Below are 56,481 nucleotides of genomic sequence, written 5' to 3' on the forward strand. Positions count from 1 at the left end.
GGGGAGGTCGGGCGCGAACCTCACCGTTGGAGCCCCTCTCCAACTGCGCCTAGGCCTTTCGGCCAAGGCTTCGTATCCTCTCCCCTGAAGGGGAGAGGGGAAATCTCACACAAAGACACGAAGGCGCGAAGAATAAGGTAAGAAGAACATCACATTTTATCCCTGACCGTCACCCTGAACTTGTTTCAGGGTCTTAGTCCTGCGACGTTGAAAACTAAGACCCTGAAACAAGTTCAGGGTGACGGGGTTTTGGTAACAGGGTGTCGGTTCTTTTTGAGTTGGTGACGGTGCTGTTTAAGGTGGCGTCGCTCCTTTTCTCTTTCCCCCTCTGCGCTCCTTCCCTACCCCTTCGCGTCTTCGTGCGAACCCGATAATCCCGACCGTGCATTAAATGCTGTCATCTGGGCTCTCTAAGGAATATGCAGGAACAGCATGGCGCACGCCCCCTGTAAATATACCGAGAAATCAATGGCTAAAGTCACTCTCTATGGCATCCCCAATTGCGATACGGTCAAAAAGGCCCGCACCTATCTCGACGGGCGGGGTGTGGGGTATCATTTTCATGATTATAAAAAGGCAGGCATTGAGGCCGCCGATCTGGAGCGGTGGACCCGCCAAGTCGGGTGGGAGAAATTGCTGAACAAGGCCGGCACCACGTTCAAGAAGCTGCCCGATGCGGACAAGGCCGATATTGACGAGCAAAAGGCCATCGCCCTGATGCTCGCCAATCCGTCGATGATCAAGCGTCCGGTGGTCGAGGGCGGGGCATCGTTGCTGGTCGGGTTCAAACCGGAAATCTATGATGCGGAGAAATTCTGAACCGGTGGACGGCGGCTGTCATCGCACTGACACAGCGGCGCGCAATAAACGGCGCATGCGCTTTCTTGTCCCGATGCTCTGTGCCGCCCTTTTGTCCGCCTGTTCGATTACGGAGAGCAAAGCCATGGAAAAACCACTCGACGGTCCGGTGCTGGTAATCGCCCATCGCGGCGCGAGCGGGGAGCGGCCGGAGCATACGCTGGGCAGCTATACGCTCGCCATCGAACAGGGGGCGGATTTTATCGAGCCCGACCTTGTCCTGACCAAGGACGGGATATTGGTCGCCCGCCATGAAAACGAGATTTCGGAGACGACCGATGTGTCCGCCCGTCCCGAATTTGCCGCGCGCAAGACGAGCAAAACAATTGACGGCCAGACGATGACCGGCTGGTTCACCGAAGATTTCACGCTTGCCGAACTCAAGACCCTGCGCGCCAAGGAACGGCTGCCGCAACTGCGCAAGGCCAATATGGCCTTTGACGGGCAGTTTGAGATTCCGACCTTTGAAGAGATATTGGAGCTCGCCAAGGCGGAGAGTGTCCGCACCGGACGGACCATCGGCGTTTATCCCGAAACCAAGCATCCCAGCTATTTCGCGTCCATCGGCCTGCCGCATGAGGCGCCGTTGCTTGCCCTGCTCGAACGCTATGGCCATGTGGAGCGAAGCGCGCCGGTGTTCATCCAGTCGTTCGAGGTTGAAAATCTGAAAGCACTGCGGGCCAAAACGAAGGTACGGCTGATCCAGTTGATGGATGAAAAGGGCAGCCCGCCCGACCGGCCCGATCTGACCTACCCCGACATGGCGACGGCCGAGGGGCTGAAGGCTGTGGCGGCCTATGCCGATGGTGTGGGGCCGAACAAGGCGCTGGTGATTCCGCGCACTTTGCTTGGCAATCTGGGCGAGCCGACCATGCTGGTCCGCGACGCACACAGGGCCGGACTTGCCGTTCACCCATGGACCTTCCGCCGGGAAAATTATTTCCTGCCTTTGAGCGCCAAATCGGGCATCGACCCGCGCGGCGTGGGCGATGTGGAAAGCGAGATCCGCGCCTATCTCGCAACCGGCATAGACGGATTTTTCAGCGACAATGTCGCCGAGGCTGTGGCCGCCGCCAAAGACTAGCGCACGGCATAAAGCCGCATCGTGCGCCACAAGATCATCACGGCAACCGCCATCAGCGCGGCCGCCAACATATAGGGCGCGCCGGGAAAATAGAGGCCGGTTGAATCGGCATAGGCCCCGAACACGCCGGTCATGGCTGGCGGGCCGATGATGGAGGTCAGGCTGACCACGCTGCCGATGGCGCCTTGCAATTCGCCCTGGGCATCTTCGGCGACTTTTTCGGTCATCAGGCTCTGCATTGCCGGGAATGTCAGCCCGCTGATCGAGCCGATGATCAGGCCGACAATGGCAATCGCGGTGGAGCCTGCAAAACCGATGACCAGATAGCTCGGAATCGCGAACATCAGGCTCCAGCCAGCGGTCTTGACGGCACCGAAGCGGGCGATGACTTTTCCGACCAGCAGCCCTTGGATAATCGCGAGCAATATTCCAAACAGGGCGACGGTGGCCCCGATGGTCAACGGACCCCAATCAAATTTCAGGGTTCCATAATAGCTCCAGACGGCGAAGTTGGACTGGGCGGCAAATTGCATGAAGAAAATGGTGATGAGGCAGCCGAAGACGAGCGGTGCCTTCATCATCTGCTGCATCGTGCCGAAGGGATTGGCCCGCTTCAAGCTGAAGCGACGGCGCTTTTCGGGCGGTAATGTTTCGCGAAACGCATAGGCTCCATAAGCGGCAGCGATCAGGCACAGCACGCTGGCAACCATGAAGGGCACCCTGTCGCCCCACAGGCCGAACACACCGCCAAGCGCGGGACCCAGGACAAATCCCGCCGCACCTGCGCCGCCCATCAACCCGTAGACCGCACCGCGCTTTTCCGGTTCGATCACATCGGCGACGCAGCTGTTGGCGGCGGCCCATGTGGCCCCCATGACGCCCGAAATCACCCGTCCGACAAACAGCCACGCCAGCGTGGGCGCCATGGCCATCAGCGCATAGTCGAGCCCGAGGGCTGCCAATGTCGATATGAGCACGGGTTTGCGTCCCAACCTGTCGGAAAGTCCGCCGATGATGGGGGAAAAGACAAATTGCATGATGGCATAGGCAAACAGCAGCCAGCCGCCGATTTCGGCCGCCCGGTCAACCTGGGCACCGCTCAGGTGCATCACAAGCTTTGGCATGACCGGTATGATCAGGCCAATGCCCGCCATGTCGATAAAGACGATGAAGGCGATCAGCCCGAGACCGGGGCGTTGTGCTGCTTTGTCCACGCTCCCTCCCTTGGGGCCTACGCGTAACTCCAGATTTACGAGGCGTCAAATTGAAGGCCTGAACAGGATAGCCGTGGAGCGCTGTTCAGGCCTTCGGTGCTGCGCGGCACAAGCGGTGTGAGGTGTTAGGGGGTCAGTCTTTTTCCTGCCGCCAGCGGAAGACTTCTTCCAGCGGCCTGTTGAAGACATGGGCGATGCGGAAGGCGACCTCCAGCGAGGGGGAATATTTGCCCTGCTCGATGGCGGCGATGGTTTGCCGTGTGACGCCGACGCGGTCGCCGAGTTCGCCTTGCGTCATTTCGCACATTAAAAAGCGCAACATGCGGATGTCGTTGGTGAAGGGAAGTTCGGCCATGGCTCAATATCCACGGCGGTAATAATAGAGTTGCGAGCCGACGCGGACCAGTTCGGCGATGACGACGGTGGCCATCAGCAGGTTGAGATAGACGCCGGGACTGAACCGGTAGAATATGGCGATCATGTTGATCCACGCGCCGAGGACGAGCGGGTAATAGGCAAGGTGCGTGCCGCGGACATGGATGCTCCGTTCGCGCTCGTCTTCCTTCAGATGCGCTTCCTTGGGCGCGCGGATGGCGAAGAAGGCGGCGGTCACGGCAAGGACGGCGATGATGATGATGGTCACCGGCACCAGCATGGCCGCCACGGCCGCGACTCCGGCGTCGGTGGAGACCATCGCCCAGGGGTAGGCAAGGAAATACCAGCCAAAGGCGGCGGCAAGGGCGAGGAAGGCGGCCCAGTGGGTTTTTTCGCGGAAGGACATAGTGGAGAACTTTCGATGTTAACTGATTCGAACTTAATGTTATATATTTTTAACACGGAGTCAAACATCAATAACACAAACTCGGTTCAAGCTTTTGTCCAGTTAATTTAGCCGCTAAGCCCCCGCCCCATGTCCACTCGCCCCCAAACGCTCACTTTCGACACGTCCACCAGCCGTGCCAACCCCACTCCCCAGCCGATGAAACGGCTTACAGTGCCGAGGATCCGGCAGCGAAAGGGCGGTGAACCGTTGGTGATGCTGACGGCCTATACTGTCCGGATGGCACAGCTCCTGGACCCGCATTGCGACATGTTGCTGGTCGGTGATTCGCTGGGGCAGGTAATCTACGGTCTGCCACACACCGTCGCGGTCACGATGGAGATGATGGCAGCACATGGCGCCGCAGTAGTTCGCGGCAGCTACCATGCCGCGGTAATCGTCGACATGCCCTTCGGGTCTTATGAAGCTTCGCCCGAACTGGCCTTTGCCAATGCTGCCCATTTGCTGAAAGAAACAGGCGCCGCCGCCGTTAAGATCGAAGGCGGACGCGTGCTCGCCCCGACGGTCGAGTTTCTGACCTCTCGCGGCATTCCGGTCATGGCGCATGTCGGTTTAACACCGCAAGCCGTTAACATCCTTGGTGGTTATGGTGTTCGCGGTAAAAGCCCGGAAGAGGCCGCTTCTATTGTCGAAGATGCAGTGGCTATGTCCGAAGCCGGCGCCTTTTCCATGGTAATTGAGGGCGTATTGGAACCGATCGCTATCGAGATCACGAACAAGATAGCCTGCCCGACAATAGGGATCGGGGCATCGGCGCAATGTGATGGCCAGGTGCTGGTTACCGAAGATATGCTCGGTTTGTTCGACCGTGTTCCCAAATTCGTCAAAAAATTCGGCAATATGAGCATGTCCGTGGAGGAAGCCGTCCGCGAATATGCAAATGGTGTCCGCGACCGGAGCTTTCCGGGCCCTGATCAACTATATCAGCCGGGTTGAAGCAGGGCTGGCCTATCGGCATAAGTCCCGCTAAGGACGACGCTAGCGGGCACACGCCCTTATAATGTTAATACCCAATTTCGGAGGCCCTTTTGGCTTTAACACCGACAGATAAGCGCGCCGGAAGCGACGAAGCGTTTCTGCGCGAAGTGGACGATGCGGTCCGCGCGAGCGATCTTTCAAACTTTTGGACACGCTATGGCCGCTGGCTTCTTGCGGCATTGGTTGCCGCTTTGCTCGCTTTTGGCGGCTACATCATCTACAAAAACCAGCAGCAAGCCGCAGCAGACAAGCAGAGCGAAGAGTTTGTCGATGCCATGGACAAGCTGCGTGCCGGTCAGCAGAAAGAGGCGCGCGCCAAGCTCGCCACGCTCGCAAAAGCGGAGCAGCCAGGTTACCGTGCGATGGCGCAATTGGTCGAAGCTAATCTGCTCGGCGAAGATGGTAAAACCAAAGAAGCTATTGCGCTCTACGCAAAAGTGGCAGGCGATAGCAGTCTGCCCCAGACTTTCCGCGATCTGGCGCTAATCCGGCAAACAAGTGCCGAATTTGACACGCTTGCACCGCAAGCGGTGGTTGATCGGTTAAAGCCTCTTTCGACGCCAGGCCATGCCTGGTTTGGCAGCGCGGGAGAACTGACGGCTTTGGCCTATGTTAAAATGGGTAAAGACAATCTCGCAGGTCCGATTTTTGCACAAATTTCCAAGCAAGAAGGCCTGCCACCAAGTTTACGCAGCCGTGCCCAACAGATGGCCGGCGCGATGGGTATCGATACCGTTCAGGTTGATGAAAAGAAAAATACCGCAACTGCATCAGCCGACAATGCGACCAAGGGAGAGTGATTAAGTGAAGATCAGCGCAAAATTGCTACTGGCTCTTGCCGCATCTGCATCACTTGGCGGCTGCGCCGTGTTGGATGGCGTGCGTGGCGATGCAGGCAAGAAAAACAATACGCCAACTGTCGGCAACCGAGTCGACATTCTGGGAACCGAACGCGACATGGAAGTCGATCCGGCTCTTGCCAATGTGGCCGTTATTTTGCCCCCGGCTATTGTCAACGAAGCATGGGCCCAGCCGGGCGGGAACGCTTCCAAATCGCCTGGACATGTTGAACTGGGCCAAGGCCTGTCCCGCATCTGGAGCGCCAATGTGACCGGCGCAAACCCGCGGGCACGCCTCGCCGCAAGCCCGGTCGTCAGCGATTCACGCGTCTATGTGGTTGACACAACCGCACGCGTCACCGCCCTCGACGCGAACAGCGGTGCGCAGATCTGGTCCAATGCTCTCGAGATAGATGATGATGGAAAGCCTTCGCGCTTCGGCGGCGGGGTTAGCGCGACCAGCACTCTGGTTTTTGCCACCAACGGCGTCGGTGATGTGGCAGCCCTTGCCGCCGACACCGGCGCACTGAGCTGGAAAAAGCGTCCGGCTGGACCGTTGCGCGGTGCACCGACGCTGTCGAATGGCAATGTCTATGTCATGACGCAGGACAACCAGATTTACGCCCTTCGCCAAAGCGATGGCGAAGCCCAATGGAATGAAGCCGGCCCAGTTTCCGCATCCGGCATCTTCGGCGTCGGCGCACCTGCAGCGGCCCAGGGTACCATCATTGCAGGTTATTCCAGCGGTGAACTGGCCGCATACCGTTACGAAAATGGACGCAGCCTTTGGACCGATACGCTGTCGCGCACAGCCATGTCGACGTCGGTTTCGACACTGACCGATATTGACGCCGATCCGGTGATCGACCGCGGCCGGGTTTTTGCCTTGGGCAAGGGTGGCCGTATGGCATCCTATGAACTGGTAACGGGTCAGCGTATCTGGGAAATCAATATTGCCGGCATTTCCACGCCTGTGACAGCGGGCGAGTGGGTCTTTGTCATGACAGACGAAGCGCGACTGTTATGCGTGGCACGTTCCAGCGGAAAAATTCGCTGGATTTCCAAGTTGCAGCGGTACGACAATGAGGAAAAGAAAAAGGGTCCCATTAGCTGGTATGGTCCTGTCCTCGCCGGAGGCCGTCTGATTGTGGCCAGTTCGCGCGGCAATATCTGGTCGGTTTCCCCAGCAGACGGTACGGCAAGTGAAGTGTTTGATCTCAAATCGCCCGTGTCGCTCGCTCCCATTGTCGCGAACAACACGCTTTACATTCTCGACGATTCGGGCCGTGTTTCGGCCTTTCGCGGGTAAATTGAAGGAGTAGTGACGGCATGTTGCCGACGGTAGCCATTATCGGTCGGCCTAATGTCGGCAAGTCGACATTGTTCAACCGCCTTGTGGGCAAAAAGCTTGCGCTTGTTGATGATACGCCCGGCGTCACCCGCGACCGGCGGGAAGGTCAAGGCCGACTGTTCGATCTTGAATTCACCATCGTCGACACCGCCGGTTATGAGGATGAGGATCCTGACACGCTGCCCGGCCGCATGCGAATGCAAACCGAAGCTGCAATAGCAGGAGCACAGGTTGCGCTTTTCCTGATCGACGGGCGAGCAGGCGTCACACCGCTTGATGAAGAAATAGCTCGCTGGTTGCGCGGAAGCGCGACCCCTGTCGTTCTTGCGGTGAACAAGGCCGAGGGCAAGCAAGGCGACAACGGTATCCTCGAAAGCTATGCGCTCGGCTTTGGCGAGCCAATCGCAATCAGCGGCGAGCATGGCGAAGGCATGGCTGACCTGTTTCAGGCACTGTTGCCCCATATCGATGGCGGCACCTTCGAGATTCAGGATCCGGAAGCACCGGATGCTATTTTGAAATTGGCGATCGTTGGGCGCCCCAACGCGGGCAAATCCACCCTCATTAATAAACTGCTTGGCGAGAATCGTCTTATTACCGGTCCTGAAGCAGGCATTACACGCGATAGCATTTCTATCGACTGGATATGGAATGACCCCAATCCCAAACAGCGTGAGCCGGATGAAGATGGCAATATTCCACCTCTTTGGACGGAACGGCGTGTACGTTTGATCGATACGGCCGGAATGCGCAAACGCGCAAAAGTTCAGGATAAGCTCGAGAAACTATCGGTTGCTGATGCACGCCATGCCATCGACTTTGCAGAAGTCGTGGTACTTTTGTTGGATGCGACCAAGGGTCTGGAAGTGCAAGATCTCAAAATTGCAGATCATGTGATCCAGGAAGGCCGCGCACTCATCATTGCTATTAACAAATGGGATGTCGCCGAGAATGCGAGCAGTCTGTTCAATGGCATTCGTGCAGCATTGGAAGAAGGTTTGTCGCAGTTAAAAGGCGTTCCTTTAATTGCCGTTTCGGCCATGACCGGCAAAGGTCTCGATTCCCTGATTTCGGCCGCCTTCGATGCGCGCGAAGCATGGAACAAACGCGTTCCAACGGGCATTCTCAACCGCTGGTTTGAGGCGGCAATCGCGGCGAATCCCCCGCCTGCCCCTGGCGGCAAGCGCATAAAACTGCGCTACATGACGCAGGCACGCAATCGACCACCTACATTTGTGATCTTTGGCAACCGTACGGACGAGTTGCCGGCCAGTTATGCACGCTATCTGCTTAATGGAATTCGCCGAGATCTGGATTTCGGCGCCGTGCCGGTTCGCATAAACTTCCGCTCTTCAAAGAACCCTTTCGCGGACAATTAGGCCGTGCACCCGAATACTGACAAACAGAATTCATCAACGCTCTGTTTACTTCTGCTAGTGTAAAGGAAACCGACAGGACCATTTCCGTTGTCCATGGAGCAGCGCGTTGACCGATAAGCCAGATGATCTGATCGACTGGAAGACATTTACCGAGACCCGCAACCTGCTGGGTGCAGGATTTGTGCGAATTCTCGGCTATTTCCGCGAAGACGGCACCAAGTCTGTTGCCGCGATTGAAGAGGCCATGCGGCTCCGGGATTCTGCCAAGCTCGTCATTCCTGCACATACGCTAAAGGGCGAATCCTGGCAATTTGGTGCGGATCAACTGGCATTGCTCGCTGAAGAAATTGAAATAGCTGCGCGCCATTATGTCGAAATCCAAATCGACCCGTCGGAGCTCGTTGAAAAGGTTGTCCGCTTACGCCCTGTGTTTGAAGCAACACTTGCAGCGCTAGAATCCGAAGCAAGTCCTCTCGTTGAGCGACGCCCAGTCAGCTTTGGCCAGCGCAACGCCCTTGGCGGAATGAGCTACGGTTAACCCGCGACGATTACGAAATCCTGATTTAATTCAGTCCTCTGCGGGTTTCGACTGCAACTGCACGTAGTTTTCAATGCCCATGCGAGCAATCATGTCGAACTGCTTTTCGAGCATATCAACATGCTCTTCTTCGCTTTCGAGAATATCAGCAAAAAGATCGCGGCTCACATAGTCACGTACACTTTCGGAATAGGCGATTGCATCCTTCAGCAAGGGTAGCGCCTCATATTCAAGTTCCAAATCGGCCTTCAGAATTTCCTCAACCGTTTCACCAATACGCAAGCGACCAAGAAGCTGGAAATTTGGCAAGCCATCCAAAAACAGAATGCGCTCGGAAAGGCGGTCAGCATGCTTCATTTCATCGATTGATTCATGCCGTTCAAAATGGGCGAGTTTGGCGACGCCCCAATTATCAAGCATCCGGTAATGCAGCCAATATTGGTTGACTGCGGTCAGTTCGTTTTTGAGCGCCTCGTTCAAAAACTCGATAACTTTAGCGTCGCCCTTCATGGCTTGTCTCCTGTGATATGGAGAGCCGAAGATAACGGCGAAAGCCTACCAAGTGAAGGCAAAAATCCGCAGAATCGGGCGGATTTTTATATTGATATTGCTAAGCTGTTGCAGGTCCCGCACTGATAATATTACGCGCGAAAGAAAGGCACTGGCCACATTTCGGCTTGCGACCGAGACGCGCATATACATCATTGGGACGATCAGACCCGGAGCGTACCGCGGCGCGCAAGTCTTTTTCCCTGATGGCATTACACACGCAAACGACCATAGATTCGCTCCTGACAAAAGGAGCTTACCGTTAATGCGAATTGATTGCAATAACTTTAGCGCTTCATCCGTTGCAGGCCGCCACGCGCCAGGCTGCGCCATAACCACTCAAGTGGACCGTAGCGATATCGTGTAAGCCAGGGTTGTGCCCACAGCAGCATCAGGGCCCACATAGCAAAGACAACGGGCCACAAAGCGATACGGCTTACATGGCCAAAGAAGCCAAAGCCATATCCGTAAAAAAGCGTCGTCATAAGGATACTGGTGCCGAGATAATTAGTGAACGCAGCCTGTCCCGTCGCGGCAACGCGCTTGATGAATTTTTGATGCGAGATCCGCCCGATTAGTAAAATCAGTAATGCCGCATATCCAACGGTAAGCATCAGACGTGGAATTGCGCTCCACGCCAAAAACACGGCGAGAGAATTAATGAGATCATAATCGACAGCGACAAGGTAGCCAGCAAGCGCCGCACTCGCGATCAATCCACCGGGAACCAGCTTTCTCGCCCAAAGGATATAGATTGGTCTATCCCACTCGCCGGTAATGAAACCATTTTTCTTCATGGCCATACCGATCATCATTAGTGGCAAGGTTTCGGCTATCGACTGCAGTACTGCCGCCAAAGGCGTATACCATTCCGATAGTTTTTCACTGACGATCGGCCAATATGCGCCACGGTGCAGTGCGAGTTCGTCCGCAACATTGAGGTCAAAATCGTTGCTGCGTATGATTTCATCATATCGCGCGACCATATCAGCATCTGCGTTGGGTTGCGTGGCAAAATATTGCAGTATTTGTAGACCACCCATTTGCAGCCCCCAAAACAGCACCCCGAGCCCGAAAATGATCAGCGCCCATTTTATAAGACGTTCTGGCTGCCAATTCCGGAAACGGAAAGCAATGCACCCGACGCTGGCATACAGAAACAGAATGTCCCCGAACCAGAGAAAGAAGTAATGCGCCAGCCCGAACAGCGCCAACCAGAACATTCGGGAATAGTGGATTTTTGCGGCGCTTTCGCCTTTTGCCTGTGCTCGTTCAATGATCAGCATCATGCTCGCGCCAAATAGGAGTGAAAACAGTCCGCGCATTTTCCCGTCGATAAAGATGAAGGAAAAAATCCAGGATATCTGGTTCTCCGTCGACAGCCCGCCATAAGCTATCGGCGTAACATATGCCCATTCCGGCATGGCAAAAGCGATGATGTTCATCGCCAATATTCCCATCACCGCGAAACCCCGCATGGCATCGAGCGTAAGATAGCGATCTGATTCTGGCTGCATGCATGCCTCCCTGTATTGTTTGGCTAATACAGCGGGTCCTGCAGCGCGTCCAGCGCTTTAAGCTTTTATTATTGACATTGATGTAGGTAGAAAATATCTAAACTTAGAATCTTATTGGAGTCCCCCCCGATGACTGCTGTGCCATTCCATCACCCGATGCGTCCCTCAAGCGAATTTCGTCCTTTGAAGGCCTTGCATCATTTCCGAAAACTGATCGCAGACAAGGAAGATACGGAGCAGGTCTTTCACATTATTGCTGCGTTACGGGGCCGCAAATTCCGTCAGATCGCGAGCAAATTCTGGCATAGCGACAAGGGACAGCGGATACTTGCAAGCAACCAGCGTCTGATTGACGTGCTGGACGACCATGACAGCATCAAGAAGCTGCCTGCGGGCACGGTTGGTCGCGCTTATGTAGACTTTATGGAGCGTGAAGGATTGAGCGCAGCTGGTCTTGAGGCCGAATATGCAAAATTTACCGACGCGGGCGTGCGCTACGAAGATGGTATTGACCGTTATGGCGATCGCCTGCGGGACACGCACGACATGCTTCATGTGTTGACCGGATATGGCCGTGACGCGCTTGGCGAGCAGTGCGTTCTGGCATTCACCTATGCACAGAACCGCAACCTCGGCGTCGGCTTCATTGCTTATGCGGGCGGTTTTGAATTGAAGCGGCGCGTGGCACGCTCTGCCCCCATCATGAAGGCTGTGCACGAAGGCTATCGCATCGGCAATGCGGCTAAGAATATTGTCCATGAAGACATTGTGGAATTGCTGAAGGAGCCTCTCGCCGATGCGCGCAAGCGCTTGGGCATAGCCGAACCCGTCGCCTATCATGCTGCGCATGAGGCTATGCGTTTGGGTGGCGTTGACCCGTATAATCTGCTGGCTGCCCCTGCCTAAACAGGTTCAATCACCAAAATTGCGTTCCTTATCGGCGGGTTAACCCCTTTTTCGATTGCGTCGGGCACACAAGCCTGAAACAATCCCCTTGGTCGTACCGGCAATTTTCGGCTTGAGTCCAAAGGACCATGTCGCCTTTTGGAGGAAAGGGGGAGGGTAGCCATGCCCGACACATTCGTTGACAGCCGCAATGCGGCGAATTGGGTCAATCATCACGAAAATGTTAGCATTCCCGTCGCAAAAATACTGACGGTACGGAACGAAACCCCGAAGTCACCATCCTACGCCGGAATGAAGGCTACGGCTGGTCGGTTGCAGCAGGTCATCCGGGATGCGCTGGCCGCGGGCAAGCGCATCAGGGCCGTTGGATCGCATTGGTCTTTTTCTGATATACCGGCTGTGACGAATGGCTGGATCGTGGAAACGAACAAGCTTGATTGGCGCTTTGCCTTCAACGCAAATGATATCCACCCGGAATCCCACGTAACGCACGATGAACTGTTGCTCTGTCAATGCGGGACACTGATCGCGCGTATCAACGAAACGCTGGAATCGCCCAACAATGTCTTGCCCAATAGTCAGAGACGTAAGGCATTGCGTACATCCGGAGCGAGCAACGGGCAGACAATTGCGGGCGCTCTGGGAACAGGCGTCCATGGATCCGCATTAGATGTCGGAGGCATGGAGAGCCAGGTGCTCGGCATCCAATTGTTGACCGCAAACCGCAATATGTGGATCGAGCGCGCGAGCGCACCTGTCATGCAAGATGCATTCGCCGCGCGGCTGGGTGCCGAACTTGTACGTGATGACACGCTTTTCGAAGCGGCGCTCGTTAGCCTGGGTTCGCTGGGCATCATCCATTCGGTGCTTATCTGCGCGACGGGGCGGTATCTGCTCAACACCTCGTTGCGACGGATCCGATACGGGCAGATCAAGGCAGCCTTGAATTCACTCGATTTTCGGGGGTCCGGTATTCCCGACGAAAGCCGTCGTCCCTATTTCTTCCAAGCGATCATTGACCCCGATGATCTGTGGGAGGAGGGTGACCGGGCGAAAGTATATTGCACTGTCCGCTACAAGGAAGTCTGCGAGCCCAACCGGCAGGTGGCTTACAATTTGAAGAAAGAGAATGGCGACGGTACCGACTTGCCGAAATTGATTGGCGACATCATCAAGCTGGACCCGGCATTTCGTGATTTGGCGACATGGCTGCTGATGGAGATATTGCTCAAGGAGCAGAGCGAAATAGGCAAACCGGAAAAGTGGAAAACGCCAGGTCAGGCATATACCTTCACCGACGCACGGCGTGGTGTGGCCAGCAGCGGATTTGGCGTCCCACTTGCGCAGGTCAGTAATGCCTTAAAAATAATGGCCGAAGCCTTCCGGTCGCACAAGAAGGCAGGCGTGGTGCTCACCTGTCGATATGTGCAAAAATCACCAGGCATATTGTCGTTTACGCGTTACGATCCAACCTGTGTCATTGATATTGATGGCATCGATTCTTCGGCCACACAAAAGCTGATCAAGCTGGTGGCCCAACGGTTCGAGGCCGCAGGAATGCCGTTCACAATGCATTGGGGTAAAACCAACCATTTGACAAAGGCCCGGGTGCGTGCGGCTTTTGGTGGAAATATCGACCGTTGGAACACGGCCCGGCGAACCCTGCTACCAGATCAGGCGGAGCGTGACGCCTTTTCCAATGACTTCATCGATGCAGTAGGATTGAACGCTTAACGCCGGTCTTTCCGGATCATCAGCTTCAGCCCCGACCATATAGCATCCACCGCACAAACCTTGACGTCCACCAAATCGCTGTTGGGCAATATAATAGCGCGTATTGTGTCTTCGGTAATGTCCGTGGGGACTTTCGCGGCTTTTTTGGGCCAGCTAACCCATATAAATCCTGCCGGGTCGAGCACCTTACGCAAGGCCTCCAGCTTTTCGCCCAACGCAATTTTGTCGGTTACGAACAGATGCGCGGCCTGCACTCCCGATGTCGGGACAAGTTCCTCGGATAAGGTGAGCCCCGCCTCGGCGATTTCGGCGCGGACACTATCCGGCATGGAATCAAACCATACGCGCATCCCGTCTTTATAGCCCAGCTTCTTTACAAGCGGTTTGCCAGAGTATCCTGTGGTCATATCAAGGATAATCCGGTGGATGCGATCATTGTTCCATCCACTCTTGGAAGAAGCTTTCATGGGCGACGCGCAGGTCAGCCAGCTCGACACCGGCAACCTTCGTTCCACCCACGGTCCCTATGGCGACCGCATTTGCCACATCAACGCCGGGAGGTGCTGTCAGGATGTAACGTCCCTGATCCTCTCCAAAAGCCTGGGCAGTAGTGAGCGGGTTGCGTAATGTGCAGCCTATTCCACCCGCGAGCGCCATCTCTGTAAGTGCGACCAACAGGCCGCCGTCGCTAATGTCATGAACCGCGCTGACCGTTCCGCTTGCAATAAGGTGCCGCACTTGCTCGCTCCGCAGGCGTTCCTGCTCTAGATCGACAACAGGAGCATCGCCATCTTCGCGTCCGGCAATCTCGCGCAGCCAAAGCGATTGCCCAAGATGCGTGCCTTCCTGTCCCAAAAGCCAGATGATATCTTCTTCCGATTTAAAGCCGATTGTCGCCATCGTCCGAACATCATCTAAAACGCCCACGCCGCCGATGGCCGGCGTCGGCAGGATCGCGCTTCCGCCTCCTGTCGCCTTGCTTTCATTGTAAAGCGAGACATTGCCCGACACGATGGGATAATCAAGTGCCCGGCAGGCATCAGCCATTCCTTCCAAACAGCCCACTATTTGGGCCATGATTTCGGGCCGCTGCGGGTTGGCAAAGTTAAGGCAGTTGGTGATGGCGAGTGGTGTAGCACCAACGGCGCTTATGTTACGATAGGTCTCGGCTACAGCCTGCTTGCCGCCTTCATAAGGATCGGCATAGCAATATCGCGGTGTGCAGTCGGTGCTCATGGCCAAAGCGCGTCCGGTACCATGTATGCGGACCACGGCAGCGTCACCGCCAGAAAGCTGCGCTGTATCGCCGCCGACCTGACTGTCATATTGTTGCCAAATCCATGCACGCGAAGCAAGGTCAGGGCACGCCATCAGCTTCAGCAGATCAGCGCCCACATCGGTACTTTCTGACAACGCACCAAGCGGTTTAACATTGGCCCAAATCTTATAGTCTTCTTTCGAAGCCGCAGGCCGATCATAAAGAGGTGCATCTTCGGCGAGCGGGCCAAGTGGGATGTCGCAAACCGCTTCGCCTTTCCACGTCAGAACCATGTGACCTGTATCAGTCACTTCCCCAATGACGGCAAAATCCAGTTCCCATTTGTCAAATATGGCCTTGGCAAATTCCTCACGCCCGGGCTTCAGGACCATCAACATGCGTTCCTGCGATTCCGACAGCATCATTTCATAAGGGGTCATGCCTTCTTCGCGGCACGGAACCTTGTCCATATCGAGAATGATACCAGCCTTGCCGTTTGTGGCCATTTCCACGCTCGAACTGGTCAGCCCGGCAGCGCCCATATCTTGAATTGCAACAATCGCATCCGACGCCATCAGTTCCAGACAGGCCTCGATCAAAAGCTTCTCCGTAAATGGATCGCCAACCTGAACCGTTGGCCGCTTTTCTTCTGTATCCTCGCCAAAATCAGCCGACGCCATTGTTGCGCCATGGATACCATCGCGACCCGTTTTGGAACCGACATAAACGATGGGATTGCCTACGCCGGTTGCGGCCGAATAGAAAATCTTGTCCTGGTCGGCAATTCCAACGGTCATGGCATTGACCAGGATATTGCCATCATAGGCCGGATGGAAATTGGTCTCTCCGCCAACGGTCGGTACACCGACGCAATTGCCATAGCCGCCGATCCCGGCAACCACACCCTGAACCAGATGCTTCATTTTCGGATGGTCAGGGCGCCCGAAACGCAATGCATTCAGATTGGCCACAGGCCGTGCACCCATTGTGAAGACATCGCGCAAGATGCCGCCGACACCTGTAGCCGCCCCCTGATAAGGCTCGATGTAGCTGGGATGGTTGTGCGACTCCATCTTGAAGATGGCGGCTAGCTTGGAGCCGTTCGGTCCATCTCCGATGTCGATAACACCGGCATTTTCGCCCGGCCCGCAGATGACCCACGGCGCGCTGGTGGGCAACTTTTTCAAATGGATCCGTGACGATTTGTAGGAGCAATGCTCAGACCACATCACCGAAAATATGCCCAATTCGACCAAATTGGGTTCGCGCCCCATCGCATGCAGGATACGCGCATATTCTTCTTCATTCAGACCATGGTCGGCGACGATTTGGGGTGTGATCTCGGACATGGATGCGCCTTAGCGATGGTGCGGGATTTTGGCCAGTGGCTTTGGTCGGTTTCAACTTGATGATGTTCGTGCCATCCACCAGGCCACCAGAGTGACCAGCCCAAAGGCAACGAATGCCAGCACGCTTGTGCCGATTGTCACTTCGGATTCGACCGGACCAAACCAGTTGATAGATTGAAATGCGAGAAGGGTGACCGCTAATGCGAGCAGCGGCACTCGGCCAGGCTTCTTCTTTAAGGCAAAGAAGCCCAAGGCCCCGAAGGTCAGCGCAAGTTCCAGCGGCATTTCAATTGCGGGGTGATTCCACAGTCCAATTCCCATCTTGGGCTCCGCACCTGCCAATGTCAGATCGGGTATGTGAACGAGAAGGTCGAGGAACCAGTGCGACAGCACCACTAATCCGGCAATGATCGCAGTTTGACGGTTGCGATTGCTCATTAAAATCAGAAGGCCGAAGACACTGGCAAAACCAAAAGAGCCTAAAAGGCTATGCGTATACGGCATATGATACAGGTCCATGGGATTCATCACCGATATGCCTGGCGTTACCCGCATAGCTTCAACGCCAAAAATCAAAAGCAGGAAGAAAGCCCAATCGACCAATTGCGCTGCAACGAAAAGAACCGGAAGGGGAGGTGCATCCTTGTGCGTCGCTGCCACCAGTGCCGGAGCCCAATGCCCTATAAACATGTGTTTTTGTCTCCCCCCAAAGACAATATACACCAAGGGCAGGCTTGCCTATCCACTGAATCGGATTTGGACTCAGTTGTTCGGTCCATTTTTGCAAAATAAATGGGCGCTGACATTGCTGCCAGCGCCCACTGCGTCTGAGGTTGGAAGTCCTTGGCTACTAGAGCCATTCTTTCCGCTGTCTGACGTCCGGTTCCCCAACTTGGCCCGAAGGCCTTGTTGGTTCGCCTTGGCACTTTGGGTATCCCACCCGGCGTTGCGTCATTTGCATGATGCCGCACTTGATGTTCGTTTTCTTCGTGCCCGCCGTCTCTGCTACATTTCCTGAGTCTTGCGACCAGACTGCCTGCTGATTTGGCGATCCTGCATTTCCTCTGTTCCGCTCCACTTTCCCGTTTCCGGTCCGGTTTTGCATCGTAGCGGTCCTGCCTGATGACTTAAAATTGTCATGACTTTCCGAGTCGCGCAAAGGGGAAAACGACGACTTATCCACAGGCGGGTGGATTTGCGGTGGACAAAATGGAGAATAAGGATCTGCCGGTTTACCGGCCCGAACGAATACGGCCCTCACGCGGTGCATGAGGGCCGTTCGATTCAACCGGGGGCGAGGGAGAGAGGAGGAGAGAGCCCGCCGGCTAAAGTGCGTTTCGGCAATCTCTTGCCGTTGAGTTGCAGATAATCCGCCGTTGCTTTTGCTGCAATTGCGAAAAGAATTAGGCGAGTTGCATGTTTTGCAACTCGCCTAATTTACGTAACGTCATGCTGTGTTTACGGGGCGATCCCATTTCCCGGCAAACTGGAATATGCAATGCCGCCATCGCAGGCGAGGGTATCGCCGACGATATAATCGCCGGAACGGGCAGCTAAAAAGATTGCAAGCCCCGCCATATCTTCAGGCGTTCCAATTCGCGGAAACGGGATATTTTTCGCTACCGCATCAGCATGATCGCGTGCGGCTTTGTTCATTTCAGACTGGAAAGCCCCCGGTGCGATTCCGCTCACCAGAATATTGTCTTTGACTAACTCGGCAGCCAAACGACGGGTCAAATGGATAACTGCAGCTTTTGACGCTTGGTAGGCGTAGGTCTGCCACGGGTTGATTTTGATCCCGTCGATCGACGCTATGTTGATTACCTTGCCCGGCCGTTCAAATGTCGCCGCTTTTTTCATCAGCGGATGCAGCGCCTGTGTCAGGAAGAACAAGCCTTTCACATTCAGATCCATGACCCGGTCCCATTGCGCATCCGTGACGGTACCGAAATCCGCGCCCCAAGCTGCGCCCGCATTGTTGACGAGTATGTCTACCTTTTCCTCTCGCTCCCCGATCTGGGCGGCAAGGGACTGGCATCCTTCAACGGTCGACAGATCACACGGCAGTCCAATCACCCTCTCTCCAAATTCGGCAACCGTCGCTTCAATCTGGTCTACTTTCCGAGCACTGATGTAAATGCGCGCACAGCCCGCGTTCAAATAGCCCTCCACAATCATCTTGCCGATTCCGCGCGAACCGCCCGTAACGACCGCAACGCGATCCTTAAGGTTAAACAGGGTCTGTAAATCCATGTGCATTTATCCTTTTAGATACCCGAAAAAAGGGCATGTGTTTTAGTAGCCGTTCATCGTCGCCACGCGGTCGGCATGGTAGTAAGCGTCGCCAAAAAACTCGTTGAGGCTACGGTCGCGCTTCATATACAGGCCAATGTCATACTCGTCGGTCATGCCGATGCCGCCATGCATCTGCACGCCTTCGCGTACAGCAAGATTACAGGCTATCCCGGCCTTTGCCTTGGCTGCCGCAACATAAAGTTCAGCCTTGGCATGTCCTTCGTCCAACAAGGACTGAGCCTTCAATACGATTGAACGGGCTCCTTCCATTTCACCATAAAGATGTGCAGCGCGGTGTTGGAGCGCTTGGAATTCGCCTATCACGCGGTCAAATTGCTTGCGGGTTTTGAGATACTCAAAAGTCATGTCCATTGCGCCGGAACCGACACCCACCATTTCGGCGGCTGCTCCGGCTCGGCCCGCATCAAGCACTTTCCCCAAGACCGACCAGCCGCCATCTACTTCGCCAATGACGGCGTCGGCATCCACATGCACACCGTCCAAAGTTACATGGGCAGCCATAGCCGAGTCGACCAGCCGTGCCGCCTCCATCGATAGCCCGGCAGCGTCCTTGTCCACGGCAAAAAGGGTCAATCCGTCCGTCTCGCCCGCCGCGCCAGCCGTACGTGCTGCAACAATCAGCATGTCGGATGACGTGCCATGGATAACAAACTGCTTTTGACCTGAAAGTTTGAATCCATTGCCGCTACGTTCAGCTTTACAGGCGATTTTTTCGGGCCGGTGCTTGATGCCTTCTTCAATGGCGAGCGCGATTACCGTCTCGCCCGCCAAAATGCCCGGGAACCAACGCTCGCGCATCGCCTTATCGGCAAGCTTCAGCGCTTCCACAGCCGCAACCGAAGTTGTGAGGAAAGGAGAAGGCGACAGGTTGCGCCCGATTTCTTCGAGCACAATGCCGGCCTCGATATGGCCCATGCCCATTCCGCCCTCTGCTTCAGGAATCAGAATACCTGTGAAGCCCATTTCGGCAAATTGCTTCCACAATCCGTGACTGAACCCGTCTTTGCAGCCCATGTCGCGATATTTGCGGAAATGGGTAACCGGGGCTTCGCTCGCCATGAAATCTTTAGCGCTTTCGCGCAACATGATCTGGTCGTCATTCAAAGTCATCGCCATGTTTATGCTCCCGGCATTTCGAGGATACGTTTGGACACGACATTGAGCATGACCTCGCTGGTACCACCTTCAATGGAGTTTGCTTTTGTCCGCAACCAGTTGCGAGCCTTGGAACCGCCATTTGAACGTTCGCTTTCCCATTCGAGAGCCTGCGAACCGCCAATCGACATGATCAACTCGTTCCGCTTTTTGTTCAGCTCGGTTCCGACATATTTCATCAGATTCGAATAGGCAGGATGCGCCTTGCCTGTTTTCCATTCGTCCATGAACCGTTCGCCATGTGCACGGAATGTCAGGTTGTCGACATCGAAAAGCGCCATTTGGGCACGCAGCACCGGCTCTTGTGCCAGCACCTCTTTCATCGCCGCACCAATGGATGTGACGCCGCCGTCACCACCCATGCCGGAGATCATTTCCCGTTCATGGCCAAGCAGATATTTTGCAACGTCCCAGCCGCGGTTCACCTCGCCCACAATCTGGTGCTTCGGCACAACGACATTGTCGAAGAATGTTTCGCAAAAGGGCGAGTTACCTGAAATCAGTTTGATAGGCTTTGTCGAAACACCCGGCGTTTCCATATCGAACAGAAGGAAACTGATGCCCTGATATTTGTTCGTCTTGTCGGTGCGGACCAGACAGAAAATCCAGTCGGCCTTATCGGCATAGGATGTCCAGATTTTCTGGCCATTTACGACCCAATGGTCACCCTTGTCCTCACCATAGGTTTGCATCGACACAAGGTCGCTGCCCGATCCGGGCTCCGAATAGCCCTGGCACCAACGGATCTCACCGCGCGCGATCTGGTTCAGATAGTGCACTTTCTGCTCTTCAGTCCCGAATTTGAGCAGTGCTGGCCCAAGCATCCAGATGCCGAAGCTGTTCAGCGGACTGCGGCAGCCCAGCTTCGCCATTTCCTGGCGCAGCACTTTGGTTTCCTGGGGTGTAAGACCTGCACCACCATAGGCTTTGGGCCAGTCGGGAACGGTGTAGCCCTTCGCCGCACACCGTTCCATCCACAGTTTTTGGGCTTCGCTTTGAAATTTGAAATTGCGGCCACCCCAACAAATGTCCTCATCCCCTTTTGCGGGGGTACGCATTTCCGGTGGGCAGTTTTCTTCGAGCCAGGCACGTGCTTCGGCACGGAATGATTCAAGGTCGGACATGACGCTCTCCTATTAATTGCTTGGCTAAATTTTGGGCTGCGGCGAGCGGAAAGGCAAGCGCTTATCGGCGAGCGAAGCATGCCGTAACGTCATTTCCGCGCCAATTGACAGGTCGGGCCGCGGCCCTAGCATAGGCGCAGGAATGAGGAGCCCCCCACGCATGCGATTCGCCATAATTTCGAAGATTTTGTCCGTCGTATGACCGCTGCTGCTCGCCTCCCCCGTTCCCTGAAAGTGATTCACGGCCTCGGCTCGGTCGCTTACGGCGTCAAGGATAATGGCTTTTCGGTCTTCCTGCTGATTTTCTACAATCAGGTGCTGGGCATTGAAGCCGGCATCGTTGGTACAGTCATCATGGCTGCACTGATTTTCGACGCCTTTGCCGATCCAATCATTGGGGAGCTCAGCGACCGCACGCAGAGCAAATGGGGTCGGCGGCTGCCGTGGCTCTATGCGTCGGCTATCCCCCTGGGCATTATCTGGATGCTTCTGTGGCACCCGCCGGAGATGGACCAGACAGGCACCGTAATTTGGCTTTTCTGCACGGCTGTGCTGGCACGCACCCTTGTATCGATGTGCGAAGTTCCGTCCATCGCGCTCGTCCCCGAATTGACGGCGGATTATGACGAGCGGACGCGCTTGATGCGGTACCGTTTTCTCTTCGGATGGGCCGGTGGATTGCTCATTCTAATCTTTGCCTATGGTATTTTCTTTACCGGACCCAAGGGTGTCAGCGACCCTGCCGGCTATGATGCATATTCACTTTGCGGTGCATTGATGATGGCTGGCGCCGTGCTGATATCGGCATTGGGACAGCATAAATGGGTGGCTGCACAATCGCCACCGGCCCCACGCGGAGCCGGGCTGCGACATGCACTGACCGAGGTAAAGGCCACGCTTTCTAATCGCGCATTTCTCTGGCTTACGTCAGCCGCTCTGTTCGGCCTTATAAACCAGGGTATCACCTTTGCCCTTTCCAACTACCAACTCGCATTTCTGTGGCAACTCGAGCAGATGCAGATGCTCTATTATGCGTTACTCCTGTTCGGAACAGTCATTATCGCGTTTATAATTGTCCCCCCATTGTCGGGGCGGCTGGGTAAAAAGAACGCGGCAATCCTGCTTGCCATCCTCTCTCTGGCGTTCAACTCGGCCATGTATCTGGGCTGGTTGATCGACCTTGTTCCGGGCGCGCCGGACAATCCGTCAATCCTGTATATGTTCTCCTTCCTGATCGTTTCCAACGGTGCCGCCGTCGGTATGATGATGCTGACATCGTCGATGATGGCCGATGTGGTCGAAGCCTCGCAGCAAGAGACAGGTCGTCGTTCGGAAGGCCTGTTCTTCGCAGGTTATTTTTTCATGCAGAAATGCGCCGTCGGCATCGGGACATTTTTTGCGGGCATGATTCTGACTTTCGCCAATTTCCCGCAAGATGCAGTGCCGGGTAAAGTTGATGCTTCCGTTCTTGATGGATTGGCACTCTATTATATGGTGGCATTGGCAACGCTCGGGATAATCGGGATTCTTATCTTGCGGCACTTTCCAATTTCGCGCGAAAGTCACAATGAACGCTTGCGCGTCTTGAACACTGCGAAAGAGTCTGCCAGTTAACCGGTCAATTAAATTTAGAAGAGGATGTTGAGTCATGGATTTCGATCTCACCGAAAAGCAAACTTATTGGCGGGATCGCATTCGCGACCACAATGAACGCTTCCTGCGCCCGCGTGTTGCGGACTATTACGCCGAACAGGCGGTGGGTGACCGCTGGAAAGTCCTGCAAGTCGTTGAGGAAGAAAAGGCACGGGCGAAAGCTGCGGGCCTGTGGAATCTTTTCATGCCGCCGGGATCGGGCCGTCCGCATGTCGATGACACGGTGCATTTCGAAGGCCCCGGTCTGTCGAACATGGAATATGCCCTGTGCGCCGAAGAAATGGGCCGCATCGGATTTTCCTCCGAAGTCTATAACTGCTCCGCACCTGACACCGGCAATATGGAAGTGTTTCTGCGTTACGGTACCGCCGAACAGAAGCAGAAATGGATGATCCCGTTGATGAATGGCGAAATCCGTTCAGCCTTTTTGATGACCGAGCCCGGCGTCGCTTCATCGGATGCGACGAACATCGAGACATCTATTCGCCGCGAAGGCGACGAATATGTCCTGAACGGTCGCAAATGGTGGTCGTCGGGAGCCGGCGACCCGCGGTGCAAAATCGCGATCGTTATGGGCAAGACCGATTTCGAAGCCAAGCGGCATGCGCAACAGTCAATGGTCTTGATGGAACTGGACGCGCCAGGTGTAACGATTCTGCGTCATCTGCCCGTATTCGGATATGACGATGCACCCCATGGTCATATGGAAATCGAACTGAAGGATGTCCGCATTCCCGCGTCCAATATGCTGCTCGGCGAGGGCCGCGGCTTCGAGATTGCCCAAGGTCGCCTTGGACCTGGCCGTATCCACCACTGCATGCGCACCATAGGAACCGCTGAAGAAGCGCTCGAAAAAATGTGTAAGCGCCTGCAAAGCCGCGTTGCATTCGGCAAGACGATTGCCGAACATAGTCTTTGGGAAGAGCGCATTGCCCGTGCCCGTATCGACATTGAAATGACCCGTCTGCTTTGCCTGAAAGCAGCAGACATGATGGACAAGGTCGGCAACAAAGCGGCGGCTGCCGAGATCGCCATGATCAAGGTGCAGGCACCGACGATGGCTCTCAAGATCATTGATGATGCCATTCAGGCCCATGGCGGCGGCGGTGTATCCGACGATTATGGTCTTGCATCCGCTTATGCGCACCAGCGCACATTGCGCCTTGCCGACGGTCCGGACGAAGTGCACGCCCGTGCGATCGCCCGTATGGAACTTGGCAAGCATGGCGGACATGGCAAGGACGGAATTTCGAGCGGTGACATCGGGGTAGCCCGGTGAAAGCTGCTGTCCTGATCGAAGCGGGCAAACCGCTTCAAATCGAACAGATAAACATTGCCAACCCGGGACCGCACGAGGTGCTGATCCGCACTGCGGCGTGCGGTCTTTGCCACAGCGATCTGCACTTTATCGAAGGCGCCTATCCGCATCCCCTACCCGCCATTCCCGGGCATGAGGCGGCAGGTATAGTCGAAGCGGTGGGGAGCGAAGTTCGGACGGTGAAAGTCGGCGATGCAGTTGTAACCTGCCTCTCTGCCTTTTGCGGCCATTGTGAATATTGCGTCACCGGACGGATGTCTTTGTGCCTGGGTGGCGAAACCCGTCGCAAGCCGGGTGAAGCCCCCCGGCTGACACGTCCCGATGGCAGTATCGTGAACCAGATGCTTAATCTATCGGCCTATGCCGAAATGATGCTGGTCCATGAGCATGCGTGTGTTTCCATCAATCCGGATATGCCTCTGGATCGTGCCTCGGTCATTGGCTGCGCAGTGACCACCGGCGCGGGGACCATTTTCAATGCATGCAAGGTAACGCCGGGCGAAACGGTGGCGGTTATCGGCTGTGGCGGGGTCGGCCTTGCCACTATCAATGCTGCCAAAATAGCTGGCGCGGGCAGAATTATTGCCGCCGACCCTATTCCGGAAAAGCGGGCACTGGCCATGAAGTTGGGCGCAACCGACACAATCGATGCGCTGGCGGACGATGCGGCTGCACAGATACAGGAACTGAGCAAAGGTGGCGTTGACCACGCCATTGAGGCTGTTGGCCGCCCCGCCTCGGGGGAGCTTGCGGTTAAATCGCTCAAGCGCGGCGGTACTGCCACAATTTTGGGTATGATGCCGCTCTCGCATCAGGTCGGTCTTTCGGCCATGGACTTGCTGTCGGGGAAGAAACTGCAAGGTGCGATCATGGGTGGCAACCGTTTCCCGGTGGACATCCCCCGCCTTGTGGATTTCTATATGCGCGGGCTGCTGGACCTGGACAGCATCATTTCCCAAACCATTCCTCTGGAACGCATTAATGAAGGATTTGACCAGATGAAACGCGGAGACGCGGCACGCTCGGTCATCATTTTCGACCAATGACGACACAAACACCAATTGATGCCCAGAAGGCATTTAGCGGAACCGTTACGCCGACAGGCGCAGACATATTGGACGCGGACAAACTCGCCGAGTGGATGAGTGCGCATGTCGAAGGGTTTGAAGGACCTCTTGAGGTTCTGAAATTCGCAGGTGGACAATCCAACCCGACCTATCGGCTTAACGCAAAAAGCGGGTCTTATGTGTTGCGTCGCAAGCCATTTGGCCCATTGCTTCCAAGTGCCCATGCCGTGGACCGCGAGTATAAAGTTCTTGCAGGACTTCATCCGACCGGATTCCCAGTCGCCAAGCCATATGGCCTGTGTACCGACGACGATGTGATTGGCAGTTGGTTTTACGTCATGGATATGGTCGAGGGCCGCACGATCTGGGATGGTGCCATGCCGGGTTCAAATCCCATTGAACGGCAAGCCACATATGAAGCGATGATTGACACCTTGTCCGCGCTGCACAATGTCGACGTGGAAGCAGCCGGTCTGTCGGATTTCGGCAAGCCCGGCAATTATTTCGGTCGGCAAGTGGAGCGTTGGACCAAACAATATCGTCTAGCTGAAACCGAAGTTATGCCGGAAATGGAGCGGTTAATCGAATGGCTGCCCAAAACCTTGCCGGAACAGACACGAACTAGTGTGGTGCATGGTGATTACCGCATCGACAACATGATCTTTGATTCCAAGGCGCCTGTGGTTCGGGCGGTCCTTGATTGGGAATTGTCGACTCTTGGCGACCCGCTTGCCGACTTTACCTATGTTGCCATGGCGTGGGTCACACAAAATGAAGGCCGATCGGGCGTAATGGATCTGGATCGCGCAGCTCTCGGCATTCCGGAACTTGATGCTATGGTCGAACGCTATTGCAGCGCGACAGGCCGCGACGGCGTACCCGACATGAACTGGTATTTCGCCTATAACTTCTTCCGTCTTGCCGGGATCATACAAGGTATCAAGAAACGGGTTATAGATGGCACCGCCAGCTCTGCGCATGCACAGGCAATGGCTGAACGGGTTTTCCCGCTTGCCGAGTCCGCCTGGAAATTTGCCGAGAAAGCCGGGGCTTGAGCCCCAAAACGAGGGAGAAAGAAATGTCGCTGTTCGATATGACCGGGCAAGTGGCTGTGATCACCGGCTCATCACGCGGGATAGGGAAAGCGATAGCGTGGGAAATGGCGGAACAGGGCGCCAAGGTCGTCATTTCAAGCCGCAAGCTCGACATCTGCGAAGAGGTCGCTGCCGACATTAACGGCAAATATGGTGAAGGCACGGCCATTGCCGTCGCTGCCAACATATCGTCGAAGGAAAGCCTGCAAAATCTGGTAGATGAAACGCATAAGGCTTTTGGCAAAATTACAGCACTCGTCTGCAATGCCGCATCCAATCCTTATTACGGACCGATGGCCGATATTTCGGACGAAGCATTCCAGAAGATTTTGACCAATAATATCGTCGCCAACAACTGGCTAATTTCCATGGTCGCGCCGGAAATGATTGCGCGCGGGGAAGGGTCGATAACGATCATTTCGTCGATAGGCGGACTGAAAGGATCATCCGTCATTGGCGCCTATTGCATTTCCAAAGCGGCCGATATGCAGCTCGCACGCAATTTGGCCGATGAATATGGACCCAAGGGAGTGCGGGTAAACTGCATTGCACCAGGACTTATCAAGACCGATTTCGCGAAGGCGTTGTGGGATGACCCCGCCACGCTGAAACGATCAACGGCGACCGCTTCACTCAAACGGATAGGCGAGCCACATGAGATTGCCGGTGCGGCGGTTTTTCTGGCATCCCCTGCGGGTGCCTTTATGACAGGACAGACAATGGTGATTGACGGTGGTGTTACCACCAGTGGTGGAGGAGTGGGTTAATGGGTGCTTTGGACGGCAAGGTTGCCATCATAACCGGGGCGGGATCAGGAATTGGCCGGGCCTCTGCTTTGCGCTTTGCCGCTGAAGGTGCGAAAGTCATATTGGGGGATATGGCACCGACTGTGCACGAGACTGCAGGCATGATCGGGCCTGCTGCAACCAGTGTGCAGATGGATGCAGGCGATGAAGCCGACGTCGCCGCGCTTGTCGCAAAAGCGATCGAACTCCATGGCCATGTCGACGTTGCATTCGCCAACGCGGGAATATCCGGCGGGATGGAAGGCATTTTCGACAATACGGTGGAAAACTTCACCAGCGTATTGAGGGTGAACCTGATCGGTCCTTGGTTGATGGTGAAGCACGCAGGCAAAGCTATGGTTGATGCCGGAAATGGCGGGTCGATAATCCTGACGGCGAGCGTCGCAGGAATTCGCTCAGGCGCTGGAGGACCGCCCTATTCGGCATCGAAAGCGGGTGTTATCAACTTGGCGAAAGTGTCCGCGCAGCAATTGTCGGGCACCAATGTCCGCTGCAACGCGATCTGCCCCGGCCTGACCGAAACCGGCATGACGAAGCCGACATTTGATTATGCAAAGGAAAAGGGTGTCACCGATAAAATCGGCAGACTCAACCCGCTTCGCCGGGGTGCGCAGCCAGAGGAACTTGCCAATGTGGCACTATTCCTGGCGAGCGATCAGGCCAGCTATGTTAACGGACAGGCCATTGCGGTTGACGGCGGCCTATCAAGCTCCCACCCGGTAACCCGGCAATTGACAGGACAAACAGCAGTATGAGCGCGGATGAATTAGGTTTTCTGCCTGACCGGCTTGCCCGGATACCGGAATTTGTACAGGCAAACTATCTCGACAACGGGAAACTGCCCTTTGCTTCTCTACTGGTCGGTCGCGGCGATGATATCGCGCTGAGGTGGAATTCGGGCGTTGCGGAAGATGCCATTTTCCGCATCGCATCTATGACCAAGCCGATTACATCGGTCGCGTTCATGCAATTGGTTGAACAGGGCAAGGTTGCGCTGACAGATCCGGTAGCCAAATATATACCGGAATTTGCAACGCTCGGCGTGTTCGTAGCCGGGGGTGGAAACGTCCCCTTTGTCTCCCGTCCCCCCGCATCGCCTATCCGCATTGTCGACCTGCTTCGTCATACTGCCGGCTTCACCTACAGCTTTCAGGAACGCAGCAATATTGATGCTGCTCATCGTAAGACGGAAGTCGAAAGTTGGAACCGCAATACATCGCAAAGCTTTATCGACATATTGGCGGGCATACCGTTGGAATTCGACCCGGGAACAGAATGGAACTATTCCGTTGCCACCGATATTGTCGGTGTCCTGATTGAACGAATTAGCGGCATGAGCCTTCCTGACTATTTCCGGCAACATATTTTTGGGCCGCTCGGGATGGACGACACTGCCTTCATGGTACCGGCTGATAAAGCGGCGCGTCTGCCAGAGGCTTATGTTTTCGACGCGGAAACGAAATTGAAGCTCGCCGATAAGGCAGGCTCTGAAAGCCTATGGGCCAAGGGCTGGTCGTTTAACTCCGGTGGCGGCGGATTGGCTTCGACGGTCGCCGATTACCATCGTTTCTGCCGCATGCTTTTGAATGGCGGCGCCTTGGATGGCGTGCAGATCATCAGCCCAAAAACACTCGAGTTGATGACCGCCAACCATCTTCCCGGCGGCAAAGACCTGACACAGATGTCGAAGTCTCTATTCAGTGAAGCGGATATGGCGGGCATTGGTTTCGGCCTTGGATTTGCCACAACGATCGATAATGCCGCCACGTTGGTGCCCTGCTCTAACGGCGACTTTTATTGGGGTGGAATGTATTCGACCGCTTTCTTCGTCGATCCGGTCGAAGATATCATCATGATCTTCATGACCCAGCTTATGCCGTCGACAACCTATCCGGTGCGGCGCGAAATAAAGACGATGATCTATTCGGCTTTAGCGGCATGAAGAAGCGCGATGGCGCGGCGGGTTGAGGCGACATAACTGCCGCGGTCATAGCGGTAGGTGCCGATATAGTGGATGAACGCCGGGTGCGGCGGCAATTCTTCTTCCCAATGGTTCGTATAGCGGTCGTACGGCAGCTGAATGGGTTCAGGATCGTTGGCGATCACGAAATTGGACGCGGCCTGTTCGCTGCCCCATTCGTTAAAGCGCGGGCCGACGGCGCGGCCGGCATCCTGCGCAAAACGTTCCACCATGGTGCGCCCGTTGGCAGACCGCGCAAAGCCGGCAAAGCCCGCACAGCCACGAATATATTTCAGATCGGACGCACCCGGAACATCACGTAAGGATGCTTCGATAACCGACTGGATATGCGGATAGATCGGGCCATCGGGATAGATGGTGTTGATCATCTGCGGGATGGTCATGAAACCATGCTGCGCATCTTCGACCCCGCCACCCAAAGTGAAACTGCGGTTCGCATCTATGGCCGCTACTATCTCCTCCACGGGACCCAATGTGACGGTGTCGGAATCCAGTTGGATGACATAATGGTCACGCCGAAGATCCAATATGGCCAGCAGCCGTTCCCAGCAATTGCCTTTGGGGCAAGGCGCCGTAGCGATATCGCCAAATGTCAAAATCTGCGGGTTGCCGCAATGGTGGGCCAAATGCGCCTTGTCCGCTGCGGTCAGGGTGCCATCATCCAGCAGCATGATCCGTCCCCGCTGCAACTGCGCATGCAGCGATTTGACGGCGACGAGATAGGGCAGCAGCACGGCTGTTCCGATCATGGAAAACAGGATCACGCCGTCGTCCCGCGGGATGATGGGCGGCGTATCCAATATCGACCGTACCGCGCGGCCATGCTGCCACGCGGCTATCCTCCGGCTCAACGCCGACCAGTAAGCAGCAACGGTCATCCCGCGTCCCTTATACCGAAGCGATTTCGACTTGATTAACAGGGGTGGGTTTTGCGCGTGCCGCGATCAGGCTGCCACATATGATGCACAGCGTACCGAAGAGTACCGGCCAAGTGAGTTTTTCCGAGAAGAACACCCAGCCGAAAAGAGCGGCCCAGACGAAACCCGTATATTCGACCGGGATCAATATCTGCGCTTCCGCCCGGGCATATGCCCAACTGAGCAACAACAGCGAAATCGTCGCCAGCACCGCCGCGCCAGCCAGCATCGGGGCCTTGTCGACAGGCATTGGCATCAGAAACCATGGCGCAGCAAAGCTGAGCGTTGCGGCCACGAACAAATTTTGGAAAAAGGCAATCTCGATCGGTCCTGCAACCTGCGCCTGCTGGCGCGCCAGTATCAGATTATAGGCAAAGACGATCGCAGAGAAGAGCACAGCCGCAACTCCCCATAACTGGCCCAGCGTATAATGACCGCTGAAACGTCCGGCCAATATGACCGCGACCCCTGCAATGCCTGCCACCGATGCCCAGATTGCCTCACGGCCAATTTTCTCACCCAACAATACCGCCGCGAGGTAAAGTGCTATAACAGGGGCGATAAAGCTTAGCCCAATCGCCTCTGCCAAAGGTAATTGCGTGATCGACCAGAAAAAGCTCACCGCCATAACCGACACAACAACGCTCCGCCAAAGATGCAGTTTCAGCACCACAGCCGCCGGCCAGCGTTGCCGCGTGCCAATGAACAGAACCCCCATGAACAGGGCGCCCAAACAGTTGCGCCACATGACCGCATTGAACGCACCCAGCGCGAGCGCGAGGTCTTTCATCACAGCATCCATCAACGAAAAAGTCGCGATGCCCGCGGACGCGACGAGGAAAGGAATAGCAGGACGAGGGTGCAATTCAGCCATCAGCCGTTCGTTTTGAATGTCGCGAAGTAACGGTAGATTTCATCCTCGCTCCGGCTTGCCGCATTGCGCCAGCCGATAGCATCCTTTTTGCTGTTCAAGCGTTCGCCGTCTGCAGAAATGACCAATACGAGTGGCGTATTTTTGACCTTGTTGATGCCAAAATGCCGCGCAATATCGAGATTACGGCCCTTGCCGATTTGCGGTGTTCCGACGTCGATATAGACAATGTTGTAACGGTCGCGCATCATATCCGAGAAGCGGGGCGTGTCGAGCCATCCGGCGAGGCCGATGCTGTCATGGCACCAGTTTGCCCCCATGATTACCAGCACGGTCTTGTCATTCTGCTTCGCCTCGGACAGTGCGCGTTCCAGATCGGCGTGCGCATCCTTCTCGGCAACAAAGGCTAAGGCTTCTGGATTTGATGGGCGCCTGGCCTCAGCAACAGGTTTGTCCGGCAATGGTTGGGCTGTGGCAGCACCTGCGGCCAGCAGCAGACCCAGCAAGAATTCGCCGGTCATGGTTGGCCCGCCAATGCGACCAGCGCATCGCCATCGACGCGGAACGTCGTCCATTCATCCATCGGTTTGGCGCCCAATGCTTTGTAAAAGCGGATGGCAGGTTCGTTCCAGTCAAGCACCCACCATTCCAGCCGCGCGCAATCACGCTCGACCGCCAAACGCGCCAGGTGCTGAAGGAACGCTTTGCCAAGCCCTGCCCCCCGCGCTTCGGGCCGCACAAACAGGTCTTCCAGATAAATTCCGGGCTTTCCTTCAAAGGTCGAAAAATTGTGGAAGAACAATGCAAATCCCTGGGCGGCGCCGTTGACTTCGCCTATCAGAACCTCCGCATAAGGCCGCTCTCTTGCGCTCCTGCCGAACAGCCGTTCGCCGAGAGCAGCTTCGTCAAAGCGGACTTCATGGGCCAACCGCTCATATTCCGCCAGATCGCGAATGAACTGGGCGATTAGTGGAAGGTCGGCGGGTGTCGCCATCCGGATTGCATGGTTCATCTGCTTCACTTCACATCGATTGATGCTTGGCAATTGTTGCCGCATCCAGCCTTAGAAAACGCGCCGCATTATTATACAAAATGTTCCGCTTTTGCGCTTCGTTCAAAAAGGGCGCGTCCTTAATAATCTGAATACTGCGCTCAATAGTTTCAGGCCAAACCATCTGGTCCGACCCGAACATGATCCGTTCGCCAAAACCAGCGTCGACCAGCGACTGCAAATAACGGTAAAAAGTAGGTCGTGGCTGGGTGTAAACAATCACGCCGGTATCCACATAAACCTGCGGATGCGCGTAGAGGAGCGCCATCGTATCATCTAGGTAAGGAAAGCCGGCATGCATGATGTTCACCCGCAACTTGGGATGCTTTACAAGCACGTCCTCTAGCAAAGTCGGGTTCGAAAGCTTGGCGCGATAGCCACTTCCCGGGAAATACGCGATACCCGGCGCGCCGGGACCCATGTGGATTGCAACGGGCACATCATTCGCTTCAGCAGCTGCCCACAATTCCTTGAGCTGAGCGTCATTGGGAGCGATGCCTTCATATTGGAAACCGAGTTCGCCCAACACCGTAATGCCACCGCTTTTCTTTATGTCGGCCAATTCCTTGCCAAATTCTGTCGGAATGGGCAGGTCGGGCATCAGGCTGGGCATCACGCGATCCGGCGAAGCCGCCTTCCACGCCTGCAGCAATTTCATTCGGCCACTGACTACGCCGATGACATTATGCTTTTCCATTACCGCAAGAGACCGGCGCATGACCTCTTCCGTCGTTTCTGGCGACCAGATAGGATCGGTGCAATTCGGTTTTTTGAACGTCCCTACAAACATGTCGAGAATAGTCTTGCTATTGTCCCATGTCGGCATCGGATTGAGCGGAGTGCACATCGCCAGTGGAGGCGGTCCCTGATCATCAGCGGCCAGCGCATGGACATGCATGTCAATTATCGGCTCGCGCGCCGCAACATTTCCTGCATAGCCAAGCAGTCCGGCAGCCACCACGGCCGATAACTTCTTCTTCATAAACGCAAACTCCCCCGATTGAATTTCAGGGGATTGCACCTCGTCACCTGTGCGTCAAGCGGCCTTGCCGTGCAGTGAATCCATGCTGACGCTTGCCCCTGCGTCAATTTCCGCTGCCTTTGCTTCGACCAGCTTGACGATATGGCTGATCATGTCCGCATCCTCCACATGGTGGTCGGTTACCCCCGACAGATAAACCATATGCTTGCCATTGCCGCCGCCGGTAATACCGATGTCGGTTTCGCGTGCTTCACCCGGACCATTGACCACACAGCCCAAGACCGAAAGGCTCATCGGTGTCTTGATATGGCTGAGTGCATCTTCCAATTTCTGCACCGTGCGGATCACGTCGAAGCCCTGCCGCGCACAGCTAGGGCAGCTCACGACACGCACGCCACGTGTCCGCAGGCCGAGTGCTTTCAAAATTTCGTAGCCGACGCGCACTTCTTCTTCAGGTTCGGCCGACAGGCTGACACGGATGGTATCCCCAATTCCGGCCCACAGCAAATTGCCCAGACCTATGGAGGATTTGACCGTCCCGCCAATCAGACCGCCAGCTTCGGTAATGCCGAGATGCAATGGACAGTCAACGGCTTCGGCAAGGCCCATATAGGCTGCCACCGCCAGAAACACATCGGATGCCTTTACCGCGACCTTATATTCGTGAAAGTCCCGGTCTTGCAGCAACTTGATATGATCGAGCGCGCTTTCGATCAGGGCTTCAGGGCACGGCTCACCATATTTTTCGAGCAGGTCCTTTTCCAGACTGCCTGCATTGACGCCGATGCGGATGGCGCAACCATTTGCCTTGGCTGCGTTGACAACCTCGTTCACCCGCTCGGCCGAGCCTATATTTCCGGGGTTGATGCGCAGGCAGGCGGCACCTGCATCTGCCGCTTCAAGAGCCCGCTTATAATGGAAATGGATGTCGGCAACGATGGGAACCTGCGCGGCGCGCACAATCTGTTTCAGAGCCGCGGTGCTATCGACATCCGGGCAGGACACGCGAATGATGTCGGCACCTGCATCTTCGCAACGACGGATCTGGTCAATCGTTGCGGAAGCATCGCTGGTCAGCGTGTTGGTCATGGTCTGTACGGTGATGGGTGCATCCCCGCCAACAGGTACATTGCCGACCATGATCTGGCGGGACGTGCGGCGCGCAATATCGCGCCAGGGGCGTATCGAAGACATGGCCTTGCCTATACTAGCCCCATTGCACCAACGCAATCAGGCTTCTCTGGCTTATAGGGAAATGCCTCTCTATAACCACAACCGGGGTCATAATTGCGGAGCAAAAAATGAAACATTCCCTTACCGCTTCACTCATTCTTGTTGCAGCCACAGTCGGACTTCCGTCCACAGCTCAGGCGAAAGATGAAGACGCCTGGGCGACGGCCAGTGACGTCGGCGTCTACGGCCTGACCGCCGTCGCGCTCGGCCTGCCGCTTATCAAGGGCGACGAACAGGGTGCCTTTCAGGCGGCAGGATCAATTGGTGCTGCCTTGCTGGTAACCACCGGTTTGAAAGAAACGTTCCCGGAATTGCGTCCTGACGGCAGCGACCGCAAAAGCTTCCCTTCCGGACATACCAGCCGTGCATTTGCGGCAGCGTCGACCATTTACAACCGTGAAGGCCCATCCGCCGGCATCCCCGCAATGGCAGTCGCCAGTTTTGTGGGTGTGGCCCGCGTACAGGCAGACAAGCATTTTTGGCATGATGTGCTCGTCGGTGCTGGAATTGGTATGGCATCAGGATTTCTGATCACGCGGCAACGAAGCGAAAAGCAGGCCATGATAGTCCCGTGGGGCGACACCAAGAGTGCCGGCGTCAGTGTAGCGATGCGCTTCTAAACCTTGTCCACATAAGAGGGTCAAAAATGCGTCCTTTTTTCAGTTCAATATGGTTGCTTTTGATACTATCTCTCGGCACATCGCTTGCCGCCCATCCCGGTGCGCATACCCATGATCAAAAGGACAAAAAAGTGGCTGACAAAAGCTGGACCCTCGTAATTCATGGCGGCGCAGGCAGCATGACCCGTGGCAAGTTATCCGCTGAACAGGATGGTGCTGCGCGCGCAGGCCTTACCAAAGCGCTGGAAGCAGGTTCTGCCATTTTAAAGGAGGGAGGCAGTGCAATGGATGCGGTGAGCGCTGCGATCATGGTGCTGGAAGATGACGAGCATTTCAACGCGGGTCGCGGCGCGGTCTTCACCTATAAGGGCGTGAACGAACTCGACGCGTCCATCATGGATGGAAAGACTCTCGGCGCAGGCGCAGTAACCGGGGCGCGCTACACCAAAAATCCGATCCTTCTCGCCCGCGCGGTGATGGAAAAAAGCCCGCATGTGATGTTAAGCCGTGAAGGGGCGGATGAATTCAGCCGTGAGCAAGGTCTGGAACAGGTAAATCCGGATTACTTTGCGACGCCCGAACGCTGGCGCCAGTTGGAAGAGTTGAAAGCGAAGAAACTGGGTTGGTATGATGTCGACCTGAAATATGGAACAGTTGGTGCCGTTGCCGTTGATAGCGAAGGCAATGTCGCGGCGGGGACATCGACGGGCGGACTGACCGGCAAACGCTGGGGACGGATCGGCGATAGTCCGGTCATCGGTGCAGGCAATTATGCCGACAACCGCGCTTGCGGGGTTTCTGCAACAGGGGCTGGCGAGTTCTTCATCCGGTTGGGCGTGGCGCATGAAATCTGTGCGCGGATGCGTATGCTGGGCGAAGATGCGAAAACGGCATCGAACCATGTCATCAAGGAACTGGGATTACTGGGCGGGACCGGGGGCGTTATCGTCACGGCGCCCGACGGCACGGCAACCTTCGCGTTCAATACGCCCGGCATGTATCGCGGGAAAGCGACCAGCAAAGGGGAAAAGTCGGTCGCGATATATGGGGATGAATGAAGGATAAGGCTTTCCTTTTCAGGCAGCCACCGCTTTAGCAGCGCATATGAATCGCCTTTTCGCTGCCCTTTTTGTCCTGATCATCCCCATCGCCCCGGTTCAGGCATATTGGGAATATGGGCATGAGACGGTCGCGCAAATTGCCGAAGCAAATATGTCGCAAAATGCGCGTGGTGCCGTTCGGCAACTGCTGCGCGCTGCGCCTTTATTGGGAACACCCCAATGCTCTTTGCGGGATATGAAAGATTTGAGCGTCTGGGCGGATTGCATCAAGGGTGACCGGGTGCGGTGGGGCTATACCAACAGCTGGCATTACCAGAATGTCGATATCTGCAAGCCATTCGACCTTAAGAGCGCGTGCGCGGACGGCAATTGTGTTTCGGCGCAGATTGATCGCAATGTTGCTCTTCTCAAGAATCGGGCGCTGCCAAGGCATGTCCGGCTGGAGGCGCTGGCTTTTCTGATCCATTTTGTTGGCGATTTGCATCAACCCTTGCATGCGGGTGACCATGATGACCGGGGCGGGAACGACCTCAAGGCGAGTTACGGAATTATGCCAGGTTACAATCTCCATTCCATCTGGGATGGGCTTCTCGCCGATCGTGCCTTGTCTGCCGCGCCTGCACTTGTCCGGAAATTCCCCGCGGATGAAAAAGCGAAGATGACGGCAGGAACAACGCGTGACTGGAGTATGGAGAATTGGGCCGTATCGCGCGATATCGCCTATCGCCGCGCGGTCGACGGAGATCCGTGTGGTGCCAAGCCGCAAGGGCCTGTCACAATTGACGAAGCCGATGTGGCTGCTTCCCGCGCGACGTTGCGCCTTCAGGTTGAACGGGGCGGATTGCGTTTGGCGCGCTTGCTTGAAGAGGCATTATCCTGACACAAGGAATCAAGGTTGCCAGTCTTCAAAATGGGTCGCAGGCTTTGCATCGCGTGTGGTGACCAGATAATCGAAGCCATTCAGGACAAAACGCGCCAATTCCGGCAGATCGCGTTTCTGCTTTCCCGAAAGGCGAAGACGGATCGCTGTCAACGGGATCACGACATGGCCAGTAGCCGGCAGAGCATCCACTGATATCCCTGCCGCGGCCAATAGAGCGCCCATCCCCTCATCTTCATACGGCTTGACGGCAGTCACCCGGGTTTCGGACGGGGCTATCGACCGGACAGAACCGGCAACCGGAATGAAAGCAATGTGAAGCGATTTTTTTCCATTGGCGGCGGCAAGACCAGGCAGCAGGGATCCGAGGTCATAAATACCAACAGGGGTGGTCCCCCGGCCGAGATGATTAGCCCCCATCTTCAACAGCACCTTGGGTGCACGCCCGGATTTCTTGTAGTTTTCCAGAAAATAGTGCTGCATCAGCGCGCTGCGGAGCTCGTTCGACACGGCATAGGAACCACTGTTGTTCAGTTGGTAGATTTTTGCGCTGGCCGCGAGTGCTTCTACGAGGCTGAGCGCTGCCTTGTCGCCAGCAAATGCTTTGGATAACGCGCCAAAATCGTCTGCATTGGCTTTTGCCAGCCAGGCGTCATCGAAAGCAAGCTTGCCCAGTGCAATTCTATCGGCTTCCGAAATGCCCAACATTCTGTTGCGGACGGCCTCGTCCTTCGTGCGCCGGGATAGGCCTTCCAACAGGATCATTGGCGCGCCCATAAATTCCTGATCGATACCCCAAAGGCGCGATGTGCCATTGGCCTCAATGAACCCGGCGGCAAGAGCCGCGTCTTCAACATTGCTTGTAAAAGGCATGGCAAGCCCCTTGCCTTTCAGGGCGGCCCCTACCTTCTTCAGGCCATTTGATGTCGTGATGCCGGAAAAATGGTTGCCGAGCCATTCGGCACTGAAGGGTCCTATTTCCGCTGCATGGTAAACTGACCCACCATGACGCTCCATGTCCGCGGCCAACGCTTGTGCCAATATCGGTGCATCAGCAAAGCCATGGTCCTCACCCAAGGCAACAAACTGCGCATCGTCCAGATCATTCCTGATCCGTTCACCACCCGGCCCGGAAAGCCCGCTCTGCGCAAAGGTCAGGGGTAAAATCTCTACCGGAGGAATAGCGCTATCGGGTGCGGACGCCGACAAAGGAAGGGCTGTAATGAGCAAAGCCCCCATCGCGACCAGAGCCTTCTTTAACAATATACCTCTCCCAGATGCATTTCGCTGTGTATTATACATATAATACAGCTTGGCGCAATCTGAATAAAATGTTTGTATTGAAGAGGCGAAAGCAGGTTAACTGGTACCTGAATCAGGAAGTTTGGCGGACGAATATCATCCGTAGCGAGAGGCACCGCATGAGTTGGAAAAAAGAAGTCGAAGATATCCGTCGCCGGGGGGAGCTTGCCGAAAATATGGGTGGCGCAGAAAAGGTGGCGCGCCAACATGGGCAGGGAAAACTGGATGCGCGCGAGCGGATCAGAAGGTTGCTCGACTCCGACAGTTTTCGCGAGATAGGAAAGATTGCCGGACGCGGCAGCTATGATGAAAAAGGCGAACTGACCGATTTCGCCGCATCAAATTTTATCTTCGGACGTGGACGGATCGATGGACGACCAGTCGTCGCAACAGCGGACGACTTCACGGTCCGGGGCGGGGCAGCCGATGCCGCCCTGCACCGAAAATTTATACAGGCCGAGAAGATGGCGCACGAGATGCGTCTGCCCCTCATCCGCATGATCGACGGTACGGGAGGGGGCGGTTCGGTCAAAAGCCTCGAGGATATGGGTTTCACCTATGTGCCGGTAACCCCGGGTTGGGAAGATATTGTTACCAATCTTGAAACCGTACCCGTTGTCGCGCTGGCGCTTGGTCCCACTGCAGGAATGGGTGCGGCGCGTACGGTAGCCAGCCATTATTCGATCATGGTCAAGGGTCTGTCCCAGCTATTTGCTGCAGGGCCCGTGGTAGCCGCCCAGATCGGCGAAGAGCTGTCCAAAGAGGAACTTGGCGGGTCAGAGATCCATACCCGCAATGGCGTTGTCGACGAGGAGGTCGCGAACGAGAATGAAGCGTTCGCCTTTGCCCGCCGCTTTCTGTCCTATCTGCCATCCTCGATCGATCGTCTCGCCGAACGGTCGGTCTGCACCGATCGAGTTGAACGACGGGAGGAGAAATTGCTGTCCATCGTGCCGCGCGATGAAAAGCAGGTCTATTCCATGCGCGCAGTCATGAATGCCGTGTTCGATGCAGACAGCGTGTTTGAAATGGGCAAACGCTGGGGACGCGCCGCGATCACCGCCTTCGCGCGGCTGGACGGCTGGCCGGTTGCGGTGCTGGCGTCCGATCCAACCTTTCTCGGTGGATCATGGGAAGCGCTGACCAGCCAGAAAGTGAAGCGCTTCGTCGAACTGGCCGAACGCTTCCGATTGCCGGTCGTCCATCTCGTCGACAATCCCGGATTTATGATCGGGCTGGAGGCCGAACGCTCCGGCACCATCCGTTTTGGCGTCGAAGCGATGAACGCAGTCTATAAGGCGAAGATTCCCTGGGCGTCGGTCATCATCCGCCGCGCTTATGGCATTGCGGGCAGCGCGATGTCGAACGGAGAGCGTTTCCAATACCGTTTCGCCTGGCCATCGGGCGACTGGGGCAGCCTGCCCATCGCCGGCGGGCTGGAGGCGGCGTATAAATCGGAAATAGCCGCATCCGCAGACCCCGTCGCCAAACTTGCCGAGATCAAGGCGCGGCTCAACGCGGTGACGTCCCCGTTCCGGACAGCCGAGAAATTCAATGTCGAGGATATCATCGACCCGCGCGACACCCGGCCATTACTGTGCGAATTTGCCGATCTGGCGTGGCGCCGGTTAGGGGCGTGACAACTGAGCGGTGGGTCAATCCCTGCCGTTACGCCATTTCCAGCCGCCTTCTGTACGGGCCGCATAAATTGGCATTGGTCCAAATGCGACCACCAAAATAAGAGGCACCATGACAAGCGGACGGTCCGCCAGCAGGAGCGCGATGCCCAAAAGAACCGCCATATGGGAAAGCAGAAGCACCCATCCCTGCCATTTGAACGGAAGCCCCGCGCCATATCCAAAACGCTTGGCCCGGAACCAGGGTCCTTTGTCCATGAAATGATGCAGCATTGTCTCAGCCTTTCTTCCGGCCCCGTCATCGGGGGCGCAGATCGCCATTTGTTACACCCAAGCTTGTTCTAATCCGCTTCCTTGCGCGGCCGTCCGCGCTTGGGTGTCTCACTCATCCCGACCTTGATACCACGCCGTGCCAGTGCCTCGCGCAGCAACACTTCAATTTGGGCATTGGCGCTCCGCAAATCCGCCGCCGCAATCCGCTCGACCGCCGCAAAAAGTGCGGGGTCGATGCGAAGCGGAAAGGCTTTTTTTGGAGGAGCGCCCAAACCGTTATCCTCAGCTGTATAGCGTACCGGTGTTTACAACCGGCTGCGTATCGCGCTCACCACACAATACAACCATCAGATTGGACACCATCGCTGCCCGCCGTTCGTCGTCCAGTTCGACCACATTTTTGGCCGACAGCATTTCCAGCGCCATTTCAACCATTCCCACGGCGCCTTCGACCAATGTCTTGCGCGCGGCCACGACGGCTTCGGCCTGTTGACGGCGCAGCATGGCCCCAGCGATTTCCTGCGCATAGGCAAGATGGGTAAAGCCACATTCGTCAACGGTGATACCCGCAACGGCAAGCCGTGCCATCAACTCTGCACGCAATTCCGCGCCGACCTGATCATGATTACCCCGCAAAGTGACTTCTTGATGGGTGAAGTCATCATAGGGATAACGCGCACCGATCGTCCGCACCGCAGCCTCGATCTGGGCGATGACGAAAGCTTTATAGTCATCGACATCGAACAGCGCCTGCGCCGTGTCGGTCACACGCCAAACGACCTGCGCCGCCATCTCGATCGGGTTGCCCCGCAGATCGTTGACCTTGATTTTTTCCGAAATGAGATTGTTGGCTCTGAGCGAAATTTTGGATTTGCCCATCCACGGCCAGACCCAGCGCAGGCCTTCATTCCGATCAGTCCCTTTATAGGCGCCGAACAATGTAATCGCGACGCCCTGGTTGGGCTGGATCATGTAAAAGCCAGCCGAAAGCAGGAAAAAGAAAAATAACGAACCTATAAGCCCGATGAAGTCGATCGCGGTGGCGTTGTCGCCCCCGCTAATAACGCCCACCAGCGACCAGATGCCATATCCCAAAAAGGTGAGCATCAGCAAAAGCGCAAGATAGCCGCTAAATCCGCCGGCACGCGTTTCGCGACTAGCGTTCAATGTTGTAACCGGTTCCGTCATAAAAACCTCCCAATAAATATGATATCATATTTATATCATTTCACCGGAGTCGCAAGCAAAATCGGAATCGGGGAATTCAGCTAATGGCCAGAACACTCGTCAGAATGATCCGCACCAGTTCGGCATGACCTCGCGCACCGGTTTTGGCATATATTTTTTTCGAATAGTTGCGGGCCGTTTCGACGGTCAGGCCCAATGCGTCGGCTGCCTCCGATATGCTCGTCGTGTGGGCCAGCATCCAAGCCAGCCGCGCTTCGCTTGGTAAAAGGCCGAAGAGGTCAACAAGCTGGTCACACCGGTCAGCTTGCGAACGACGGTCACCACTGATGTAGACAATGGCGACGGGCATCCGGCTACCGGCAAAGGTCAGGCTTTGATGGGGTGTGACGAGCATTTCGACCCAGGGATCCTTGCTGAGGTTGAAAGCCTGTGGCCGGGCATCCCGGTTGACGGCAAAACTTTTCACCAGCGATGTCAGGGCCCTGTCGATGGATGGGGATGCAGGCACCAGACGGTCATAGCGGCCACGCCGGAGAACGCTGCCCCATTGAAACAATTGGTCCAGATTATCGGTCGCATCAATGATATGACATCCCGCATCCAATGACAGCCATCCCATTTTCAGCCGGTCAAAGGCCTGACCCGTAATAGTCGAACGAAAACGTTCGCGCTCAAGCGCGGCATGGCTGCGCAATGCGATCTGCAGATGGGGTGCGAGGGCCGTTAACAGCGCGCTGGTCGCCGAACCAATGTTTCTGCCGCCGGAACATAAAAGCCACAGATCCAGTCCACCCGGCTCCGTCACGCGGATGGCACGCAGTTGTTTGAACTTTTCTGCGTTGCTGAATACGTCACGCTGCTTCGTGTCGGATAAATCCAGCAACTCATTCTCAGCATAGACACGGTTGGGACGCATGGCGCGGAACGCGATACTATCCCCGATCCGGCGGCCTCCTTCGGGTAGCATTGTCTCATCAAGTACTGCTGCATCCCCGGCCGACAATTCGATAATCCGTTCCTCATCGGAAGGCTGGAAGAGCAGTTTGACCGTATCAGCGCCCGTCTTGGCAAGTAACTTGTTAAGAAATCCGCGCCATAGGGGCGCTTCGAACATCCCTTCATAGAGCGATTGCAACAGGCTGTCATCGTCGGTGCGCATTGCCAGACTATACCCTCCCATATGGGAGGTTCAAGTCATGTTTATGTCGGGCACATGATTCGGCAACAGATCAAGGAGCTAACACAGCGATGACACGCATATTGACGCATTTGGAAAGATTGGAAGCCGAAAGCATTCATATCATGCGAGAGGTTGTCGCCGAGTCCGAACGGCCCGTCATGCTCTATTCGGTGGGTAAGGACAGTGCGGTCATGCTGCATCTCGCGCGCAAAGCATTCTACCCCTCCCCGCCACCTTTTCCGTTGCTGCACGTCGATACGACCTGGAAGTTCCAGGATATGTACAAGCTGCGCGACCAGATGGCGAAAGAGAGCGGTATGGAGCTGCTCGTATATCAGAATCAGGAAGCCAAGGACCGGGGCATCAACCCGTTCGATCACGGTCCGCTGCATACCGATATGTGGAAAACGGAAGGTCTGAAAATGGCCCTCGACCATTATGGTTTCGACGCCGCCTTTGGTGGCGCCCGCCGTGACGAGGAAAAGAGCCGCGCCAAGGAACGCATTTTCTCGTTCCGCACAGCGACCCATGGTTGGGACCCCAAGAACCAGCGACCCGAATTGTGGAATCTCTACAATGCCCGCAAGACCAAGGGCGAAAGCATCCGGATATTCCCTATCTCCAACTGGACCGAGCTCGATATCTGGCAATATATCCATCTGAACGATATCCCGATTGTTCCGCTCTATTTCAGCGCGAAGCGGCCGACTTACGAATATCAGGGCCAGATATTCATGGCCGATGATATTGAGAGGCTTGAGCGCGTGATGGGCAAGCGGCCCGAAATCACCGAGCGCTCGATCCGTTTCCGGACATTGGGTTGTTTCCCGTTGACCGGCGCTGTCGAGAGCAATGCGACAACCTTGCCCGAGGTCATTCAGGAAATGCTTTTGACCACGACGTCCGAGCGCCAGGGCCGGGTAATCGACAAGGATGGCGGCGACGCCAGTATGGAAAAGAAGAAGCAGGAAGGTTATTTCTGATGTCGGAAGCAGATACCATCTACAAGACCGATGCCCTCATTGCCGAGGATATCGATGCTTATCTGGAGACACACCAGCATAAAAGCCTGCTCCGCTTCATCACCTGCGGCAGTGTCGATGACGGCAAATCAACCCTGATCGGGCGGTTACTTTATGATTCCAAGATGATCTTTGAAGATCAGTTGGAAGCGTTGCAGGCCGACAGCAAACGCGTGGGCACACAAGGTCAGGAAATCGATTTTGCGTTGCTGGTCGATGGCCTTGCCGCGGAACGCGAACAGGGCATCACCATCGACGTCGCCTATCGCTTTTTTGCCACCGAGAAACGTAAATTCATCGTCGCCGATTGTCCGGGACATGAGCAATATACGCGCAACATGGTGACGGGCGCATCGACCGCAGACCTTGCGATCCTGCTGGTTGATGCACGCAAGGGCGTAATCGTCCAGACGCGGCGTCATGCCTATCTGGCGCACCTGATTGGCGTGAAAAACATCGTGCTGGCGGTGAACAAGATGGATCTGATCGATTATGATCAGGACCGTTACAATGCCATTTGCGACGATTTCCGCGCCTTCGTTCGCGAAGCCGGGATCAGCGAGAATTTCACCAGCATTCCCATTTCGGGTCTGGCCGGCGACAATATCACCTCGCGTTCCGCCAATACGCCTTGGTACGGCGGCACCACGTTGATGGAGCATCTGGAAACCGTCGAGCTCAACAACACAGACGAGCAGAACAAGGCGTTCCGTCTTCCGGTCCAGTGGGTGAACCGTCCCAATCTCGACTTCCGGGGCTTTTCGGGACTGATTTCGACCGGTTCGGTCAAGCCGGGTGACGCAATCCGCGTTTTGCCTTCAGGAAAGACATCGACCGTTACAAAGATCGTGACGCTGGAAGGCGAACTTGAAGAAGCCGTCGCCGGACAGTCGGTCACCGTCTGCTTTGCGGACGAAGTTGACTGTTCGCGTGGCAACGTGATCGCGACGGCAGACAATCCGCCCGAGGTATCCGACCAGTTTGAAACAACCATTGTCTGGATGGATGACGATCCCCTGCATGTCGGCCGTTCCTATTGGCTGAAACTTGGAACGCAGATGGTTTCGGCCACGGTCCAACAGCCCAAATATACCGTCAATGTGAATACGATGGAGCATCTGGCGGCCAAGACACTCGAATTGAACGCGATTGGCATTGCGGAGATTGCAACCGACAAGCCTATCGTTTTTGAACCCTATACCAAGAGCCGTGCGCTTGGCGGATTTATCCTGATCGACAAGATCACCAACCGCACCGTGGGTGCAGGCATGCTCCATTTCAGCTTGCGTCGGGCCCAGAATGTCCACTGGCAAGCGACCGACATTGGCCGTGAAGAACATGCCAATCTGAAGAACCAGAAGCCACGTGTACTATGGTTCACGGGTCTTTCCGGCTCGGGCAAATCAACCATTGCCAATGAAGTTGAAAAACGCCTGAACCTGATGAACCGCCACACTTTCTTGCTGGACGGGGACAATGTACGCCACGGACTGAACAAGGACCTGGGTTTTACCGAGGCTGACCGTATTGAAAACATCCGGCGCGTCGGCGAAGTCGCCAAACTGATGACCGACGCTGGACTGATTGTTCTGACGGCCTTCATTTCGCCCTTCCGCGCGGAACGCGATATGGTTCGTGCGATGATGCCCGAAGGCGAGTTTGTCGAAATCTTTGTCGACACCCCGCTCGAAGTGGCTGAGGAGCGCGACGTGAAGGGCCTTTACAAAAAGGCGCGGAGCGGTGCGCTGAAGAATTTCACTGGTATCGACAGCCCCTATGAGGCACCGTTGAATCCCGAAATTCGCGTCAATACGGTCGAGATGACAGCGGCAGAGGCTGCCGAACATATCATCCGTCTCCTGATGCCCCTGAAGTGAGTTTGCACGATGAATGACAGCGAACTAGCAGCTCATCTGGCGCATGTTGCGGGACGATTGCTACTGGAAGTACGGGCATCCGGACTGCTCAGCCTGAAAGCTCTGGGCAAGGCGGGTGACCAGACAGCGAACCAGTTCCTGTGCCACGCACTGCGCGAGCAACGTCCCGATGACGGTCTATTGTCCGAGGAAGAAAAGGACAATGCCGACCGCCTGTCAAAATCGCGCGTATGGATCATCGACCCTGTTGATGGCACACGCGAATATGGAGAAGAACGGACGGATTGGGCGGTGCATGTGGCGCTTGCCATAGACGGGGTTCCGACCGTCGGAGCGGTTGCACTGCCCGGGCTTGATCTTGTGCTTCGGACAGACCGCCCCCAGCCTCTGCCACCTGCGGCTGAAAAGCCCCGGATGCTGGTCAGCCGCACCCGACCCGCTGCCGAAGCCGTGGCAGTTGCCGAGAAAATCGGCGCTGACCTGGTACCCATGGGCAGTGCAGGCGCCAAAGCCATGGCAGTTGTGCGTGGCGAAGCGGAAATCTATCTACACACCGGCGGCCAATATGAGTGGGATAGCTGCGCACCTGCTGCCGTGGCCGCAGCCCATGGTCTGCATATCAGCAGAGTCGATGGCAGCCCGCTTGTCTACAATCAGGCGGACGTCTACATGCCCGACCTGCTGATTTGTCGTCCAGAATGGGCTAAACCGGTGCTGGAGCTTGTTCGCGAAGCTGTTTAATTCGGTTTGTCACTTCTTTGTAAAGTTGCTACCCAGCCAATATGAGCGATTGTGCGCAATGTGTTGTACGTAACCGGGCAATTTGCTCGGGGTTGAGTCCCGAAGAGCTTTTGGCTTTAGGCCAGAAGGGGCGTAAGCAGACTGTAAAGCGCGGTCAGACACTGGTTTGGGAGGGCGATGACTCTCTGGTCGTGGCGAATGTCATTTCCGGTGTTCTCAAACTCAGCGTTTCGACAGCAGATGGCCGGGAACAGATTGTCGGCATCGTCTTCCCTTCCGATTTTATCGGCCGCCCCTTTGGCAAGGAAAGCCCGTACAGCGTGACCGCATTGAGCGACGCGGAGGTATGCGTTTTCCATCGCTCTACATTCGACCAGTTCGCACGCGAACATCCCGAATTGCAGCACAAGCTGCTGCAACGCACGCTCATTGAGCTGGATGAGGCGCGGCAATGGATGATGCTGCTGGGCAAGAAGACCGCAGAGGAACGCATCGCCACATTGCTGATCCGTATATCCGAACGGTTGAGTGCAGATGGCTGCACCGGACCTTTGCTTAATCTCGATGAATTCGAACTGCCCATGGACCGCCAGCAAATGGCCGATATTCTGGGCCTCACCATCGAAACGGTCAGCCGCCAGTTGACCCGCATCAAATCCAGCGGCGTGATTGCCCTACCCGACCGGAGGCGGGTCGTAATCCATGATCGCCAGGCTTTGCTGGATCTTGCCGAAGCGGCCTAGATCCTATCTTCGCCTTTCTTGACCTAGGTCAATGATAGGATTCCCCAAATAGACCATCGCGAACCCGAACCGCTCATGATTTTGCGGTCGGGGAACGATTATGGATATTCTTTTAACACGGGTCGGGGTGTGGTTTTTTGTGGCGGTCATGGCATTTGCTGCCATGGCGCTGGGGGCGGACCAGGCATATTCGGTCCATATGGGCATTGTCTGCATCGCCGCCTTGATTGCGATGGCGGCATCCATGAACCGCTTCGACTTTCTGACGCAGAAATTCCCGGCATTAAGCGGGGCGGCTGTCGCATCGCGCTATGATGATGAACCGATCCGGTGGGGTGCGATTGCAACGCTGTTCTGGGGAATTGCAGGCTTTCTGGTCGGGCTGATCATTGCGCTGCAACTCGCCTTTCCTGTTCTGAATTTCAATCTGGAGTTTACGACGTTCGGGCGTTTGCGGCCACTGCATACATCTGCGGTGATTTTCGCATTTGGAGGCAACGCGTTGATCGCGACGAGTTTCTACGTCGTCCAGCGCACTTGCCGGGCGAGACTCGCCTTCCCCGGTCTCGCCCGTTTTGTTTTCTGGGGCTACCAGCTGTTCATCGTGCTTGCCGCCACCGGTTATCTGATGGGGGTGACCGAGGGTAAGGAATATGCCGAGCCTGAATGGTATGTCGACCTGTGGCTGACGGTCGTGTGGGTAAGCTATCTGGCGGTTTTCGTCGGCACGATCGTGAAGCGCAAAGAGCCGCATATCTACGTCGCCAACTGGTTCTACCTGAGCTTCATCATCACCGTCGCCATGCTGCACCTGGTCAACAACCTGTCCATGCCGGTCAGCATCTTCGGATCGAAAAGCTACAGCGCCTTTGCAGGGGTGCAGGATGCACTGACGCAGTGGTGGTACGGTCATAATGCCGTGGGCTTCTTCCTGACCGCAGGCTTTCTGGCGATGATGTACTATTTTGTACCCAAGCAAGCAGAGCGCCCGGTCTATTCCTACCGGCTATCCATTGTCCATTTCTGGTCGCTGATCTTCCTCTACATCTGGGCAGGACCGCACCATCTGCATTACACAGCCCTTCCAGACTGGGCCCAGACATTGGGCATGGTCTTCTCCGTCGTGCTGTGGATGCCGAGCTGGGGCGGAATGATCAACGGCCTGATGACGCTCAACGGCGCCTGGGACAAGATCCGGACAGACCCGATCATCCGCATGATGGTCATGGCCCTCGCCTTTTACGGCATGAGCACCTTTGAAGGTCCGATGCTGTCCATCAAGGCGGTCAACAGCCTGTCGCACTATACCGACTGGACCATTGGTCATGTGCACAGCGGTGCGCTCGGCTGGAACGGCATGATCACCTTTGCCTGCCTCTATTATCTGTTCCCACGCCTGTGGAACCGTGAACGGATGTACTCGCTGCGCATGATCAACTGGCATTTCTGGCTCTCCACACTGGGCATCGTCTTCTACGCCTCTGCCATGTGGGTTTCAGGCATCATGCAAGGCCTGATGTGGCGCGAATATGGAGCCGACGGGTATCTCGTCTACTCCTTTGCGGAGACAGTCGCTGCAATGTTCCCGATGTACCTGATCCGGGCCTTTGGCGGGCTGCTCTATCTCGCCGGTGCACTGGTCATGGTCTTCAATGTGTGGATGACAGTCGCCGGAAAAATCCGCGTCGAAAAGCCGATGACCGAAACGCCCCATAATCCTGAAGCCGACCGGCCCTATGTCGCCGTTCCGGCTGAATAAGGAGCACTCCTCATGACAAGCACAACCAAAACCGGAGCCTTCAGCCACAAAAATCTGGAGCGTAACGTCAGCCTGCTCGGCCTGTGTGCGCTCGGCGCCGTGGCCATTGGCGGTATCGTGGAAATCGCCCCGCTTTTCTGGATCGATTCCACCGTGGAAAAGGTAGAGGGCGTTCGCCCCTACACCCCGCTCGAACTGACAGGCCGCAACATCTACATCCGCGAAGGCTGCTATGTCTGCCACAGCCAGATGGTCCGCCCGTTCCGCGACGAAGTGGAACGTTACGGCCCCTATAGTCTGGCGGCAGAAAGTATGTACGACCACCCCTTCCAATGGGGATCAAAACGGACCGGCCCGGATCTTGCCCGTGTCGGCGGCCGCTATTCGGACGAATGGCACCGCGCCCATCTGAAAGATCCGCGCAGTGTCGTGCCTGAATCCATCATGCCGCCTTACGCCTTTCTGGCCGAGCGGCCGGTACGCGCAGGCCAAATGTCTGGCCATCTCACCGCCCTTTCACGGGTAGGCGTACCCTATAGCAAGGAAGCCATCAAAGAGGCCGATACCGATCTGATGGCGCAGGCGGACCCCAATACCGACGTCGCAGCTTTTCAGGCGCGTTACCCCAAGGCGCAGGTTCGCGATTATGACGGAAACCCTGCCAAAGTGACCGAAATGGACGCTGTGGTGGCCTATTTGCAAATGCTGGGAACGCTGGTCGATCACCAAAAGGCCAAGCCCTTTGAGCAACCACGATGAATTACAACGATCTTCGCCACTTTGCAGACAGTTGGGGTCTGGTGGTGATGGGGGTGATCTTCCTCATCCTTATCGCCTGGCCTTTCCGCAAAGCGAACCGGCAACGCAACCACGACGCTGCCATCATGATTTTCAGGGACGATGACAATGGCTGAGAATAAACGCATCGACGCACCAACCGGTACGCAAACCGTTGGACATGAATGGGATGGCATCGAAGAACTCGATACGCCAATGCCCCGCTGGTGGGTCTTTACTTTCTGGGTCTGTATCCTGTGGGGGATCGGCTATGTCGTGCTTTTCCCCGCTATCCCGTTGTTTAACGGGGCAACGCCCGGTCTTTGGAACTGGTCAAGCCGTGGGCAACTGGAACAGCAGATGAAGGCCGAGACCCTGCGCCGGGCACCTATAACCAACGCACTTTCCGCTATTCCTGTCGAGGAACTTGCCGGCAACGAAAAGCTCTACCAAGCCGCCATCGAAGGTGGCCGCGCCGCATTCAAGGTCCATTGTGTACAGTGTCATGGCTCCGGTGCCGCCGGATCTAAAGGCTATCCCAATCTCAACGATGATGACTGGCTGTGGGGCGGCGATCTGCCAGCTATCCACTATACCCTGACACATGGTGTCCGGCAGCCGGACCATGAAGAAACACGCTTCTCGCAGATGCCAGCCTTTGGCGGCGTGCTGAACGGTGGCGAGATCGACGCTGTTGCTGCTTATGTCCAGACCCTGTCGGGCAAGGCAAAGCCCAGCGCGCGGTCGGCAGTCGGTGCAACACTATTCGCAAATAACTGCGCTTCCTGCCACGGCACAGATGGAAAGGGCATGCGCGAATTTGGCGCACCCAATCTGACAGATGGCATCTGGCTCTACGGCGGCGATGCTGCGAGCATAAAGACCACAATTACCAAGGCGCGTTATGGTGTGATGCCGCGCTGGAACAACCGTCTGGATCCTGTCACTATCAAAATGCTTGCGGCATATGTCCATTCGCTGGGCGGTGGTGAAGCCACTGCGACACCTGCCACGGCAACGGCCCCCGACCCGGAAAAGGTCGCCACCAATGTCCAGCCCTGAAGATCTGACGGGTCCCCGACAGCCGCTCTACCAGGCGCGCAAAGGTGTTTATCCTAAAGCAGTGGATGGCTTCTATCGTCGCCTGAAATGGGTGATCATGGCCATCACCCTGCTGATCTATTATGTTACGCCATGGATCCGGTGGGACCGCGGGGCCTATGCCCCAGACCAGGCTGTCCTTGTCGATCTTGCGAACCGCCGTTTTTACATGTTCCAGATCGAAATCTGGCCACATGAATTTTATTATGTGGTGGGCCTGCTGGTCATGGCGGGGATCGGCCTGTTTCTTGTGACGAGCGCCGTAGGACGTGCCTGGTGCGGCTATAGCTGTCCCCAAACCGTCTGGACAGACCTGTTCCAGCATGTCGAACGGTTTATCGATGGCGATCGCAATGCCCAGATCCGGCTCGAAAAGGCATCCTGGGGCGTCGAAAAAATCGCCAAGCGTTTCAGCAAATGGACCATATGGCTGATTATCGCCTTTTGGACCGGCGGCGCGTGGATCATGTATTTTGCCGATGCACCCACATTGGTCCGTGACTTCTGGTCCGGCAACGCCGCTCCCGTCGCATATGCCACGGTCGGCATTTTAACCGCCACAACATTTGTCTTCGGCGGTTTCATGCGGGAACAGGTGTGCATCTATATGTGTCCATGGCCGCGTATCCAGACCGCCATGATGGACGAAAAATCCCTACTGGTGACATATAAGGATTGGCGCGGGGAGCAGCGGGGCAGTCTGAAGGCGGCGCAGGCCAATCCATCCGCGTTCGGCGATTGCATCGACTGCAACCAATGCGTAGCAGTGTGCCCGACAGGCATCGATATCCGCGAAGGGCCACAAATCGGCTGCATCACCTGCGCTTTGTGCATTGATGCCTGCGACAAGGTCATGGCCCAAATTGGCAAGCCACGCGGGCTGATCGATTATTGCACGCTGGACGACGCCGAAGTGGAAAAGAAGGGCGGCATTGGCAAACCGGTGCTCAAGACCCTGCTTCGTCCGCGCACAATCATCTATTTTGGCATCTGGTCCGCCATTGGCCTCGCCATGCTGTTTACCCTGGGGCAACGTACACGGCTCGACCTTGCGGTTCAGCATGACCGCAATCCCGTTTATGTGCAGCTTTCGGATGGGACAATCCGGAACAATTACACGCTCAAAATCCGCAACATGCAGGCCCGTCCGCGCATCGTCGACATCTATATCGAAGGACTGCCCGGTGCTGTTGTTTGGACAGCCGATGGGGATCGCGCGTCCGCCCGCCAAAATGTGAATTTCGCCGTCGACCCAGACGCGGTCCATAAAGTCCGTCTGTTCATCGCCGCACCCGCACAAGGCCCCGCCCGCACAGAATTCCAGATAAGCGCCCGCGCCCGCACGGGGGATGAACGTGGCGACAGCGACACCCTGATTTTCGAACGTCCGAAGGAAGACGAATGATCACCTCTAAACCGCGCGCTTTTACAGGCTGGCACATGACCACAATATTGGTCAGCTTCTTTGCCGTCGTTATGGCTGTGAATTTTACAATGGCGCGTATGGCGATCAGTACCTTCGGCGGTACCGTTGTCGACAATAGCTACGTTGCAAGCCAGAACTACAATATGTGGCTTAAGGCCGCTGACCGGCAAAACAGGCTGGGCTGGCATGTTGAAGCGCGCTTGGATGCAGAGCGGCATGTCCGCATTCTGGTCAACAGTAAGGGCGCGGTACTGGATGATATCCAGGCCACGGGAGATGCATTGCATCCCCTGGGACGCGAAGAAGATCATGCCCTGACCTTTGTTTCTGTTGAAAATGGCGAGCTGCGCTCGCGTGAAGCCTTGCCGCAGGGACGATGGAACCTTCAGCTTTCGCTTCGCCGAAACACCGACATCTTCCACATGCGGGAACAGGTGCAATGACGGCGACCACACCGAACCGCAATCCGGTCCAACTGCCCCAAACGGAATTTGCTGTGCCCGGCGTGCGTTGCGCTGGCTGTATAGCCAAATTGGAAAATGGGTTGATGCTTGATCCGGGCATTGCTTCTGCGCGGGTAAATTTCACCGCCAAACGCGTGGCGATCACCCACCTGCCCGAGTTACAGTTGCCGCAGCTTGTCAACATTCTGGGCGACCTTGGATTTGAAGCGGTTCCTATCGCTGCGGATGTTCCGGATGGAACGCAGCAGGAATCGCGTGAAATGTTGCAGGCGATGGCCGTTGCCGGCTTTGCGATGATGAACATCATGCTGCTGTCGGTTTCGGTATGGTCAGGCGCGCAAGGGTTTACACGGGATCTGTTCCACTGGATTTCGGCGCTAATCGCTTTGCCGACGGTGGCCTATTCAGGCCGCCCCTTTTTCCGATCGGCTTGGGCGGCCCTGCGCAAAAAGCGCACGAACATGGATGTTCCTATCTCGATAGGTGTGTTGATTACAACCGCGCTCAGCCTGTTCGAAACCTTCACCCATGGTCCGCACGCCTATTTTGACGGCGTCGTCATGCTGCTCTTCTTCCTCCTCACGGGCCGGTGGCTTGATGTGGTTATGCGGAGCAGGGCACGCGATGGCGTCAGCGCGTTGCTTAAGCAAACTGCGTCCGGTGCGATGGTTTTGGGAAAGGACGGGAAAACACGCTGGATTGAAACCAAAGCCCTGTCCATCGGCATGGAAATGATCGTAGCCGCCGGGGAGCGCATTGCGGCCGACGGGATCATTCTGGATGGAAGCAGCAGCGTCGATCTTTCTTTACTGACAGGCGAATCCGCACCGCAAATCGTTCGCGAGGGCGACAGAGTCCATGCAGGTACACTGAACATCGACAATCCCGTTACCGTTCGTGTGACAGCCGCCGGTGCCGATACGGCCATTGCGGACATCGCACGGTTGATGGAAAAGGCCGGGCAGAGCAAATCGCTTTATGTGCGTGTCGCCGATCGCGCCGCGCGCCTTTATGCGCCGGCGGTTCACACATTGGCAGCGTTAAGCTTCCTAGGCTGGATGCTGGCGGGCGCCGGATGGCATGAAAGCTTGCTGGTCGCGGTTGCGGTTTTGATAATCACCTGCCCGTGCGCATTGGGTTTGGCCGTACCGGCTGCCCAAATTGTCGTTGCCGGTGCATTGATGCGTGCAGGCATATTGGTGAAAGATGGGAGCGCACTCGAACGGCTCGCAGAGGTCGATCGCGCGATGTTCGACAAGACGGGCACACTCACCCGGGGACGGCCCGAACCGGTTAATCTCGACAATGCAACGGACGAACAAAGGTCGATTTTGCTCGCCCTGTCACGTGCGAGCCGCCATCCATTGTCCGAGTCCATTCGTCGCACACTGGAAGCCGCAGGGACGCAAGCGGCTTCGCTTTCCAAAATCCGGGAGATTGCTGGATCAGGTGTCTATGCCGTTTCGGGAACGCGCGATGTATCGTTGGGGCGGCCCGATTATGACATGGCGAGCGCAGCTATGGCTGCCCAATTGCTGATTGCAGGCCAAACACCCTTCACAATCCACTTTACCGATCAGATACGGAGCGCAGCCGCAGAGACGATAACCGAGCTGCAGCGACTAGGGATAGAATCTACCATTTTGTCCGGAGACCGTGCCAGCGCTGTTGCGCCCGTTGCGCGTACATTGGGACTAACCGCACAGACCGCAATGCTACCCGAAGACAAGCTGGACGCCATTGCGCGGCAAAAAAAGGCAGGGCACCGCGTCCTGATGGTGGGAGATGGTCTCAACGATGGACCTGCTTTGGCCGCCGGCCACGCCTCTATCGCGCCCGCATCGGCGAGTGACGTCGGCCAGAATGCCGCGGACGTCGTATTTCTGGGTGATGCCCTGACTCCCGTGGCGACAGCGGTGCGCGCAGCACGCCGCACACAGCAAATCGTGCGGCAGAATTTCGGCTTGGCCATCGGCTATAATGTTATTGCCGTCCCGCTTGCGATTGCCGGGCAGGTAACGCCTCTAATTGCCGCTGCAGCTATGTCGGGATCGTCGCTTATCGTCGTTGCAAACGCCCTGCGTCTGCGGGGGGCTGCGCGATGACCGGTCTGGCCCTGCTTATTCCCGTCGCCCTGGGCTTGGGGCTTCTTGGCCTCGTCTGCTTCTTTTGGTCATTGAAGAACGGCCAGTTTGACGATGCGGACGGCGCGGCCCTCCGCATACTCATTGACGAGGAAGGCCCGTTGTGAAGCGTATGGCTGTTCTTTTGGCCATTGCCATATTGGTCATCCCGCCCTTGCCGGCGCAAGGCAAAGCCTTGACGGTCGGCGTTTGTGGACAGCCCGGCATGCAGGTTTCTATTCCCGTGAAGCAACCCCTGCCTGGCGAAGGCGATGATCATGGTTGCTGTAAAAAAGGTTGTCACGCCGCCAGTGACAGGCGGAAAAAGCTGACCAATAACGGCCCGGAAGACTGCTGCTGAACAGCAAAAAGGCGACGCCTCCCCCCGGAAGCGCCGCCTTACGCGAGGGCAGCCAATGACCCTTGGCTGCCCTTGAGCGTCTTCTAAAAGCGGAACCCTACCCCTACGCCTATAACGATGGGATCAAGGCTGATTTTCACGCGCTGCGTACCAATCGCGGTTGTCGCCAGACGTGCCGTCGTATCGATATCGATATATTTGACGTCGAAGTTGAGGAACATCTTCTCGTTCAGATCGACATCGATGCCGGCCTGCGCTGCCCAGCCGAAGCTGTCTTTCAAGTTGACGTCGGTCTGGCCTACCGCTGTTTCCAGACCTGCGGACGGCTTTTCGGAATAGAACATCGTGTAATTCACACCGGCGCCGACATAGGGGCGGACCTTTGCTTCCGGGGCAAAATGATATTGCACGGTCAGCGTGGGCGGCAACACCCAGGTGGATGCAAGCTTGCCAATGCCACCGGTCGTTCCACTTGTGCCCGACGCATTATGCTTTGTCGTCGCCGCAATCAGTTCAAGTCCGACATTGTCGCTGACCATATGCGTGATGTCGACTTCGGGCATGACGCTGTTGTTGACCTTCACCTCTTCGGTGGGAAATGCCGGCAATATGGGGCCGGAGCTTTCTGTCGGCGCAACCATGATACCGCGAACACGGATAAAAGTGTCGCCCGCTTCGGCATGGGCGGCGCCGGTCCCCAGGGCGAATGCCACAACCAGCATGCTTGTTTTAAGGGAGAGAGATTTCATGTCAGTTTCCTTATGCTGACCTTGTTGTCAGTAGAGCCATATTGCCGCGACGCGATTTAAAGTCTTTGACGCAGATCAAGGTCTTGCCCCGTGCATCAATTATGCAGGTGGTATGTGGCCATATTATCCCGAACTGCTCAGCAGACCCGTGCCCCGCTACACGAGCTACCCCACTGCTGCGGAATTTCACGAGGGCGTGGGCGCGGACGAATATGCGACAGCGCTGCGCAACATCGCGCCGGGAACGCCGCTCTCCCTCTATCTGCACATCCCGTTCTGCGAGAAGATCTGCTGGTATTGCGGCTGCAACACCGGGGCGGCATCCAAGGCACAGCGTCTGGCTGCCTATCTCGACGCGCTGGAGGCCGAGCTGGCGTTGGTGGCAAAATATATCGGCGGGCGGGGCTTTGTTCAGCGCATTGCCTTTGGCGGCGGTAGCCCGAACGCGCTTTCGACAGTTGAATTCGTGCGGCTACTGGACCGCATCATTACCGTTTTCGCGGCTGGCCGACCGGAAATTTCGGTCGAGATAGATCCGCGTGGATTTACGTCCGAATGGGCACTGGTCATGGCTGCATCGAACGTCAGCCGCGTGAGCATGGGTGTGCAGACCTTTACCCCGCACGTGCAGGCGGCCATTGGCCGGGTCCAGCCCTTTGCCATGATCGAAACCTGTGTGTCCGCATTAAGGTCACGCGGCATCCGTGCGATCAATTTCGACATGATGTACGGCTTGCCACATCAGTCACTCGAAGATCTGCGCGATAGCCTCCATCAGGCCATCGGACTACGTCCCACCCGGATAGCGCTGTTCGGATATGCGCATCTGCCCACGATGATCCCGCGACAGCGGCGGATCGACACCCACGCCCTGCCCGACGCAGACCTGCGGTTCCAGCAATCCGCTCTGGGTTTTGATATGCTGGTCGCAGCGGGCTATGAGCCGATCGGTTTCGATCATTTTGCCTTGCCCGAAGATCCGCTGGCTATTGCCGCAAAGGCCGGAAAAGTACGCCGGAATTTTCAGGGATTTACCGAGGACAGCAACGAAACGCTGCTGGGCTTCGGCGCGAGTTCGATCAGCATGCTGCCCGGACTACTCGTCCAGAACGAGAAGAATATCGGGGCATATCGAAACAAGGTCAACGCAGGCTTGTTCGCCGCTTCGCGCGGATTTGTCCCCGATGCCGAAGATATGGAACACAGCCGCTGGATTGAGCGGCTGCTATGCGAC

58 protein-coding genes (1 of these 58 only partly in view) are annotated in these 56,481 nt (G+C 56.1%); 34 read left to right on the forward strand and 24 right to left on the reverse strand.

The genetic code is table 11. The features are described 5' to 3' along the window. Nucleotides 1-468 precede the first annotated feature (468 nt). Nucleotides 469-819 (forward strand): arsenate reductase, encoded by a 351-nt coding sequence (locus FOM92_RS11300; protein WP_143776972.1) that lies wholly within the window; start codon nucleotides 469-471, stop codon nucleotides 817-819. A 124-nt stretch (nucleotides 820-943) separates the two neighbouring features. Beyond that, a complete protein-coding gene (locus FOM92_RS11305) occupies nucleotides 944-1,942 on the forward strand; it encodes a glycerophosphodiester phosphodiesterase (RefSeq protein ID WP_246087268.1) in 999 nt (332 codons plus the stop codon). Here FOM92_RS11305 and FOM92_RS11310 read toward each other — a convergent pair. From FOM92_RS11310 to FOM92_RS11320, 3 genes are all read right to left on the reverse strand, one after another. Beyond that, nucleotides 1,939-3,156 (reverse strand): MFS transporter, encoded by a 1,218-nt coding sequence (locus FOM92_RS11310; RefSeq protein ID WP_143776973.1) that lies wholly within the window; start codon nucleotides 3,154-3,156, stop codon nucleotides 1,939-1,941. The genes FOM92_RS11305 and FOM92_RS11310 overlap by 4 nt on opposite strands. Nucleotides 3,157-3,289: 133 nt before the next feature. Beyond that, nucleotides 3,290-3,511, reverse strand: a complete 222-nt coding sequence (locus tag FOM92_RS11315; protein ID WP_143776974.1) for a helix-turn-helix transcriptional regulator — start codon at nucleotides 3,509-3,511, stop codon at nucleotides 3,290-3,292. Between the two features lie 3 nt (nucleotides 3,512-3,514). Then, nucleotides 3,515-3,937, reverse strand: a complete 423-nt coding sequence (locus FOM92_RS11320) for a hypothetical protein (RefSeq protein WP_143776975.1) — start codon at nucleotides 3,935-3,937, stop codon at nucleotides 3,515-3,517. 129 nt (nucleotides 3,938-4,066) lie between these two features. Between FOM92_RS11320 and panB the strand changes: the two genes are divergently transcribed. From panB to FOM92_RS11345, 5 genes are all read left to right on the forward strand, one after another. Then, nucleotides 4,067-4,933: a 3-methyl-2-oxobutanoate hydroxymethyltransferase gene (gene panB / locus FOM92_RS11325; RefSeq protein ID WP_143776976.1), complete on the forward strand. Its 867-nt coding sequence runs from the start codon at nucleotides 4,067-4,069 to the stop codon at nucleotides 4,931-4,933. A 92-nt stretch (nucleotides 4,934-5,025) separates the two neighbouring features. Then, on the forward strand, nucleotides 5,026-5,775 hold the full coding sequence (locus FOM92_RS11330) for a tetratricopeptide repeat protein (RefSeq protein ID WP_246087269.1): 750 nt from the start codon (nucleotides 5,026-5,028) through the stop codon (nucleotides 5,773-5,775). Between the two features lie 4 nt (nucleotides 5,776-5,779). Beyond that, entirely contained in the window at nucleotides 5,780-7,123 is a 1,344-nt protein-coding gene (locus FOM92_RS11335; RefSeq protein WP_143776978.1) for an outer membrane protein assembly factor BamB family protein, read from the forward strand. 20 nt (nucleotides 7,124-7,143) lie between these two features. Then, nucleotides 7,144-8,544, forward strand: coding sequence for a ribosome biogenesis GTPase Der (gene der, locus FOM92_RS11340; protein ID WP_143776979.1), 1,401 nt, complete (start codon nucleotides 7,144-7,146; stop codon nucleotides 8,542-8,544). Between the two features lie 106 nt (nucleotides 8,545-8,650). Continuing rightward, nucleotides 8,651-9,082, forward strand: coding sequence for an Hpt domain-containing protein (locus FOM92_RS11345; protein ID WP_143776980.1), 432 nt, complete (start codon nucleotides 8,651-8,653; stop codon nucleotides 9,080-9,082). A gap of 30 nt (nucleotides 9,083-9,112) precedes the next feature. Here the strand turns inward: FOM92_RS11345 and bfr are convergent, their stop codons facing one another. The 3 genes from bfr to FOM92_RS11360 all read right to left on the reverse strand — a co-directional run bounded on the left by bfr (nucleotide 9,113) and on the right by FOM92_RS11360 (nucleotide 11,148). Next, nucleotides 9,113-9,592 (reverse strand): bacterioferritin, encoded by a 480-nt coding sequence (gene bfr, locus FOM92_RS11350; RefSeq protein WP_143776981.1) that lies wholly within the window; start codon nucleotides 9,590-9,592, stop codon nucleotides 9,113-9,115. A 100-nt stretch (nucleotides 9,593-9,692) separates the two neighbouring features. Beyond that, nucleotides 9,693-9,863, reverse strand: coding sequence for a (2Fe-2S)-binding protein (locus FOM92_RS11355; protein WP_143776982.1), 171 nt, complete (start codon nucleotides 9,861-9,863; stop codon nucleotides 9,693-9,695). Between the two features lie 55 nt (nucleotides 9,864-9,918). Further along, the gene (locus FOM92_RS11360) at nucleotides 9,919-11,148 is read right to left on the reverse strand and encodes a DUF418 domain-containing protein (RefSeq protein ID WP_143776983.1); all 1,230 of its coding nucleotides are present in this window, start codon (nucleotides 11,146-11,148) and stop codon (nucleotides 9,919-9,921) included. A gap of 129 nt (nucleotides 11,149-11,277) precedes the next feature. On the opposite strand from FOM92_RS11360, the gene FOM92_RS11365 reads away from it, so the two are divergent. Both FOM92_RS11365 and FOM92_RS11370 read left to right on the forward strand, forming a co-directional pair. Then, entirely contained in the window at nucleotides 11,278-12,054 is a 777-nt protein-coding gene (locus FOM92_RS11365; RefSeq protein WP_143776984.1) for a Coq4 family protein, read from the forward strand. Nucleotides 12,055-12,216: 162 nt separating this feature from the next. After that, nucleotides 12,217-13,788 (forward strand): FAD-binding oxidoreductase, encoded by a 1,572-nt coding sequence (locus tag FOM92_RS11370; RefSeq protein ID WP_143776985.1) that lies wholly within the window; start codon nucleotides 12,217-12,219, stop codon nucleotides 13,786-13,788. Here the strand turns inward: FOM92_RS11370 and FOM92_RS11375 are convergent. The 6 genes from FOM92_RS11375 to FOM92_RS11400 form a co-directional block, all read right to left on the reverse strand. Next, nucleotides 13,785-14,255 (reverse strand): hypothetical protein, encoded by a 471-nt coding sequence (locus FOM92_RS11375; RefSeq protein ID WP_342778181.1) that lies wholly within the window; start codon nucleotides 14,253-14,255, stop codon nucleotides 13,785-13,787. The genes FOM92_RS11370 and FOM92_RS11375 overlap by 4 nt on opposite strands. Next, nucleotides 14,221-16,395 carry a phosphoribosylformylglycinamidine synthase subunit PurL gene (purL, locus tag FOM92_RS11380; RefSeq protein ID WP_143776986.1) on the reverse strand — a complete coding sequence of 725 codons (2,175 nt, stop codon included), beginning with the start codon at nucleotides 16,393-16,395 and terminating at the stop codon, nucleotides 14,221-14,223. The genes FOM92_RS11375 and purL overlap by 35 nt, the downstream gene beginning before the upstream one ends. 51 nt (nucleotides 16,396-16,446) lie before the next feature. After that, the gene (locus FOM92_RS11385) at nucleotides 16,447-17,118 is read right to left on the reverse strand and encodes a hypothetical protein (protein WP_246087270.1); all 672 of its coding nucleotides are present in this window, start codon (nucleotides 17,116-17,118) and stop codon (nucleotides 16,447-16,449) included. A 735-nt stretch (nucleotides 17,119-17,853) separates the two neighbouring features. Further along, on the reverse strand, nucleotides 17,854-18,648 hold the full coding sequence (locus FOM92_RS11390; protein ID WP_143776987.1) for an SDR family NAD(P)-dependent oxidoreductase: 795 nt from the start codon (nucleotides 18,646-18,648) through the stop codon (nucleotides 17,854-17,856). A 42-nt stretch (nucleotides 18,649-18,690) separates the two neighbouring features. Beyond that, nucleotides 18,691-19,827 carry an acyl-CoA dehydrogenase family protein gene (locus tag FOM92_RS11395; RefSeq protein ID WP_143776988.1) on the reverse strand — a complete coding sequence of 379 codons (1,137 nt, stop codon included), beginning with the start codon at nucleotides 19,825-19,827 and terminating at the stop codon, nucleotides 18,691-18,693. A 2-nt stretch (nucleotides 19,828-19,829) separates the two neighbouring features. Then, nucleotides 19,830-20,990 (reverse strand): acyl-CoA dehydrogenase family protein, encoded by a 1,161-nt coding sequence (locus tag FOM92_RS11400; protein WP_143776989.1) that lies wholly within the window; start codon nucleotides 20,988-20,990, stop codon nucleotides 19,830-19,832. Nucleotides 20,991-21,188: 198 nt separating this feature from the next. On the opposite strand from FOM92_RS11400, the gene FOM92_RS11405 reads away from it, so the two are divergent. From FOM92_RS11405 to FOM92_RS11435, 7 genes are read left to right on the forward strand one after another with little or no spacing between them, the layout of a single operon-like run. After that, the gene (locus FOM92_RS11405) at nucleotides 21,189-22,604 is read left to right on the forward strand and encodes an MFS transporter (RefSeq protein WP_143776990.1); all 1,416 of its coding nucleotides are present in this window, start codon (nucleotides 21,189-21,191) and stop codon (nucleotides 22,602-22,604) included. 34 nt (nucleotides 22,605-22,638) lie between these two features. After that, complete coding sequence (locus FOM92_RS11410; RefSeq protein WP_143776991.1) at nucleotides 22,639-23,922, forward strand: acyl-CoA dehydrogenase family protein; 1,284 nt, start codon at nucleotides 22,639-22,641, stop codon at nucleotides 23,920-23,922. Next, on the forward strand, nucleotides 23,919-25,007 hold the full coding sequence (locus FOM92_RS11415) for a Zn-dependent alcohol dehydrogenase (protein WP_143776992.1): 1,089 nt from the start codon (nucleotides 23,919-23,921) through the stop codon (nucleotides 25,005-25,007). Before FOM92_RS11410 ends, FOM92_RS11415 begins: the two co-directional genes overlap by 4 nt. Then, complete coding sequence (locus FOM92_RS11420) at nucleotides 25,004-26,083, forward strand: phosphotransferase family protein (protein ID WP_143776993.1); 1,080 nt, start codon at nucleotides 25,004-25,006, stop codon at nucleotides 26,081-26,083. The genes FOM92_RS11415 and FOM92_RS11420 overlap by 4 nt, the downstream gene beginning before the upstream one ends. Nucleotides 26,084-26,106: 23 nt before the next feature. Next, the gene (locus tag FOM92_RS11425) at nucleotides 26,107-26,889 is read left to right on the forward strand and encodes an SDR family NAD(P)-dependent oxidoreductase (RefSeq protein ID WP_143776994.1); all 783 of its coding nucleotides are present in this window, start codon (nucleotides 26,107-26,109) and stop codon (nucleotides 26,887-26,889) included. Continuing rightward, nucleotides 26,889-27,683: an SDR family NAD(P)-dependent oxidoreductase gene (locus tag FOM92_RS11430; RefSeq protein WP_143776995.1), complete on the forward strand. Its 795-nt coding sequence runs from the start codon at nucleotides 26,889-26,891 to the stop codon at nucleotides 27,681-27,683. The genes FOM92_RS11425 and FOM92_RS11430 overlap by 1 nt, the downstream gene beginning before the upstream one ends. Then, the gene (locus FOM92_RS11435) at nucleotides 27,680-28,870 is read left to right on the forward strand and encodes a serine hydrolase domain-containing protein (protein ID WP_143776996.1); all 1,191 of its coding nucleotides are present in this window, start codon (nucleotides 27,680-27,682) and stop codon (nucleotides 28,868-28,870) included. Before FOM92_RS11430 ends, FOM92_RS11435 begins: the two co-directional genes overlap by 4 nt. Here the strand turns inward: FOM92_RS11435 and FOM92_RS11440 are convergent. Genes FOM92_RS11440 through ispG form a run of 6 tightly spaced genes read right to left on the reverse strand, consistent with a single transcriptional unit; the run spans nucleotide 28,849 to nucleotide 33,924 of the window. After that, a complete protein-coding gene (locus FOM92_RS11440) occupies nucleotides 28,849-29,787 on the reverse strand; it encodes a hypothetical protein (protein WP_143776997.1) in 939 nt (312 codons plus the stop codon). The genes FOM92_RS11435 and FOM92_RS11440 overlap by 22 nt on opposite strands. 10 nt (nucleotides 29,788-29,797) lie before the next feature. Next, the gene (locus tag FOM92_RS11445) at nucleotides 29,798-30,700 is read right to left on the reverse strand and encodes a DMT family transporter (protein ID WP_143776998.1); all 903 of its coding nucleotides are present in this window, start codon (nucleotides 30,698-30,700) and stop codon (nucleotides 29,798-29,800) included. Continuing rightward, complete coding sequence (locus tag FOM92_RS11450) at nucleotides 30,700-31,218, reverse strand: thioredoxin family protein (RefSeq protein ID WP_170226870.1); 519 nt, start codon at nucleotides 31,216-31,218, stop codon at nucleotides 30,700-30,702. Before FOM92_RS11450 ends, FOM92_RS11445 begins: the two co-directional genes overlap by 1 nt. Then, nucleotides 31,215-31,709 carry a GNAT family N-acetyltransferase gene (locus tag FOM92_RS11455; protein ID WP_143777000.1) on the reverse strand — a complete coding sequence of 165 codons (495 nt, stop codon included), beginning with the start codon at nucleotides 31,707-31,709 and terminating at the stop codon, nucleotides 31,215-31,217. The genes FOM92_RS11450 and FOM92_RS11455 overlap by 4 nt, the downstream gene beginning before the upstream one ends. A 10-nt stretch (nucleotides 31,710-31,719) precedes the next feature. Beyond that, nucleotides 31,720-32,730 (reverse strand): amidohydrolase family protein, encoded by a 1,011-nt coding sequence (locus tag FOM92_RS11460; RefSeq protein ID WP_143777001.1) that lies wholly within the window; start codon nucleotides 32,728-32,730, stop codon nucleotides 31,720-31,722. 54 nt (nucleotides 32,731-32,784) lie between these two features. Then, nucleotides 32,785-33,924, reverse strand: coding sequence for a flavodoxin-dependent (E)-4-hydroxy-3-methylbut-2-enyl-diphosphate synthase (gene ispG / locus FOM92_RS11465; RefSeq protein ID WP_143777002.1), 1,140 nt, complete (start codon nucleotides 33,922-33,924; stop codon nucleotides 32,785-32,787). A gap of 107 nt (nucleotides 33,925-34,031) precedes the next feature. Between ispG and FOM92_RS11470 the strand changes: the two genes are divergently transcribed. Genes FOM92_RS11470 through FOM92_RS11480 form a run of 3 tightly spaced genes read left to right on the forward strand, consistent with a single transcriptional unit; the run spans nucleotide 34,032 to nucleotide 36,524 of the window. Then, nucleotides 34,032-34,583, forward strand: coding sequence for a phosphatase PAP2 family protein (locus tag FOM92_RS11470; protein WP_143777003.1), 552 nt, complete (start codon nucleotides 34,032-34,034; stop codon nucleotides 34,581-34,583). Between the two features lie 26 nt (nucleotides 34,584-34,609). Continuing rightward, a complete protein-coding gene (locus tag FOM92_RS11475; protein WP_143777004.1) occupies nucleotides 34,610-35,641 on the forward strand; it encodes an isoaspartyl peptidase/L-asparaginase family protein in 1,032 nt (343 codons plus the stop codon). A gap of 46 nt (nucleotides 35,642-35,687) precedes the next feature. Continuing rightward, nucleotides 35,688-36,524, forward strand: coding sequence for a S1/P1 nuclease (locus FOM92_RS11480; RefSeq protein WP_143777005.1), 837 nt, complete (start codon nucleotides 35,688-35,690; stop codon nucleotides 36,522-36,524). Between the two features lie 9 nt (nucleotides 36,525-36,533). Here FOM92_RS11480 and FOM92_RS11485 read toward each other — a convergent pair whose 3' ends face one another. Continuing rightward, nucleotides 36,534-37,787 carry a hypothetical protein gene (locus tag FOM92_RS11485; protein ID WP_143777006.1) on the reverse strand — a complete coding sequence of 418 codons (1,254 nt, stop codon included), beginning with the start codon at nucleotides 37,785-37,787 and terminating at the stop codon, nucleotides 36,534-36,536. Nucleotides 37,788-37,945: 158 nt separating this feature from the next. Here FOM92_RS11485 and FOM92_RS11490 point away from each other — a divergent pair, with 158 nt between their 5' ends. Further along, complete coding sequence (locus FOM92_RS11490) at nucleotides 37,946-39,466, forward strand: acyl-CoA carboxylase subunit beta (protein WP_143777007.1); 1,521 nt, start codon at nucleotides 37,946-37,948, stop codon at nucleotides 39,464-39,466. 15 nt (nucleotides 39,467-39,481) lie between these two features. Here the strand turns inward: FOM92_RS11490 and FOM92_RS11495 are convergent, their stop codons facing one another. The 4 genes from FOM92_RS11495 to FOM92_RS11510 form a co-directional block, all read right to left on the reverse strand. Continuing rightward, nucleotides 39,482-39,784 (reverse strand): hypothetical protein, encoded by a 303-nt coding sequence (locus FOM92_RS11495; protein ID WP_246087271.1) that lies wholly within the window; start codon nucleotides 39,782-39,784, stop codon nucleotides 39,482-39,484. A gap of 20 nt (nucleotides 39,785-39,804) precedes the next feature. Further along, nucleotides 39,805-40,008 carry a type II toxin-antitoxin system antitoxin gene (locus FOM92_RS11500; RefSeq protein WP_143777008.1) on the reverse strand — a complete coding sequence of 68 codons (204 nt, stop codon included), beginning with the start codon at nucleotides 40,006-40,008 and terminating at the stop codon, nucleotides 39,805-39,807. Between the two features lie 10 nt (nucleotides 40,009-40,018). Next, nucleotides 40,019-40,924, reverse strand: coding sequence for an SPFH domain-containing protein (locus tag FOM92_RS11505; protein ID WP_143777009.1), 906 nt, complete (start codon nucleotides 40,922-40,924; stop codon nucleotides 40,019-40,021). Nucleotides 40,925-41,000: 76 nt separating this feature from the next. Beyond that, nucleotides 41,001-42,083, reverse strand: coding sequence for a helix-turn-helix transcriptional regulator (locus FOM92_RS11510; protein ID WP_143777010.1), 1,083 nt, complete (start codon nucleotides 42,081-42,083; stop codon nucleotides 41,001-41,003). Between FOM92_RS11510 and cysD the strand changes: the two genes are divergently transcribed. The 13 genes from cysD to FOM92_RS11575 all read left to right on the forward strand — a co-directional run bounded on the left by cysD (nucleotide 42,083) and on the right by FOM92_RS11575 (nucleotide 54,498). Then, nucleotides 42,083-43,087 (forward strand): sulfate adenylyltransferase subunit CysD, encoded by a 1,005-nt coding sequence (gene cysD / locus FOM92_RS11515; RefSeq protein ID WP_281285606.1) that lies wholly within the window; start codon nucleotides 42,083-42,085, stop codon nucleotides 43,085-43,087. The genes FOM92_RS11510 and cysD overlap by 1 nt on opposite strands. Further along, the gene (gene cysN, locus FOM92_RS11520) at nucleotides 43,087-45,003 is read left to right on the forward strand and encodes a sulfate adenylyltransferase subunit CysN (protein ID WP_143777012.1); all 1,917 of its coding nucleotides are present in this window, start codon (nucleotides 43,087-43,089) and stop codon (nucleotides 45,001-45,003) included. Before cysD ends, cysN begins: the two co-directional genes overlap by 1 nt. 9 nt (nucleotides 45,004-45,012) lie before the next feature. Further along, on the forward strand, nucleotides 45,013-45,744 hold the full coding sequence (locus FOM92_RS11525) for a 3'(2'),5'-bisphosphate nucleotidase CysQ (RefSeq protein WP_143777013.1): 732 nt from the start codon (nucleotides 45,013-45,015) through the stop codon (nucleotides 45,742-45,744). 41 nt (nucleotides 45,745-45,785) lie between these two features. Continuing rightward, nucleotides 45,786-46,487: a Crp/Fnr family transcriptional regulator gene (locus tag FOM92_RS11530; RefSeq protein ID WP_143777014.1), complete on the forward strand. Its 702-nt coding sequence runs from the start codon at nucleotides 45,786-45,788 to the stop codon at nucleotides 46,485-46,487. A gap of 100 nt (nucleotides 46,488-46,587) precedes the next feature. Further along, on the forward strand, nucleotides 46,588-48,246 hold the full coding sequence (gene ccoN / locus FOM92_RS11535; RefSeq protein ID WP_143777015.1) for a cytochrome-c oxidase, cbb3-type subunit I: 1,659 nt from the start codon (nucleotides 46,588-46,590) through the stop codon (nucleotides 48,244-48,246). Nucleotides 48,247-48,258: 12 nt separating this feature from the next. Further along, nucleotides 48,259-49,005, forward strand: a complete 747-nt coding sequence (gene ccoO / locus FOM92_RS11540; protein ID WP_143777016.1) for a cytochrome-c oxidase, cbb3-type subunit II — start codon at nucleotides 48,259-48,261, stop codon at nucleotides 49,003-49,005. Beyond that, nucleotides 49,002-49,160, forward strand: a complete 159-nt coding sequence (locus tag FOM92_RS11545) for a cbb3-type cytochrome oxidase subunit 3 (RefSeq protein ID WP_143777017.1) — start codon at nucleotides 49,002-49,004, stop codon at nucleotides 49,158-49,160. Before ccoO ends, FOM92_RS11545 begins: the two co-directional genes overlap by 4 nt. Then, complete coding sequence (gene ccoP / locus FOM92_RS11550) at nucleotides 49,153-50,085, forward strand: cytochrome-c oxidase, cbb3-type subunit III (protein WP_143777018.1); 933 nt, start codon at nucleotides 49,153-49,155, stop codon at nucleotides 50,083-50,085. Before FOM92_RS11545 ends, ccoP begins: the two co-directional genes overlap by 8 nt. After that, the gene (gene ccoG / locus FOM92_RS11555; RefSeq protein WP_143777019.1) at nucleotides 50,072-51,529 is read left to right on the forward strand and encodes a cytochrome c oxidase accessory protein CcoG; all 1,458 of its coding nucleotides are present in this window, start codon (nucleotides 50,072-50,074) and stop codon (nucleotides 51,527-51,529) included. The genes ccoP and ccoG overlap by 14 nt, the downstream gene beginning before the upstream one ends. After that, nucleotides 51,526-51,993, forward strand: a complete 468-nt coding sequence (locus FOM92_RS11560; protein ID WP_143777020.1) for a FixH family protein — start codon at nucleotides 51,526-51,528, stop codon at nucleotides 51,991-51,993. Before ccoG ends, FOM92_RS11560 begins: the two co-directional genes overlap by 4 nt. After that, nucleotides 51,990-54,119, forward strand: a complete 2,130-nt coding sequence (locus tag FOM92_RS11565; protein WP_143777021.1) for a heavy metal translocating P-type ATPase — start codon at nucleotides 51,990-51,992, stop codon at nucleotides 54,117-54,119. The genes FOM92_RS11560 and FOM92_RS11565 overlap by 4 nt, the downstream gene beginning before the upstream one ends. Next, nucleotides 54,116-54,265 (forward strand): cbb3-type cytochrome oxidase assembly protein CcoS, encoded by a 150-nt coding sequence (gene ccoS, locus FOM92_RS11570; protein WP_143777022.1) that lies wholly within the window; start codon nucleotides 54,116-54,118, stop codon nucleotides 54,263-54,265. The genes FOM92_RS11565 and ccoS overlap by 4 nt, the downstream gene beginning before the upstream one ends. After that, a complete protein-coding gene (locus FOM92_RS11575; protein ID WP_143777023.1) occupies nucleotides 54,262-54,498 on the forward strand; it encodes a hypothetical protein in 237 nt (78 codons plus the stop codon). Before ccoS ends, FOM92_RS11575 begins: the two co-directional genes overlap by 4 nt. Before the next feature lie 83 nt (nucleotides 54,499-54,581). On the opposite strand, the gene FOM92_RS11580 is transcribed toward FOM92_RS11575, so the two are convergent. Further along, the gene (locus FOM92_RS11580) at nucleotides 54,582-55,247 is read right to left on the reverse strand and encodes an OmpW/AlkL family protein (protein WP_143777024.1); all 666 of its coding nucleotides are present in this window, start codon (nucleotides 55,245-55,247) and stop codon (nucleotides 54,582-54,584) included. A gap of 112 nt (nucleotides 55,248-55,359) precedes the next feature. Between FOM92_RS11580 and hemN the strand changes: the two genes are divergently transcribed. Continuing rightward, nucleotides 55,360-56,481: the 5' portion of an oxygen-independent coproporphyrinogen III oxidase gene (gene hemN, locus FOM92_RS11585; protein WP_143777025.1), read on the forward strand. The gene runs 195 nt beyond the window's last position; 1,122 of the gene's 1,317 nt are visible here — the first part of the coding sequence; it begins with the start codon at nucleotides 55,360-55,362; its stop codon lies beyond the right edge, outside the window.

The sequence above is a fragment of the Sphingorhabdus contaminans genome (assembly GCF_007280415.1).
GTDB classification, from domain to species: domain Bacteria; phylum Pseudomonadota; class Alphaproteobacteria; order Sphingomonadales; family Sphingomonadaceae; genus Sphingorhabdus_B; species Sphingorhabdus_B contaminans.

Coding starts and splice junctions, on each gene's coding strand:
- FOM92_RS11300 (WP_143776972.1), top strand. CDS start 469: ATGGCTAAAGTCACTCTCTATGGCATCCCCAATTGCGATACGGTCAAA.
- FOM92_RS11305 (WP_246087268.1), top strand. CDS start 944: ATGGAAAAACCACTCGACGGTCCGGTGCTGGTAATCGCCCATCGCGGC.
- FOM92_RS11315 (WP_143776974.1), bottom strand. CDS start 3,511: ATGGCCGAACTTCCCTTCACCAACGACATCCGCATGTTGCGCTTTTTA.
- FOM92_RS11320 (WP_143776975.1), bottom strand. CDS start 3,937: ATGTCCTTCCGCGAAAAAACCCACTGGGCCGCCTTCCTCGCCCTTGCC.
- panB (WP_143776976.1), top strand. CDS start 4,067: ATGTCCACTCGCCCCCAAACGCTCACTTTCGACACGTCCACCAGCCGT.
- der (WP_143776979.1), top strand. CDS start 7,144: ATGTTGCCGACGGTAGCCATTATCGGTCGGCCTAATGTCGGCAAGTCG.
- bfr (WP_143776981.1), bottom strand. CDS start 9,592: ATGAAGGGCGACGCTAAAGTTATCGAGTTTTTGAACGAGGCGCTCAAA.
- FOM92_RS11355 (WP_143776982.1), bottom strand. CDS start 9,863: ATGGTCGTTTGCGTGTGTAATGCCATCAGGGAAAAAGACTTGCGCGCC.
- FOM92_RS11360 (WP_143776983.1), bottom strand. CDS start 11,148: ATGCAGCCAGAATCAGATCGCTATCTTACGCTCGATGCCATGCGGGGT.
- FOM92_RS11365 (WP_143776984.1), top strand. CDS start 11,278: ATGACTGCTGTGCCATTCCATCACCCGATGCGTCCCTCAAGCGAATTT.
- FOM92_RS11370 (WP_143776985.1), top strand. CDS start 12,217: ATGCCCGACACATTCGTTGACAGCCGCAATGCGGCGAATTGGGTCAAT.
- FOM92_RS11375 (WP_342778181.1), bottom strand. CDS start 14,255: ATGAAAGCTTCTTCCAAGAGTGGATGGAACAATGATCGCATCCACCGG.
- purL (WP_143776986.1), bottom strand. CDS start 16,395: ATGTCCGAGATCACACCCCAAATCGTCGCCGACCATGGTCTGAATGAA.
- FOM92_RS11390 (WP_143776987.1), bottom strand. CDS start 18,648: ATGGATTTACAGACCCTGTTTAACCTTAAGGATCGCGTTGCGGTCGTT.
- FOM92_RS11395 (WP_143776988.1), bottom strand. CDS start 19,827: ATGGCGATGACTTTGAATGACGACCAGATCATGTTGCGCGAAAGCGCT.
- FOM92_RS11400 (WP_143776989.1), bottom strand. CDS start 20,990: ATGTCCGACCTTGAATCATTCCGTGCCGAAGCACGTGCCTGGCTCGAA.
- FOM92_RS11405 (WP_143776990.1), top strand. CDS start 21,189: ATGACCGCTGCTGCTCGCCTCCCCCGTTCCCTGAAAGTGATTCACGGC.
- FOM92_RS11410 (WP_143776991.1), top strand. CDS start 22,639: ATGGATTTCGATCTCACCGAAAAGCAAACTTATTGGCGGGATCGCATT.
- FOM92_RS11420 (WP_143776993.1), top strand. CDS start 25,004: ATGACGACACAAACACCAATTGATGCCCAGAAGGCATTTAGCGGAACC.
- FOM92_RS11425 (WP_143776994.1), top strand. CDS start 26,107: ATGTCGCTGTTCGATATGACCGGGCAAGTGGCTGTGATCACCGGCTCA.
- FOM92_RS11430 (WP_143776995.1), top strand. CDS start 26,889: ATGGGTGCTTTGGACGGCAAGGTTGCCATCATAACCGGGGCGGGATCA.
- FOM92_RS11435 (WP_143776996.1), top strand. CDS start 27,680: ATGAGCGCGGATGAATTAGGTTTTCTGCCTGACCGGCTTGCCCGGATA.
- FOM92_RS11440 (WP_143776997.1), bottom strand. CDS start 29,787: ATGACCGTTGCTGCTTACTGGTCGGCGTTGAGCCGGAGGATAGCCGCG.
- FOM92_RS11445 (WP_143776998.1), bottom strand. CDS start 30,700: ATGGCTGAATTGCACCCTCGTCCTGCTATTCCTTTCCTCGTCGCGTCC.
- FOM92_RS11450 (WP_170226870.1), bottom strand. CDS start 31,218: ATGACCGGCGAATTCTTGCTGGGTCTGCTGCTGGCCGCAGGTGCTGCC.
- FOM92_RS11455 (WP_143777000.1), bottom strand. CDS start 31,709: ATGAACCATGCAATCCGGATGGCGACACCCGCCGACCTTCCACTAATC.
- FOM92_RS11460 (WP_143777001.1), bottom strand. CDS start 32,730: ATGAAGAAGAAGTTATCGGCCGTGGTGGCTGCCGGACTGCTTGGCTAT.
- ispG (WP_143777002.1), bottom strand. CDS start 33,924: ATGTCTTCGATACGCCCCTGGCGCGATATTGCGCGCCGCACGTCCCGC.
- FOM92_RS11470 (WP_143777003.1), top strand. CDS start 34,032: ATGAAACATTCCCTTACCGCTTCACTCATTCTTGTTGCAGCCACAGTC.
- FOM92_RS11475 (WP_143777004.1), top strand. CDS start 34,610: ATGCGTCCTTTTTTCAGTTCAATATGGTTGCTTTTGATACTATCTCTC.
- FOM92_RS11480 (WP_143777005.1), top strand. CDS start 35,688: ATGAATCGCCTTTTCGCTGCCCTTTTTGTCCTGATCATCCCCATCGCC.
- FOM92_RS11490 (WP_143777007.1), top strand. CDS start 37,946: ATGAGTTGGAAAAAAGAAGTCGAAGATATCCGTCGCCGGGGGGAGCTT.
- FOM92_RS11495 (WP_246087271.1), bottom strand. CDS start 39,784: ATGGCGATCTGCGCCCCCGATGACGGGGCCGGAAGAAAGGCTGAGACA.
- FOM92_RS11505 (WP_143777009.1), bottom strand. CDS start 40,924: ATGACGGAACCGGTTACAACATTGAACGCTAGTCGCGAAACGCGTGCC.
- FOM92_RS11510 (WP_143777010.1), bottom strand. CDS start 42,083: ATGCGCACCGACGATGACAGCCTGTTGCAATCGCTCTATGAAGGGATG.
- cysN (WP_143777012.1), top strand. CDS start 43,087: ATGTCGGAAGCAGATACCATCTACAAGACCGATGCCCTCATTGCCGAG.
- FOM92_RS11525 (WP_143777013.1), top strand. CDS start 45,013: ATGAATGACAGCGAACTAGCAGCTCATCTGGCGCATGTTGCGGGACGA.
- FOM92_RS11530 (WP_143777014.1), top strand. CDS start 45,786: ATGAGCGATTGTGCGCAATGTGTTGTACGTAACCGGGCAATTTGCTCG.
- ccoN (WP_143777015.1), top strand. CDS start 46,588: ATGGATATTCTTTTAACACGGGTCGGGGTGTGGTTTTTTGTGGCGGTC.
- ccoO (WP_143777016.1), top strand. CDS start 48,259: ATGACAAGCACAACCAAAACCGGAGCCTTCAGCCACAAAAATCTGGAG.
- FOM92_RS11545 (WP_143777017.1), top strand. CDS start 49,002: ATGAATTACAACGATCTTCGCCACTTTGCAGACAGTTGGGGTCTGGTG.
- ccoP (WP_143777018.1), top strand. CDS start 49,153: ATGGCTGAGAATAAACGCATCGACGCACCAACCGGTACGCAAACCGTT.
- ccoG (WP_143777019.1), top strand. CDS start 50,072: ATGTCCAGCCCTGAAGATCTGACGGGTCCCCGACAGCCGCTCTACCAG.
- FOM92_RS11560 (WP_143777020.1), top strand. CDS start 51,526: ATGATCACCTCTAAACCGCGCGCTTTTACAGGCTGGCACATGACCACA.
- FOM92_RS11565 (WP_143777021.1), top strand. CDS start 51,990: ATGACGGCGACCACACCGAACCGCAATCCGGTCCAACTGCCCCAAACG.
- ccoS (WP_143777022.1), top strand. CDS start 54,116: ATGACCGGTCTGGCCCTGCTTATTCCCGTCGCCCTGGGCTTGGGGCTT.
- FOM92_RS11580 (WP_143777024.1), bottom strand. CDS start 55,247: ATGAAATCTCTCTCCCTTAAAACAAGCATGCTGGTTGTGGCATTCGCC.